The organism is Pseudomonas sp. FG29, from assembly GCF_057809355.1.
On record NZ_JBMDJU010000007.1, the window covers coordinates 56,768 to 112,914 of the forward strand.

Consider the following 56,147-nt stretch of genomic DNA (forward strand, 5'->3'; position numbering starts at 1 on the left):
GCCGGGCGGCAAGGCCTCCTATCCGTCCTCGGTGCTGATGAACGCCATCCCGGCCAAGGTGGCTGGCGTGCCCGAGGTGGTGATGGTGGTGCCGACGCCGCGTGGCGAGATCAACGAGATCGTGCTCGCCGCTGCCGCCATCGCCGGCGTTGACCGCGTGTTCACCATCGGTGGCGCCCAGGCTGTTGCCGCGCTGGCCTATGGCACCGAGAGCGTGCCGCCGGTGGATAAAATCGTCGGCCCTGGCAACATCTACGTGGCCACTGCCAAGCGCCATGTGTTCGGCAAGGTCGGCATCGACATGATTGCCGGCCCGTCGGAAATCCTGGTGGTCTGCGACGGCCAGACCGATCCCGACTGGATCGCCATGGATCTGTTCTCCCAGGCCGAGCACGACGAGGACGCCCAGTCGATCCTGGTCAGCCCGGATGCCGCCTTCCTCGATCGCGTGGCGGAAAGCATCGCCAAGCTGCTGCCGACCATGGAGCGTGCCGAGATCATCCGCACCTCGCTGGAAGGCCGGGGGGCGCTGATCCAGGTGGCCGACATGGCGCAGGCCATCGAGGTGGCCAACCGCATCGCGCCGGAGCACCTGGAGCTGTCGGTGGCCGATCCGGAAGCCTGGCTGCCGCAGATCCGTCACGCCGGCGCCATCTTCATGGGCCGTTACACCGCCGAAGCGCTGGGCGACTACGTGGCCGGGCCGAACCATGTGCTGCCCACTTCCGGTACCGCGCGTTTTTCCTCGCCGCTGGGGGTGTACGACTTCCAGAAGCGCTCGTCGATCATCTTCTGCTCGCCGGATGGCGCGTCGGAGCTGGGCAAGAGCGCTTCGGTGCTGGCCCGTGGCGAGTCGCTGACCGCGCACGCACGCAGCGCCGAGTACCGCATCAAAAACTAGCGGCTTATGTAGGGTGGACAACGCTTCGCGGTTTCCACCCCAAGAGAATCCAAGCATTCGAGGAGAGAAGGGCAGATGAGCAAATTCTGGAGCCCCTTCGTCAAAGACCTGGTGCCCTATGTGCCGGGCGAGCAACCCAAGCTGAGCAAGCTGGTCAAGCTCAACACCAACGAGAACCCCTACGGCCCGTCGCCCAAGGCCATTGCGGCGATGCAGGCCGAGGTCAACGACAATCTGCGCCTGTACCCGGATCCCAACGGTGACCGCCTGAAGCAGGCAGTGGCCGATTATTACGGCGTTCAGCTGGCTCAGGTGTTCGTCGGCAACGGCTCCGATGAGGTGCTGGCGCATGCCTTCTATGGCCTGTTCCAGCATGAGGCACCGCTGCTATTCCCGGATATCAGCTACAGCTTCTATCCGGTTTACTGCGGCCTGTATGGCATCGAGTACCAGCAGGTGGCATTGGACGAGCACTTCCAGATTCGTGTCGAGGACTACGCCCGGCCCAATGGCGGCATCATCTTCCCCAACCCCAATGCGCCGACGGGTTGCCTGCTGCCGCTCGAGGCCGTCGAGCGCCTGCTGCAGGCCAGCCCGGACAGCGTGGTGTTGGTGGATGAGGCGTATGTCGATTTCGGCGGCCAGACGGCCATCGCCCTGGTCGATCAGTACCCCAACCTGCTGGTCACCCAGACCCTGTCCAAGTCGCGTTCGCTGGCCGGCTTGCGTGTCGGCATCGCGGTCGGGCATCCGGATCTGATCGAGGCGCTGGAGCGGATCAAGAACAGCTTCAACTCCTATCCGCTCGATCGCATCGCCATTGCCGGCGCGGCGGCTGCCTTCGAGGATCGTGCCTACTTCGAACAGACCTGCCAGCAGGTGATCGACAGTCGCGACGCAGTGGTTGCCGGTCTGCAGGGGCTGGGCTTCGAGGTGCTGCCGTCGGCGGCCAACTTCGTCTTCGCTCGTCACCCGGGCAAGGATGCGGCAACCCTGGCGGCTGGTTTACGTGAGCAGGGCGTGATCGTGCGCCACTTCAAGCAGCCGCGTATCGCCCAGTTCCTGCGTATCACCATCGGTACGCCGGAGCAGAACCAGGCGTTGTTGGACGCGTTGCAGGATCTGTAACGCCTCGCGGCAGGCGCGCACCGAGTCGCGCCTGCCGCGTTCGATCAGTGATGGTGACCCTGGCCGACGAAGGTCAGCGAGGCGAACAGGCCGCGCGTTTCGATATCGGCATCGCCCTTGACCGGCAGATCGACCTCGGCGGCGATGATGTTGAGGCCCTGGTTGCGTACCACCACCTCGGCGCGGCCATCTGCATCGGTGGTGGCGCTGACCTCATCCGGTGCCCCTCGGTAATCACCTGCCAGCTTGACGCCAGCCATGGGCTTGCCGTCTACCAGCACGCGTACCGGCAGCGGCTTGCCTGGGCCCACTTCCAGCGGATCGACTTCCGGCAGGATGACCATTTTCAGTTGCTTCAAGTCCGGCAGCCTGGCCCCTTCGCTGTAGATCGCCAGGCTGTACTTGTAGGTGTGCAGCGACTGCGTGGAGTTCGGCACCTGGCTACGCCCCTGGTTGATCCACTGGCCATCCGGGGTCTTCGACCAGGCGCCGTTATCCAGGGCCACGGCCATGATCGCCGGGGGCTTGAGGGGTTGCAGGCGAGCATGGTCGGCCAGGCGCTCGACGGTCACCGGGATCATCTTGCCAGCGCTGTCATAGGCCCAGGCGCCACTGATCTTCTTGGCGTCGAAGGCGTTGTCCTCCTCACCATGGCCGTAAACCACTTCGATATTGCCGCGCCGCTCTTCCGTCCACAGGCCGTGGGCCAGGGCGTTACCACACGCGAACAGGCTGGTGAGCAGCAGGCAGGTACTCAGACGCATCGACGATCTCCTTTGAGGTGGGGCGACCGCGTTGGGTGCGGTCTAAATCAATATGTAATAACGTTTCGTTATTGACTGCAAGCGAACTGGCCGAAGCCAGGTCGCGTGGTGTCAGTTGCCGTTGGCGGGAGGGCGGATGCCGATTTCGGCGGTCAGCTTGAGGGTTTTGCCGTTACGCAGCACTTCGATGAGGATCTTGTCGCCCGGCTTGGTACGGGCCACCTGATTCATCGAGCGGCGACCATCGCTGGCGGCTTCGCCATCGATGCTGAGGATCAGGTCGCCAGGCTGCAGGCCTGCTTTCTGCGCCGGGCCGTCACGATACAGGCCGGCGACGACGATACCGGGGCGCCCTTCCAGACCGAAGGATTCGGCCAGCTCCGGGGTCAGTGGCTGCACCTCGATGCCCAGCCAGCCACGGATCACCTGGCCGTGCTCGATGATCGCCTGCATCACCTCCAGTGCCAGCTTCACCGGGATGGCGAAGCCGATGCCCTGCGAGCCGCCGGACTTGGAGAAGATCGCTGTATTGATGCCGACCAGATTGCCATGCGCATCGATCAGTGCGCCGCCGGAGTTGCCGGGGTTGATCGCGGCATCGGTCTGGATGAAGTCTTCGTAGGTGTTCAGGCCCAACTGGTTACGGCCGGTGGCGCTGATGATGCCCATGGTCACGGTCTGGCCGACGCCAAAGGGGTTGCCGATGGCCAGGGCGACATCGCCGATGCGCAGGCTGTCCGAGCGCCCCAGGGTCATGGCAGGCAGATTGTCCAGGTCGATCTTGAGCACGGCCAGGTCGGTTTCCGGGTCGCTGCCGACCAGGCGTGCATGGGTTTCACGGCCATCCTTGAGGGCGACGACGATCTCGTCCGCGCCGCTGACTACATGGTTGTTGGTCAGCAGGTAACCTTCCTTGCTCATCAACACGGCCGAGCCCAGGCTTGACTCCATGCGCTGCTGGCGCGGCAGGTTGTCGCCGAAGAAGCGGCGGAAGGTCGGGTCTTCGAACAGCGGGTGCGCCGGTTTGCTCACCAGCTTGGTGGTGTACAGGTTGGCCACGGCGGGCGATGCGATGTCCACAGCGTCGGCGTAAGACACCGGCCCCGCCTGCAGGCGATTGGAGAGGGGGGCTTGCACCAGTTGCACGTCGGTGCTCGGCAGGCCGACCCATTGCGGGTAGCGCTGGATCAGCAGCAGGGCGATGAGCACGCCGACCAGCAGGGGCCAGCCGAGAAAACGCAGGGCCTGGGGCATCGAGACAATCCTGAGGGTTGCGGGGGCCAAACGCGGCCCTTTAAGGTGGCGCATTATAGTGAGGTGCGCGGCAATAAGGCAGCGGCCTGCAACAGCGTGAGAAGGAATCGTCATGGCCATTGCCCTGTCCACTCTGGTTGGCGAAGCTGACCAACTACTCAATGCATCGCGTATCAGCGACTACTGCCCCAATGGTCTGCAGGTCGAAGGGCGGCCGCAGGTGCGCCGTATCGTCAGTGGCGTGACTGCCAGCCAGGCGCTGATCGAGGCGGCCATCGAGGCCGAAGCCGACGTGCTGCTGGTGCACCATGGTTATTTCTGGAAGGGCGAGAACCCCTGCGTCACCGGCATGAAGCAGCGGCGGCTGAAGGCCTTGCTGGCACATGACGTCAGCCTGCTGGCCTATCACCTGCCGCTGGACGTCCACCCCGAAGTGGGCAACAACGTGCAGCTTGCACGGCAGTTGGGCATCGTCGTCGAGGGGCCGCTGGAGCCGGAAAATCCGCGCACCGTTGGCCTCGTCGGCTCGCTTGCCGAGCCCATGAGCGCTGCCGATTTCGCCCGTCACGTGCAGCAGGTACTGGGCCGTGAGCCCTTGCTGGTCGAGGGCGAAGGGCTTATCCGCCGAGTCGGCTGGTGTACCGGCGGCGGCCAGGGCTATATCGATCAGGCGATTGCCGCAGGTGTCGACCTGTACCTCACCGGCGAGGCCTCCGAGCAGACCTTCCACAGTGCCCGGGAAAATGGCGTGAGTTTCATCGCCGCAGGCCATCACGCCACCGAGCGTTATGGCGTGCAGGCGCTGGGTGATTACCTGGCCCGACGTTTCGCCCTGGAGCATCTGTTCATCGATTGCCCGAACCCGGTGTGATTCGCGCTTTCCTCTCGATATAACACTAGAACCTTTCGGTCTAACCAGCGTCCTGGCTATAAGCAGACGCTGTGTTAGAGTGCCGGCTCGTCCACGGCCCGCCGGCCCCATAACAGCAAACCGTGAGTAGCCATGCTCGACAAACTGACCCATCTGAAGCAGCTCGAGGCGGAAAGCATCCACATCATTCGTGAAGTGGCCGCCGAATTCGACAACCCGGTGATGCTCTATTCCATCGGCAAGGATTCCGCCGTGATGCTGCACCTGGCCCGCAAGGCGTTCTTCCCTGGCAAGCTGCCGTTCCCGGTGCTGCACGTCGATACCCGCTGGAAGTTCCAGGAGATGTATCGCTTCCGCGAGAAGATGGTCGGTGAATACGGCCTGGAGCTGCTGACCCACATCAATCCCGATGGTGTGGCGCAGGATATGAACCCCTTCACCTACGGCAGCGCCAAGCACACCGACGTGATGAAGACCGAAGGTCTCAAGCAGGCACTGGACAAGTACGGCTTCGATGCCGCCTTCGGTGGTGCCCGTCGTGATGAAGAAAAATCCCGCGCCAAGGAGCGCGTGTATTCCTTCCGTGACAGCAAGCATCGCTGGGATCCGAAGAACCAGCGCCCCGAGCTGTGGAGCGTGTACAACGGCAAGGTGAAGAAGGGCGAATCGATCCGCGTCTTCCCTCTGTCGAACTGGACCGAGCTGGACATCTGGCAATACATCTACCTGGAGCAGATCCCGATCGTGCCGCTGTACTTCGCTGCCGAGCGCGAAGTCATCGAGAAGAACGGCACGCTGATCATGATCGACGACGAGCGCATCCTCGAGCACCTGTCCGATGAAGAGAAGGCGCGCATCACCAAGAAGATGGTGCGTTTCCGTACCCTCGGCTGCTACCCGCTGACCGGCGCGGTGGAGTCCACCGCGACCACGCTGCCGGAAATCATCCAGGAAATGCTCCTGACCAAGACCAGCGAACGGCAAGGGCGGGTCATCGATCACGACGCCGCCGGTTCGATGGAAGAGAAAAAACGCCAGGGCTACTTCTAAGGATTCCTCATCATGAGTCATCAGTCTGATTTGATCAGCGAGGATATCCTCGCCTATCTGGCCCAGCACGAACGCAAGGAGCTGCTGCGCTTTCTTACCTGCGGCAACGTCGATGACGGCAAGAGCACGCTGATCGGCCGCCTGCTGCACGACTCCAAGATGATCTACGAAGATCATCTGGAAGCCATCACCAAGGACTCGAAGAAGGTCGGCACCACCGGCGATGACATCGACCTGGCACTGCTGGTTGACGGCCTGCAGGCCGAGCGCGAGCAGGGCATCACCATCGATGTGGCCTACCGCTACTTCAGCACCGCCAAGCGCAAGTTCATCATCGCCGACACCCCCGGCCATGAGCAGTACACGCGCAACATGGCTACCGGTGCCTCCACCTGCGACCTGGCGATCATCCTGATCGACGCCCGTTACGGTGTGCAGACCCAGACCAAGCGCCACAGCTTCATCGCCTCGCTGCTGGGCATCAAGCACATCGTCGTCGCCGTCAACAAGATGGATCTCAAAGACTTCGATCAGGGCGTGTTCGAGCAGATCAAGGCCGACTACCTGGCTTTCGCCGAGAAGATCAGCCTGCGCCCGACCACCCTCGAGTTCGTGCCGATGTCGGCGCTCAAGGGCGACAACGTGGTGAACAAGTCCGAGCGCTCGCCCTGGTACACCGGGCAGTCGCTGATGGAAATTCTCGAGACCGTCGAAGTCGCGGGCGACCGCAATTTCGACGACCTGCGCTTCCCGGTGCAGTACGTCAACCGTCCGAACCTGAACTTCCGTGGTTTCGCCGGCACCCTGGCCAGCGGCATCGTGCGCAAGGGCGACGAAGTGCTGGCCTTGCCGTCGGGCAAGAGCAGCCGGGTCAAATCCATCGTCACCTTCGAAGGTGAACTGGAGCAGGCCGGTCCGGGCCAGGCGATCACCCTGACCCTGGAAGACGAGATCGACGTGTCGCGTGGCGACATGCTGGTGCATGCCGACAACCGTCCGCTGGTCACCGACAGCTTCGAGGCCATGCTGGTGTGGATGGGCGAAGAGCCGATGCTGCCGGGCAAGAAATACGACATCAAACGCGCCACCAGCTACGTGCCGGGCTCGATCCCGAGCATCGTCCACCGCGTTGACGTCAACACCCTGGAGCAGGGGCCGGCCAGCGAGCTGAAGCTCAACGAGATCGGCCGGGTCAAGGTCGCGCTGGATGCACCGATCGCTCTGGATGGCTACGAGTACAACCGCACCACCGGTGCCTTCATCATCATCGACCGCCTGACCAACGGCACCGTCGGTGCCGGCATGATCATCGCCGACCCGGTCGCCCATGGCGGCGGTCAGCATGGTCGCCTGGCGCATGTATCCACCGAGGAGCGTGCCTCGCGCTTCGGCCAGCAGCCAGCCACCGTGTTGTTCACCGGGCTTTCCGGTGCAGGCAAGAGCACCCTGGCCTATGCCGTGGAGCGCAAGCTGTTCGACATGGGCCGTGCGGTCTACGTGCTCGATGGCCAGAACCTGCGTCATGACCTGAACAAGGGCCTGCCGCAGGATCGCGCCGGTCGTGCGGAGAACTGGCGCCGCGCCGCGCATGTGGCGCGTCAGTTCAACGAAGCCGGTCTGATCGCCCTGGCAGCCTTCGTCGCGCCGGATGCCGAAGGCCGCGAACAGGCCAAGGCACTGATCGGCAGCGAGCGCGCCCTGACCGTCTACGTTCAAGCTTCGCCGCAGGTCTGCGCCGAGCGTGATCCGCAGGGCCTGTATGCCGCCGGTGGCGACAACATCCCAGGCGAGGGCTTCCCCTACGACGTGCCGCTGAATGCCGATCTGGTGATCGACACCCAGACGCAGTCGGTCGAGGAGGGCGTCAAGGCGGTGCTGGACTTGCTGCGCAGTCGCGGCGCGATCTAACTCGCCGCGTCACCTCACAACGCCGGGCTCATGCCCGGCGTTGTGCTATCTGCCGCTTGCTAACGCAGCTCGCGCAAGCGTTGCTTGTCCGCTTCCTGGGTCATGGCCTGTTCGGCCCGCGCCAGGGCGCGTTCTGCCTGTTCGAAGGCGGCCTGACGAAACCCTGCGTCGCCCATCTGGCTGAGTGCCTGCAGCGTTTTGCGCAGCTTCATTTGTACTTCGAGCAGGCTCGCACCGTCGCGGGCGATGGGGTTGAAGGCATCCTCGAACAGATCCCGCGTATGCAGTGCCTTCACCCACACCCTGGGGAATTGCGGCGTCTGATCCGCTTGCTGATCGCGTGCCCAGGTGCAGAGCACGCGCGCCTGACGCCCCAGCACATCGATTGCCGTACCCGGATCGTTGACCGCCGGTGACAGCGCGCGGGAAGCAATTTCGCTCAGCACTGCCAGGCCGAAGCGCGGATCCTGATCGAAGCTGCGTTCCTTGCCGATGCTGAACGCCTCACGGGCGCATTGCAGGGCTTGGCACGCCTCGTCGCCCTGGCGCGGGCTGGCGATCCAGGCCAGCGGCGTGTCGGGGTAGACGAATGCACCGGGCGCTGCCAGCAGGTGGATGTCGCTGTCCAGCTGATCGGCCTGTTCGGCCAGCGCGGCCATGTCGACATGCTGCACGTAGCCGACCGTATCGGCCGTCAGGCGCAAGGCGCCTTCAGGGATCATCTGGTCGGTCGGCGCAGGACTGCCGCCCAGGTAAGGGTTGGCGCAGCGCCAGTCGATGGCGAGCTGGGTGGCCTCCTCGACGCGCTCGGTGGTTTCACCCACGCGGCCCAGGCGCGTCAGGTGATCGATCCAGCGTAGCAGGCTGACCACCACCAGGGTGATCACGGCGATGGTGACGATGAACAGGACGAAGCGCCCACTATCGCCGTAGGCGCCGGTCTTGAGCACGATGATGCCGACGATGCTGAACAGGAACGAGCCGATGAAACTGGACAGCACGTTCTGGGTCAGGCGGTCTTCGATCAGCAGTTTGATCGCGCGTGGCGTGACGTTGCTGGTGGCGGCGCTGTAGGCCGAGGTCATCACGCTGAGGCTGAAGGTGGTCACCGCGAGCATGCTTGAGGCGATGATATTGAGAATGCCGTCGACTGCGTCGGCGCCGATGGTGGTGGGCAAATCCCAGGGCAGCAGGTGCTCGGTCAGTGCGGCCAGGCCGGCGGCAGCGATGCCCAGCGCGCCGATCAGCGTGGCGCGAAACCAGAGCTGTCGGGTCAGTCGTGTCAGTAGCCATTGCCAGCGCGACATGAGGTGTCCTCGGGAAGGGAAGCACCTGCGATCATAGTCGGCTGGCGCTTGACGGTGCAGGCGCGGGCCGAAAAAACAACGCCCCGGCGGGCCGGGGCGTTGTGGGGAGTGCGCGTGCTGTCAGGACTTCTTCAGGCCGTAGCTCTCGTCGAGCATGCCCGGGCCGTCGGTCTTGGGCGCGTAGTCCTTGGGCATTTCATAATTCTTCGGCGGGGTCAGGCGCTCGCGCTTCTCGCCACTTTCCGCGCTGTTGAGGGTAGCCAGTAGGCGTTGACGGGTCAGCTCGTCCAGGGCCAGGCGGTTGGCGCCGTCGGACAGGTGCTCCTGCACGTCCTGGTAGCTCTGGGTGAGCTTCTTCACCAGGCTGGCGGTGGTGTTGAAGTGGGTGACCACTTCGTTCTGGTAGGCCTCGAAGCGTGCCTGCATTTCATCCATCTGCCGCTGCGTCCGGCTGGGTGCGGCATTGGGGGCCAGGCGGGCGAGCAGAAAGCCCACGGCGATGCCGACCACCAGGGTCAGGGCGGGTATCAACCAGGCTGCAAGTGTCTGTTCCACGAGTCCTTCCTCTCAAAACGGCTTTGCTTTACGTTAGCGGCTCGAACCTGCGCTGTATACGTTTACCGCACAGGCAGTTTGCTAGACGAGTCGACCCGTTGCGGGGTCACGGAGTTCAGTGTTGCTCAGTCGCGAAACCCCTCTTTTCATCCAAGGCCCCAAGGGCCAACTCGAAGCCCTGATGCTGGAGGTGCCCGACGCTCGCGGTGTGGCGCTGGTTTGCCATCCCAATCCGGTGCAGGGCGGCACCATGCTTAACAAGGTGGTGAGCACCCTGCAGCGCACTGCGCGTGACAGTGGATATCACACCTTGCGTTTCAATTATCGCGGCGTGGGCACCAGCGCTGGCAGCCATGACATGGGCACTGGCGAAGTGGATGATGCCGAGGCCGTGGCCGTCTGGCTGCAGGAGCAGTACCCGAACCTGCCCATTACCTTGCTGGGTTTTTCCTTCGGCGGCTTTGTCGCGGCTGCGCTGGGCGCACGGCTGGAAGCGCAGGGCGTCACGCTCAGCAAGCTGTTCATGGTGGCGCCGGCGGTGCATCGCCTGACCGCCGAGACCCCGCCGGCCAGCCAATGCCCGCTGGTGGTGATCCAGCCGGACGCGGACGAAGTGATCGAGCCCCAGGCCGTGTATGACTGGTCGGCCAACCTTGGGCGTGCCCATGAGCTGCTGAAAGTGGCAGAATGCGGTCACTTTTTTCACGGCAAGCTGACGGATCTGAAGGATCTGCTGTTGCCTCGCCTGTAAGTCTTTAAGCCATTTCTAAGCGAACCTCATGACCACCCGTATCCTTACCGGTATCACCACCACCGGCACGCCGCACCTGGGCAACTACGCTGGTGCCATCCGCCCGGCTATCGTGGCCAGCCGCGATCCGCAGATGGACTCGTTCTATTTCCTCGCCGACTATCACGCGCTGATCAAGTGCGATGACCCGGCGCGCATCCAGCGCTCGCGGCTGGAGATCGCTGCGACCTGGCTGGCGCTGGGCCTGGATACCGACAAGGCGACCTTCTACCGCCAGTCCGATATCCCCGAGATTCCCGAGCTGTGCTGGCTGCTGACCTGCGTGGCCGGCAAGGGCCTGCTCAACCGCGCCCACGCCTACAAGGCCTCGGTGGACAAGAACGTCGAAGCCGGTGAAGACCCGGATGCCGGTGTGACCATGGGCCTGTTCAGCTACCCGGTGCTGATGGCGGCGGACATCCTGATGTTCAACGCGCAGAAGGTGCCGGTCGGCCGCGACCAGATCCAGCACGTGGAGATGGCTCGCGACATCGGCCAGCGCTTCAACCACCTGTTCGGCAAGGGCAAGGATCTGTTCGTCCTGCCCGAGGTGGTGATCGAGGAGGAAGTGGCCACGCTGCCCGGCCTCGACGGGCGCAAGATGAGCAAGAGCTACGACAACACTATCCCGCTGTTCGGCACCGCCAAGCAGCTCAAGGAGGCCGTGGCGCGCATCGTCACCGACTCCAAGCTGCCGGGCGAACCCAAGGATGCCGAGGGTTCGCACCTGTTCACCCTGTACCAGGCCTTCGCCAGCCACGCACAGCAGGCCGAGTTCCGCGCCGAGCTGGAAGGCGGTCTGGCCTGGGGCGAAGCGAAGAATCGCCTGTACCAACTGCTCGAAGACACCCTGGGCGAGGCGCGTGAGCGCTACAACACGCTGATCGCTCGGCCGGCCGACCTGGAGGACATCCTCCTCGCCGGTGCCGCCAAAGCGCGCAAGATCGCCACGCCGTTCCTCGGCGAGCTGCGTGAGGCGGTGGGCCTGCGTTCGTTCCGCGAGCAGGTGCAGGTGTCTACTGGCGAGAAGAAGAAGGCCAGCAAGAGCGCGCGTTTCGTCAGCTTCCGCGACGACGACGGCAGCTTCCGCTTCCGCCTGCTGGATGCCGACGGCGAGCAGCTGCTGCTGTCGAAATCCTTCGCCGATGGCAAGTCGGCCGGCATGATCAACAAACGCCTGCAATCCGGCGAGCCGCTGGATGTGCGCGCCGAAGGTCAGGTGTTCTCGGTGTGGGTCGAGGGTGAAAACGTCGCGACCAGCCCCGAATTCGCCGATAGTCAGGCAATGGAGGCTGCCATTGCTCGCCTGCGTGAGGCGTTGGCGCCGCAGGAGTGAGATAGCCGCTTCATACCGGGCGGCGGTTGCCGCCCACGGCACGATTGCCAAGCAACGGGGGCGTCGCTAAAGTGACGCCCCCGTTTTTACTTGCCCGGCTAACGAATCATGACCCCCCTAGAGCGTTATCAGGCCGACCTCAAGCGGCCCGACTTCTTCCATGATGCGGCCCAGGAAAATGCCGTTCGCCACTTGCAGCGTCTGTACGACGACCTGGTCGCCGCCGACCAGGGCAAGAGTGGCTTGTTGGGCAAGCTGTTCGGTAAGAAGCCGCAAGGGCCAGTCAAGGGCCTGTACTTCTGGGGCGGTGTAGGGCGCGGCAAGACCTATCTGGTCGACACCTTCTTCGATGCGCTGCCGTTCGAGCAGAAGATGCGTACCCACTTCCACCGCTTCATGAAGCGTGTGCATGAGGAAATGCGCACGCTCAAGGGCGAGAAGAACCCGCTGACCATCATCGGTAAGCGCTTCGCCGACGAGGCGCGGGTGATCTGCTTCGACGAGTTCTTCGTCAGCGACATCACCGACGCGATGATCCTCGCCACCCTGCTGGAAGAACTGTTCAAGAACGGCGTATCGCTGGTGGCGACCTCCAACATCGTGCCGGACGGCCTGTACCGTGACGGTTTGCAGCGCGCGCGCTTCCTGCCGGCCATCGCTCTGCTCAAGCAGCACACCGACATCGTCAACGTCGACAGCGGCGTCGACTATCGTCTGCGTGCCCTGGAGCAGGCCGAGCTGTTCCACTTCCCGCTCGGCCCGGCCGCCGAGGAGAGCCTGCGCAAGAGCTTCCAGAGCCTGCTGCCGGACTGCACGCACATGGTCGAGAACGAGGCGTTGATGATCGAGAATCGCGCGATCAACGCCGTGCGCGTGTGCGAAGACGTGGCCTGGTTCGAGTTCCGCGAGCTGTGCGACGGCCCGCGTAGCCAGAACGATTACATCGAGCTGGGCAAGCTGTTCCATGCGGTGATCCTGGCCAACGTCGAGCAGATGGGCGTCGCCAAGGACGACATGGCGCGGCGCTTCATCAACCTGGTGGATGAGTTCTACGACCGCAACGTCAAACTGATCATCTCTGCCGAGGTGGAGTTGAAGGATCTGTACATCGGCGGCCGACTGAACTTCGAGTTCCAACGCACCCTGAGCCGCCTGCTGGAGATGCAGTCGCACGAGTTCCTCTCGCGCCCGCACAAGCCCTGATAGGCCATATGAGAAAGGCGACCCGCAGGTCGCCTTTTTCATATTCAGGAATTGCTCAGCGGCTGGCCAGCTGCTTTTTCTGCTGGTCGAGCAGACTTTGCGCGCGGGCCACTTCGAGCGCTTCCATGGCGCTGATCGGTTTGATCGCCACGGCTTGCTGCAGGTGCTCGATCGCCTTGCCTTGCTCATCATCGCCATACACATAGCCCAGGGCGTTGGCGTATTCGTAATGGCCGATCGGCAAATCGTCACGCGCCTGGAAGCTGCGTTTGAAGTAGCTTTCCATCTTGTCGGCGCTGACCCCGTAGGTCATCTTGCCGACCAGTTTGCCGACCTTGCGGATCACACCGGCCTCATAGCCACCATAGAGCGCTAGGGCGAACGGCTGCTGTGGCTGTTTGGCCAGCAGGGCGTCCAGTTCTTGCGGAATCTGCGAGGTGTAGCCGCGCTTGAGCACGACCGGTACGGACAGTTCCTCGCCCAGACGTGCCTTGGCGTAGGTACGACCGAACTGGGCGACGATATCGGCCTGTACCAGGTCGCCGGCCTGATCCGTGTAGGCGATCACCTCTTCGAGCAGGCGGTGTTTCTCGGCCTGATCCGGCACCAGGAACATGGCGTAGATGACCTGGGCGAAGAGGGCGGGTACCTGGCCGCCAACGCCGAGTGCCATGCCCTGTTTCTTCGCTTCGGCAAAGTCACCGCGGAACATCAGACGCCACACGTCCTGCAACTGCTGTGCATAGCGCTCGGCTTCCTCAGGCTTGCCGCTGAAGCCGGTGCCGGCGGCCACAGTCTTCTCCACGGCCTGAGGGTAGCGAGCGGCCATGTCCATGACCCATTTGGCGTCCGGGAAGGGGTAGTTGCCGAAGCCGCGAGTCAGCTGTGGCCAGGCCTGACGCAGCTTGTCGCCGCTGTAGTCGTAGGCGCTCTGATCGAAGGGGAAGGGTTTCCAGTTGTCAGCCGCCGCAGCACTGAGGCTGCAGACGGCAAGCAGGGCAAGCAATAGACGGCGCATGACGGTGAACCTGTTGTTGTTATGTACGGTTCCCGATCATAGGGCGCTGCTGCCGAGCGCCAACCTAACCAAGGGTGGGCTGGCGCGGTGCCTTCATCCGTCGCGGCTCGCTGCGTTCTGCTGCATGAACTGGCGGCGATACTGATTGGGCGACAGTTCGGTGTGCTGGCGAAACAGTCTGGCGAAGAAGCTGGCGTCGTCGTAACCGACCTCGTAGCTGATGGTCTTGATGCTCTTGCGGGTGGAGGAGAGCAGGCTCTTGGCGGTCTCGATGCGCAGGCGCTGCAGGTAATGCAGCGGTTTGTCGCCGGTAGCGCTCTGGAAGCGGCGCATGAAGTTGCGGATGCTCATGCCATGCTCGCGGGCCACGTCCTCGAAGCGAAACTTGTCGGCGTAGTGCTCTTCCAGCCAGTGCTGGATCTGCAGCACGGTAACGTCGTGGTGCAGTTTCTGCCCACCGAAGCCGATACGCCCTGGCGTGTAGCTGCGTTGCACCTCATAGAGAATGTCACGCGCCACGCCCTGGGCGACGCCCGCGCCGCAATAGCGTTCGATCAGATAGATGTACAGATCGCAGGCCGAGGTGACGCCGCTGGCGCAATACAGGTTGTCGGCGTCGGAGAGGTGCTTCTCCGGGTTGAGCAGCACCTTGGGAAAGCGCTCGGCAAATTCGCCGACGAAGCGCCAGTAGGTGGTCGCCTCCTTGCCGTCGAGCAGGCCGGCTTCGGCCATCCAGAATACGCCGCTGGCCTCGCCGCAAATGGCGGTGCCCGCCGCATGCTGGCGCCGCAGCCAGTCGAGCACCTGTGGGTAGCGCCTGCTCAGTGTCGCGAAATCGCCCCAGAAGGCCGGCAGGATGATCAGATCGCAGCTGTCCAGCCCGCCGTCCACTGGCACGTGAACCTTGCTGAAGCTGTCGACGGGGTGTCCGTCGGGGCTGACCAGATGGATCTCGAAGGGGGGCTCGAGGCCCAGGCCCTGCTGCTTGGCGTAGCGGACGCCGGCCATGTGGAAGAAGTCCTTGGCTTGTAGCAGGGTGGAGGCGAAGACGCCGTCGGTGGCGAGAACGCTGACTCGGCGCAGGTCGCTGCGCGGCTGGGTAGTAACCATGGGTATTGTTCTTATTTAAGGCTAAGTGGTCATCTGACGGCTGGATCGTCTTATTTTTTGGCGGTTGTGTCCAGTGCGACCAAGCGTTTGCTTGGCTAAAGTCGAGGGCTCTTCCCGTCAGCCCAGGCACAGGTGGCCGCATGATCCCCAGAACGATCTTCAGCTCCGAGCACGAACTGTTCCGCGACAGCGTGCGCAAGTTTCTCGAACAGGAGGCCGTACCTTTCCATCATCAATGGGAGAAGGACGGTCATATCGATCGAGCCTTGTGGAACAAGGCGGGCGAGGCCGGGATGCTGTGCTCGCACATCCCCGAGGAGTACGGCGGCATGGCGGCCGATTTTCTCTACAGCACCGTGGTGATCGAAGAAGTCGGGCGTCTCGGACTGACCGGTATCGGCTTTTCCCTGCACTCGGATATCGTCGCGCCCTACATCCTGCATTACGGCAGCGAGGCGCAGAAGCAGCATTACCTGCCCAAGCTGGTGAGTGGCGAGATGGTCACCGCCATCGCCATGACCGAGCCGGGCGCCGGCTCCGATCTGCAGGGCGTGAAGACCACTGCCGTGCTGGATGGCGACGAATACGTGCTCAATGGCTCGAAGACCTTCATCACCAACGGCTGGCTGGCCGATCTGGTGATCGTCGTGGCCAAGACCGATCCGAAGGCCGGCGCCAAGGGCACCAGTCTGTTTCTGGTCGAGGCCAACACACCGGGTTTCTCCAAGGGCAAGCGCCTGGAAAAGGTCGGCATGAAGGCACAGGACACCTCCGAGCTGTTCTTCCAGGATGTCCGCGTGCCCAAGGAAAATCTGCTGGGGCAGCCAGGCATGGGCTTCGCCTACCTGATGCAGGAGCTGCCGCAGGAGCGTCTGACCGTGGGTGTCGGCGCGCTGGCCTCGGCTGAGGCGGCGCTGAGATGGACGCTGGACTACACCCGTGAGCGCAAAGCGTTCGGCAAGGCTGTGGCGGACTTTCAGAACACGCGCTTCAAGCTCGCCGAGATGGCCACCGAGATTCAGGTGGGGCGCGTGTTCGTCGACCGCTGCCTGGAGCTGCATCTCAAGGGCAAGCTGGATGTGCCGACAGCGGCGATGCTCAAGTACTGGGGCACCGACCTGCAGTGCAAGGTGCTCGACGAGTGCGTGCAACTGCATGGCGGTTACGGCTACATGTGGGAATACCCGGTGGCGCGAGCCTGGGCCGATGCGCGGGTGCAGCGTATCTACGCCGGTACCAACGAGATCATGAAGGAGATCATCGCGCGCTCGCTGGTGTGAACGCAGCGACAGGCTGCGGGAAGGGCATGCGTGGGCTTGAATATCCGCCCACGCATCGTCCCGCCTGCCGCCTGTTCTTAAGGCGCTGGGTTGGGCTGTGCCTTGTGAATCGCCTCGATACCCGCGATCACCTCTTCGGAAAGCTTCAGTTCGGCACTGGCCAGGTTGCTGTCCAGTTGCTCCAGGCTGGTAGCGCCGATGATGTTGCTGGTGACGAAGGGCTGCGCGGTGACGAAGGCGAGGGCCATCTGCGCCGGATCCAGGCCGTGCTCACGGGCCAGGGCCACGTAGCGTGAACAGGCTGCTTCCGCCTGCGGGTTGGTGTAGCGGGCGAAGCGGCTGAACAGGCTGATGCGCGCTCCGGCCGGGCGGGCGCCACCTTCATACTTGCCGCTGAGCATGCCGAATGCCAGTGGTGAGTAGGCTAGCAAGCCGCACTGTTCGCGAATCGCCACTTCCGCCAGGCCCACCTCGAAGCTGCGATTGAGCAGGTTGTAGGGGTTCTGGATCGACACGGCGCGCGGCCAGCCGCGGCTCTCGGCCAGTTGCAGGAATTTCATCGTGCCCCAGGGCGTTTCGTTGGACAGGCCGATATGACGGATCTTGCCGGCTTTCACCTGCTCGTCGAGCACTTCCAGGGTTTCTTCCAGGGGCGTGAATTCGACGTCCTTATGCTTGTAATCGAGCTGGCCGAAGAAGTTGGTCGGGCGCTCCGGCCAGTGCAGTTGGTACAGATCGATCCAGTCGGTCTGCAGGCGCTTCAGGCTGGCATCCAGGGCGGTGACGATGTGCTGGCGATTGAACTTGAGCTGGCCGTCGCGGATATGGCTGATACCGTTGCCTGGGCCGGCGATCTTGCTCGCCAGGATCCAGTCGGCGCGGTCGCCGCGCTGCTTGAAATAGCTGCCGATGATTTGCTCGGTCTTGCTGTAGGTTTCGGCGCGCGGTGGCACCGGGTACATCTCGGCCGTGTCGATGAAATTGATGCCGCTGGCCTTGGCCCGCTCGATCTGGGCATGCCCCTCGCGCTCGCTGTTCTGCTCACCCCAGGTCATGGTGCCCAGGCACAGGGCGCTGACATCGAGGCCGGTTCGGCCTAGCTTGCGGTATTCCATGAGGTACTCCTTTGGCAAAAGGGCCATACAAGCAGGTTGAATTTTTTTTCGCAATCAGGATAATCCTCCACCTCTTTCTGCGGTGGAAGTGATGCGCCGCCTGCCGAAGAATCTTGCCGTACCGTGGACGCGCTGACCCGAGCCCCCGATAGCGTCCGTAGACGGCTGCCTTTGACTTGTCAAAGTACGCACTATTCAGTAAGATCCGCCGTCTATTTTTGCTGGGCGGCCCCTGAGGCTATAAAGAATGAAAACTTTTACTGCTAAACCGGAAACAGTAAAACGCGACTGGTTCGTCGTTGATGCTGCTGGCAAGACCCTGGGTCGTCTGGCCACCGAAATCGCGAGCCGTCTGCGTGGCAAGCACAAGCCTGAGTACACTCCTCACGTTGATACTGGCGACTACATCGTCGTGATCAATGCCGAGCAGGTACGTGTGACTGGTGCCAAGACCAGCGACAAAATGTACTACTCCCACTCCGGCTTCCCGGGCGGCATCAAAGAGATCAACTTCGAGAAGCTGATCGCTCGTGCTCCTGAGCGCGTGATCGAGACCGCGGTCAAAGGCATGCTGCCGAAGAACCCGCTGGGTCGCGACATGTACCGTAAGCTGAAGGTGTACAAGGGTGCCGCTCACCCGCACACCGCTCAGCAGCCCCAAGAACTGAAGATTTAACGGAATAGTTCATTATGTCGGCGACTCAAAACTACGGCACTGGCCGTCGCAAGACCGCAACCGCGCGCGTTTTCCTGCGTCCGGGTACTGGTAACATCTCGATCAACAATCGCACCTTGGACACTTTCTTCGGTCGCGAAACCGCTCGCATGGTCGTGCGTCAGCCGCTGGAGCTGACCGAGACAGTCGAGAAGTTCGACATCTTCGTCACCGTTGCTGGTGGTGGTGTCAGCGGTCAAGCCGGTGCCATCCGTCATGGCATCACCCGCGCTCTGATCGAGTACGACGAGACCCTGCGCAGCCCGCTGCGTAAAGCTGGTTACGTCACTCGCGACGCCCGTGAAGTCGAGCGTAAGAAAGTCGGTCTGCGTAAAGCGCGTAAGCGTCCGCAGTACTCGAAGCGTTAATCGCTACTACGCTTCTCAAAAGCGCCCAGTTTCCTTACGGAGCTGGGCGTTTTTTATGGGGCTGGCAAAATGCTGCGACAACGTGCCGCATACATACAGGCCGCGCCCGGCAAGGCTTTCGCGGTTCCCCTGGCGGGTAATTACCTTGTCAGAAAAGGGGCTTTTCTTTACCATTTGGCGAATTTTTTGCGCGGCCCGATATTTACTTAGTAGAGGCCTGAACAACAGGCCACAAAGCTGATGGGAGACGACTGAATGAGCAATGACGGCGTGAATGCAGGCCGGCGTCGCTTCCTGGTAGCGGCCACTTCCGTGGTGGGCGCTGCAGGGGCGGTAGGTGCTGCGACTCCGTTCGTGGGGTCATGGTTCCCCAGTGCCAAGGCCAAGGCGGCCGGTGCACCGGTGAAGGTGAACGTCGCCAAGATCGAGGCGGGTCAGCAGATGATTGCTGAGTGGCGCGGTCAGCCGGTGTTCATCGTGCGCCGTACCGAGGAGATCCTGAACAACCTCGCCAAGATCCACGATCGCGTGGCCGATCCGGAGTCCGCTGCCTCCGTGCAGCCGGCATACGTCGACAAGCAGACTCGCTCGATCAAGCCCGAGTTGCTGGTGCTGGTTGGTCTGTGCACCCACCTGGGTTGCTCGCCGTCCTTCCGTCCGGAAGTGGCGCCTGCGGATCTGGGGCCGGACTGGGTCGGCGGTTACTTCTGCCCGTGCCACGGTTCCCGTTACGACCTCGCCGGTCGTGTCTACAAGGCCCAGCCGGCTCCGCTGAACCTGCCGGTGCCGCCGTATAGCTACGAGACGGATGACGTCATCGTCATCGGTGTGGACCAGGAGAAGGCCTGATGAGCAAATTCATGGAATGGGTGGATGCGCGCTTCCCCGCCACCAAGATGTGGGAAGACCATCTCTCCAAATACTACGCCCCGAAGAACTTCAACTTCTTCTACTTCTTCGGCTCCCTGGCACTGCTGGTGCTGGTCAACCAGATCCTCACCGGTGTCTGGCTGACCATGAGCTTTACGCCGTCCGCCGAGGAAGCCTTCGCTTCCGTCGAATACATCATGCGTGATGTCGAGTACGGCTGGATCATCCGCTACCTGCACTCCACCGGCGCTTCGGCGTTCTTCGTGGTGGTCTACCTGCACATGTTCCGCGGTCTGCTCTACGGTTCTTACCAGAAGCCGCGCGAGCTGGTGTGGATCTTCGGCATGCTGATCTACCTGTGCCTGATGGCCGAAGCCTTCATGGGCTACCTGCTGCCCTGGGGTCAGATGTCCTACTGGGGCGCCCAGGTGATCATCTCGCTGTTCGGTGCCATCCCGGTCATCGGTGACGACCTGACCCAGTGGATCAGGGGTGACTACCTGATCTCCGGCATCACCCTGAACCGCTTCTTCGCCCTGCACGTGATCGCACTGCCGATCGTCCTGCTTGGTCTGGTGGTGCTGCACATCCTGGCACTGCACGAAGTCGGCTCGAACAACCCGGACGGCGTCGAGATCAAGAAGAAGAAGGACGAGAATGGCATCCCGCTGGATGGCATCCCCTTCCATCCGTACTACACCGTGAAAGATATCGTCGGTGTCGTGGTGTTCCTCTTCGTGTTCTGCGCCGTGGTGTTCTTCTTCCCGGAAATGGGCGGTTACTTCCTCGAGAAGCCGAACTTCGAACAGGCCAACCCGTTCAAGACCCCGGCTCACATCGCTCCGGTTTGGTACTTCACGCCGTTCTACGCGATTCTGCGCGCCGTACCGGACAAGCTGCTGGGTGTGATCGCCATGGGCGCCGCCATTGCCGTGCTGTTCGTGCTGCCGTGGCTGGATCGTAGCCCGGTCAAGTCCATGCGCTACAAGGGCTGGATGAGCAAGATCTGGCTGCTGATCTTCTGCGTCTCCTTCGTCATCCTCGGCGTTCTGGGCGTGCTGGCTCCGACTCCGGGTCGTACCCTGCTGTCGCAGGTGTGCACCATCCTGTACTTCGCGTACTTCATCCTGATGCCGTTCTACACCAGGATGGAGAAGACCAAACCGGTTCCGGAAAGGGTGACTGGCTGATGAAAAAGCTATTTGCTGCATTTGTATTCGCTGCGATGCCGGTACTGGCGTTCGCTGCTGGTGGTGAAGACGTGCACCTGGACAAGGTCGACATCGACCTGACCGACAAGGCTGCCATGCAGGACGGCGCACGTACCTTCGCCAACTACTGCATGGGCTGCCACTCGGCCAAGTTCCAGCGTTACGAGCGGGTTGCCAAGGATCTTGGCATCCCTGAAGAAGTGATGCTGGAAAACCTGGTCTTCACTGGCGCCAAGATCGGCGACCACATGAAGAACGGCATGCGCCCGGAAGATGCCAAGGTCTGGTTCGGTGCCGCTCCGCCCGATCTGACCCTGGTGGCGCGTGTGCGCGGTAACGATTGGCTGTACACCTACCTGCGCAGCTTCTATGCCGACCCGGCTCGTCCGTTGGGCGCCAACAACACCGTGTTCCCGAACGTCGGCATGCCGAACGTGCTGGTGGGCCTGCAGGGCAACCAGGTCATTGGTTGCAAGCAGGTTCAGGTGGTCACCGACGGCAAGAAGCAGTTCGACCCGCTGACCGGCGCGCCGATCACTCATGAAGCCTGTGATCAGCTGACCGTCGAGCCGAATACCGGCACCCTGAGCGAGGCCGAGTTCGACGACAAGATCAAGAACCTGGTGACCTTCCTGGCCTACTCGGCCAACCCGGTCAAGCTGGAGTCCCAGCGCATCGGCACCTACGTGCTGCTGTACCTGGCGTTCTTCTTCGTGTTCGCCTACCTGCTCAAGCGCGAGTACTGGAAGGACGTGCACTAAGCTGTCCGACCTGTCTTGAAGACCTGCGCGCCCTCCTTGGGCGCGTAGGTTTTTATAGCCTGCCATTTCTGGCGGCCCCCTGTGGTGCCGTCGCCTGCAACGTCAAAATTGCTTCCGGCAATTTTTTGCATTTCTGACCCATCAAAAAAGCGAGGAGGATCGCCATGGCGGTGACCAACCGGTTGACCTGCTACTCCGACCCCGCCGATCACTATTCCCATCGCGTGCGTCTGGTGCTCGCCGAAAAGGGCGTTAGCGTCGAGATCGTCGATGTCGAGTCTGGGCGGTGTCCGCCCAAGCTGGCTGAGGCCAACCCTTACGGTACCGTGCCGACGCTGGTCGATCGTGACCTGGCCTTGTATGAATCGTCCGTGGTCATGGAGTATCTGGACGAGCGTTATCCACATCCGCCGCTGTTGCCGGTCTATCCGGTGGCGCGCGCCAACAGTCGTCTGCTCATGCACCGCATTCAGCGCGACTGGTGTTCGCTGGTCGACCGTATTCTCGATGCGCGCAGCAAGGAGAGCGACAAGGCGCAAGCCCGCAAGGAACTGCGTGAGAGCCTGACCGGTGTCTCGCCCCTGTTCGCTGACAAGCCATTCTTTCTCAGTGAAGAACTGAGCCTGGTAGATTGTTGTCTGCTACCGATACTGTGGCGCTTGCCTTTGCTGGGGATCGAGCTGCCGCGACCTGCCAAGCCCCTGCTCGATTACATGGAACGCCAGTTCGCCCGGGATGCTTTCCGCGCGAGCCTTTCCCGTATCGAGCGAGACATGCGCTGAGGCGCGAGGAGAACCTCATGAATTCCAGTCGCCCTTACCTGATTCGTGCCCTTTACGAGTGGATCGTCGACAACGAGTGCACGCCCCACTTGCTGGTCAATGCGGAATATCCGGGGGTGCAAGTGCCTCCGGGTTTTGCCAGCGATGGCCAGATCGTGCTCAATGCCTCGCCCAGTGCCGTACGCCAGTTGCACATGGATAACCAGGCCGTGAGCTTCGAGGGGCGCTTCGGTGGCGTTGCGCACAGCCTCTATCTGCCGGTGCCGGCGATTCTGGCCATTTACGCCAGGGAGAACGGTCAGGGCATGGTCTTCGAGGCCGAAGCCCCTGCGCCATTGGCGGAAGACCACCAGGAGCCGGAAGATAACGGCCCGGACGATGGCGGCGAGCCGCCCCGCCCAAGCGGGCGGCCGAGCCTCAAGGTGGTCAAATAAGCTACCAGCAAGAGCAAAAAGGGCGCCCTGGGGCGCCCTTTTTACGTGCGATGCGGCTTGCAGCTCAGTTCGTGTACTCGAACAGGCGCACGACCCGCTGCACGCCCGATACGCTTTGCACCACGGCGGTTGCAGCATTGGCTTCGCTGCGATTGACCACGCCGAGCAGGTAGACGATGCCGTTTTCGGTGACGACCTTGACCTTGCTGCTCGGCACGCTGCTGTCAGCCAGCATCTGCGTCTTGATCTTGGTGGTCAGTAGCGAGTCATTACTGCGCGCGAGCAGTGAGGCGGGCTGCTGCACCTGCAGCTCGTTGTAGACCTTCTTCACGCCTTGCACGTTGCGTGCGCGCTGTGCAGCGAGATCCTTCAGTTCGGCGCGTGGCGTCTGGCCGGCAATCAGGATGACACCGTTGTAGGCGGTGACGATGATGCGCGAAGTCGGGCTGCTGAGGTCGGCATGCGCGTTACTGATGGCCGTGGCGACGTCCGGGCCGAGGAACTGGTCGTCGATCTTGTTGCCGATGCTGCGGCTGCCGCAGCCGGCCAGGGTCAGTACGAAGGCCAGGGTGGCCAGGATCAGTGCGGAACGCTTCATTCTTCACTCCCGAATAATTGGCTATCGATCAGGTCGCAGAGGCAGTGTATGGCCAGAAGATGAACCTCCTGGATTCGTGCGGTGACTTTCGAGGGGACGCGAATTTCCACGTCTTCCGGCAGCAGCAGCGAGGCCATGCCGCCGCCATCGCGGCCAGTCAGTGCGACCACGGTCATTTCGCGGTCGTGGGCCGCCTGGATGGCCTGGATGATGTTGGCTGAATTGCCGCTGGTGGAAATGGCCAGCAGCACATCGCCGGGCTGGCCCAGTGCACGAATCTGCTTGGAGAACACCTCGTTGTAGCTGTAGTCGTTGGCGATCGAGGTGATGGTCGAGCTGTCGGTGGTCAGCGCGATGGCCGGCAGGCTGGGGCGCTCGCGCTCGAAGCGATTGAGCAGTTCCGAGGAGAAATGCTGGGCATCGCCGGCCGAGCCGCCATTGCCGCAAGAGAGAATCTTGCCCTCGTTGAGCAGTGCCTGAACCATGATCAGGCTGGCGTGCTCGATGTAGGGAACCAGGACGTCCATGGCCTGTTGCTTGGTGTCGATGCTGGCCTGGAAGAGCTGGCGGATTCGGGATTGCATATCCATCGGTTAAAACCTTGCGTGTACGGCCGTCAGGTATCGAAGGCGTTCTTGATCCAGTCGAGGTGCGTGGTGTTGCCGGTGCTGATGGCGACCACATCGAAGCGGCAGGGGTGGCGAGCCCAGTTGGGATGCTGCTGGAGGAACATCTGCGCCGCGTTGATCAGCTTGTTGCGTTTGCGTGCATCGATGCTCCCCAGCGCGCCGCCCCAGGCGCTGTGACGACGGGCGCGGACTTCGGCGAATACTACTGTATCGCCATCAAGCATGACCAGATCGAGCTCGCCACACCGACAGCTCCAGTTCTGTTGGATCAGGCGCAGGCCGTTCCGTTCCAGATGCTCTCGGGCTGCCTGTTCGGCAGCCCGGCCCAAGTCGTTGTGTGCGCTCAATTGAGGCTGTCGGGGAGGCGTTGCACCTGGCCACCACGGAACTCGGCCCAGGGCAGTTGACGCTCGATACGTTGCGTCGCGTTCAGGCTGAGGGTGCCGGAGAGGCCATCGACGCGCGATTCCGGCAGGGCCTTGAGTTGGCCCAGACGCGGTGCCAGGCGATAGGCGTCGACGCCCATGGCATACAGACGGCCGAGGCTGCCGCCGGCCTGCGGCCACTGATTGCTCACCTGCTGGCGCAGTGGATCCTGCGCGTCCAGCAACCACGGCGTTTCGCAGAAGCGAATGCCTTCGAGATCCTGATACTGCGCCTGGCTGTGAGCGCCGGTGAACAGGTGCGAGGTAGCGTAGACCGGCACGTCACCGGCGTACTGGAAGGCCAGGGTGGGTTTGATCTGCTGGGCCTGTTGCGGGGTGGCGGCGAGGAAAATGAAATCGATGTCCTGGCGACGCGCCGGCTGTGCATCGAGGCTGGTACCCAGGGTGTTCTGCAGGCGACGGGCGCGGGCTTCGCTCTCGCGGAGCTGGAACAGGTCGGCGATCTGTCGGGCCAGTTCCACGGGCTGATCGACATGCTCGGCAGCGATCAGTGTGCCCCCTTGAGCCTGCCAGTTCTGGCGGAATGCATCGAGCACGCGATCACCCCACTCGCCGCGCGGTACCAAGGCCACGGCGCGGCGCATGCCATCGCTCCAGGCGCGGCGGGCGACTTCACGGGCTTCGTCCTCGGCTGCCAGGCCGAACTGGAACAGCTGCGCCGGGCCTTCCTGGGTCGCGTCGCTGTAGTTCAGCGCCAGGGTGGTGATGGGCAGTTGCTCGCGTTCGCTCAGCTGCTTGACCAGTGGTTTTTCCAGCGGGCCGACCACCAGTTGGATGCCGTCGGCCTGGGCCTGTTGATAGAAGGCGTCCAGCGAGCCGATGCGGGCGCTGTCGTAGAGCTTGATCTGCGGCGGATTCTGGCCGGCTTGTTCCGCCTGGAAGTGGGCGGCGAGGAAGCCGTCGCGCAGGGCGCGGGCGACGCTTGCCAGCTGTCCGTCCTGCGGCAGCAGCAGGGCGATGCGGGTCAGCGGCTGGCTGGCGAGCTCGCGCAGTTTGACCAGCGGGTCGGGCAGTTGCTGGGCGGCCGGATGTTGCGGGTTCTTCGCTACCCATTCGTCGATGGCGGCTTGCTGCTGCTCCAGGGTGGGTGCGCTCTTGGTGACGCGTGCCAGTTGCAGCCAGCCATTCAGGTCGTCGTCGGCGCCGCTGGCGGGCTGTGGGGGCAGGCTGGAAACCAGTGCCCAGATGCTTTCCTGGTTGTCATGCGCAGCCTGGCCGCTGAGCAGCGGGGCGATGAAGACGCGTTCGCGGGCAGCTGCGAGCACCTGGCCGTCGGCCTCGAGTGCGCGAGCGCGAACCAGTTGAGTGCGCGCTTGCTGTTCCACGGGGAGTTCTGCGAGACGTTCCAGGCTGGGGTGCTGCAGGGCCTGCAGGGCGCTCTTGGGCTGTTTGCGCGCCATCGCCAGCTCTGCACTGAGGGTGCTGGCGAAGATCTGCTGGGCAGGCTGCAGGCTCTTCAGGTCGACCTGTTCGAGAATCCGCGTGGCACGCGCGATGTCCTTCTGCTGATGGGCTTGGTCGGCTGCAGACAGGCGCAGCAGATTGGCCTGTTCCGGCTTGCTGTCGGCTGCCTGCTGCAGCATCTGCTCGATGCTGGCTTGCGGCGTGCGAGGCAGCTGGCCCAGGTTGTTGGCGGGCGAGTTGGCGCAGGCAGCGAGCAAGCCGGCCAGAAAGAGTGCTGAAAGTGGGCGCAGGCTAGCGATCATCGGGTCATCCTGATACTTGAGCAAAACGAGCGGCGATTGTACCCAAGGCCGGCAGACGGTGCGATGCCGCGCGGCGTTAACCCGTTAGAATGCGCACTCTTTCAATTAACGAGGTGTTTCCCGTGAGTCAGTCCGCCGTCACCAGCGTCCAGCCCGGCACCCTATACGTGGTCGCCACGCCGATTGGCAACCTGGACGACATCAGTGCGCGGGCGCTGCGTATCCTGCGCGAGGTCGCTTTGATCGCGGCGGAGGACACGCGCCACTCGGCCCGTCTGCTGCAGCATTTCGGCATTCCGACGCCATTGGCTGCCTGTCACGAGCATAACGAGCGCGATCAGGGTGGGCGCTTCCTGGCGCGATTGCAGGCTGGCGAGGATGTGGCGTTGATTTCCGATGCGGGAACGCCTTTGATTTCCGACCCGGGCTATCACCTCGTGCGCCAGGTGCGTGCTGCGGGTATCCCGGTGGTGCCGGTGCCGGGCGCTTGCGCGTTGATCGCTGCCCTTTCTGCTGCCGGGCTGCCGTCCGATCGCTTCATCTTCGAGGGTTTTCTGCCGGCCAAGGCGGCGGGGCGTCGTGCGCGTCTGGAGCAGGTTCGCGAGGAGCCGCGCACGCTTATCTTTTATGAGGCGCCGCACCGAATTCTCGAATCTCTGGAGGACATGCGCGACGTATTCGGTGGCGAGCGTCCTGCCTTGTTGGCGCGCGAGCTGACCAAGACGTTCGAGACCTTGCAAGGATTGCCGCTGGCTGAGCTGTGCCAATGGGTGGCTGCCGACAGCAATCAGCAGCGGGGTGAGTGCGTGGTGCTGGTGGCCGGCTGGCAGGCGCCGGAAGGTGAGGAGGCCGTCAGTGCCGAGGCCCTGCGAGTGCTCGACCTGCTGATGGCGGAAATGCCGCTCAAGCGTGCCGCTGCGCTGGCGGCTGAGATCACCGGAGTGCGCAAGAACCTGCTGTATCAGGTGGCCCTGGAGCGCAAGGGCTAGTGGTTGTGACGGCTGTCTCGCTTGCAGCTTGCCATCACGCCCGGTACCCTTGCCGGCGGAGAGTCGATCGGACAGTCGCTGCCTTCGCAAGAAGGGGGAGGAAAGTCCGGGCTCCATAGGGCGGAGTGCCAGGTAATGCCTGGGAGGCGTGAGCCTACGGAAAGTGCCACAGAAAATAACCGCCTAAGCGCTTCGGCGCCGGTAAGGGTGAAAAGGTGCGGTAAGAGCGCACCGCACGGCTGGCAACAGTCCGTGGCTAGGTAAACCCCACTCGGAGCAAGACCAAATAGGGTTCCATTGGCGTGGCCCGCGCTGGAACCGGGTAGGTTGCTAAAGACGTGCAGTGATGTACGTCGTAGAGGAATGACTGTCCTCGACAGAACCCGGCTTACAGATCGACTCTCCTCCCTCCTTTCTCTATTCGTGATGCGCTTCTAGTTCCCGCTCGTCTGATGCCGAAAAGATCTTACTCTTAAGAAATCACTTTAAGTTTGGATTTCAGCCTCAAGTAACGGCTGGAATTTATGTGGCAAATATCCTCTCGAGCGTCGTGTTTCTCCTCTCTTTCGTGAGCTAAATCTCCGTCCTGTAAGGATTTTTCCGTTCTGGCGCGCCTTGACGGTGGGGCGTACGCATTTCTATAGTGTGCGCGAGTGGTGGAAAGTGGCATGAAGTGGGTTTTTATGGGCATGGAAAGCTAATTACAGGGGAAGCGCAGCCGTGTTTCGCGGAGCTAACGCCATTAGTCTCGACGCCAAAGGGCGCCTCGCGATGCCGAGTCGGTATCGTGACGAGCTCGTTTCGCGTTGCAGTGGCCAGCTCATCGTGACCATCGATGCTGTCGACCCCTGTCTTTGCGTGTATCCCCTGCCTGAGTGGGAGCTGATCGAAAACAAGCTGCGCGAGCTGGCTTCCTTCCGTGAGGAGAACCGCCGCCTGCAACGTTTGCTGATCGGTAATGCGGTTGATCTGGAGCTCGACGCCAGTGGCCGTTTCCTCGTTCCTCCACGTCTGCGCGAATACGCCAAGCTGGATAAGCGAGCCATGCTCGTTGGTCAGCTGAACAAGTTTCAACTCTGGGATGAAGATGCCTGGAATGCTGTAGCCGAAGCCGACCTGGCCGCCATCAAGGAACCTGGCGCGCTTTCCGATGATCTCCGTGACCTGATTCTGTGACCATGACCGATAGCAGCTACCGCCATATCACTGTGCTGCTCGACGAAGCCGTCGAGGGTCTCGCCGTGCGCGCGGACGGTTGCTACGTGGATGGCACCTTTGGGCGTGGTGGGCACAGCCGGCTGATCTTGCACAAGCTCGGCCCAGGCGGGCGGCTGCTGGGGTTCGACAAGGATCCCCTGGCTATCGCGACTGGGGAAGCACTGGCGGCCGAAGACGGCCGCTTTGTCGTTGTGCAGCGTAGTTTTGCGGAACTTTCCGATGAGGCGGCTGTCCGCGGGCTGGCCGGCTCTATCTCGGGCATCCTGCTCGATCTGGGCGTGTCGTCGCCGCAGCTCGACGACCCCGAGCGTGGTTTCAGCTTCCTCAATGACGGGCCGCTGGACATGCGCATGAATCCGGATGTCGGCGTCAGCGCCGCTGACTGGATCGCCTCCGCCGACGAAGATGAAATCGCCCGCGTAATGAAGGATTACGGCGAAGAGCGTTTCGCCAAGCGCATGGCGCGCGCCGTGGTGCAGCGCCGTGCCGAGCAGCCGTTCACGCGCACCGCCGACCTGGCCAAGGTGCTGACCGATGCCAATCCAGCCTGGGAGAAGGGCAAGAACCCGGCGACCCGCGCCTTCCAGGGCATTCGTATTTACGTCAACAACGAATTGGGCGATCTCGAGCGTGGTCTCGAGGCGGCGCTGGACGCCTTGGAAGTGGGCGGTCGCCTGGTGGTGATCAGCTTCCACTCCCTGGAAGACCGCATCGTCAAACAATTCATGAAGCGTCAGGCCAAGGGCGAAGCCGACAAGCTGCCGCGCGACCTGCCGATCATTCCCAAGGCCTTCGAGCCGCGCCTGAAGCTGATCGGCAAACCGGTCTTCGCCAGTGACGCCGAGGTCAAGGCCAATCCGCGCTCGCGGAGCGCAGTGATGCGCATCGCGGAGAAGTTGCGATGAGCCGGCGCTTCGGCAAATCCATGCCCAGTGGCAGCCTGCTGCTGCTGGTGCTGTTCGTCGCCATTCTGGTGTCTGCTGTGGCGGTGTCCTACAGCGCTCACTGGAGCCGCCAATTGCTCAACGAGCTGTACGGCGAGTTGAGCGTGCGTGACAAGGCGCAGGCCGAGTGGGGCCGTTTGATTCTCGAACAGAGCACCTGGACGGCGCACAACCGCATCGAGGCCCTGGCCAGCGAGCAGCTCAAGATGCACATCCCCGATCCTGCCGCCGTGCGGATGGTGCAGCCGTGATCGGTCTCGAAGGCGCGCTCTATCCCTGGCGTTTCCGCCTGGTGCTGGCGCTGCTCGCCCTGATGGTCGGTGCCATTGCCTGGCGCATGCTCGACCTGCAGGTGCTCGACCATGACTTCCTCAAGGCGCATGGCGATGCGCGCAGCGTGCGGCATATCCCGATTCCCGCTCACCGTGGTCTGATCACTGACCGCAATGGTGAGCCGCTGGCTGTCAGTACGCCGGTCACCACGCTGTGGGCCAATGGCAAGGAACTGCAGGCTGGGCGTGACCAGTGGCCGGCATTGGCTGCTGCGCTCGGTCAGGAGCCGGCCGGTTTTGCCGCGCGCCTGGAGCAGAATAAAGAACGTGAGTTCATGTATCTGGTGCGCGGCCTGACGCCGGAGAACGGGCAGCGCGTGCTCGATCTCAAGGTGCCGGGTGTCTACGCCATCGAAGAGTTCCGCCGTTTCTATCCGGCTGGTGAAGTGGCGGCGCATGTCGTCGGCTTCACCGATATCGATGATCACGGTCGTGAGGGCATGGAGCTGGCTTACGAAGACTGGCTGGCCGGTGTGCCGGGCAAGCGTCAGGTGCTCAAGGATCGCCGTGGCAAGCTGATCAAGGACGTGCAGGTGGCGCAAAACGCCAAGGCCGGCAAGACGCTGGCGCTGTCCATCGACCTGCGCCTGCAATACCTGGCGCATCGCGAGCTGCGCAACGCGCTGCTGGAGAACGACGCCAAGGCCGGCAGTCTGGTGATGGTCGACGTCAAGACTGGCGAAGTGCTGGCGATGGTCAACCATCCCACTTACAACCCCAACAACCGTCGCAGCCTGACCCCGGCTGCGATGCGCAACCGGGCGATGATCGACGTGTTCGAGCCCGGCTCGACCATGAAGCCGCTGTCCATGGCGGCCGCTCTGGAAACCGGGCGCTGGAAGCCCAGCGATGTGGTGCAGGTCGGCAATGGCACGCTGCGCATCGGTCGCTACACCATTCGTGACGTGTCCCGCACCGAAGGGCCTGCGCTGGATCTGACCGGCATCCTGATCAACTCCAGTAACGTCGGCATGAGCAAGGTGGCCTTCGACGTCGGCGGCGAGCGTATCTACGACACCATGAGCAAACTCGGCTTCGGCCGTGATACCGGGCTGGGCTTTCCCGGTGAGCGTGTCGGCAATCTGCCCAATCATCGCAAATGGCGCGAGGCGGAGACGGCCACGCTGTCCTATGGCTACGGCCTGTCGGTCACAGCAGTGCAGCTGGCTCATGCCTACGCGACCCTGGCCAATGGCGGCGCGATGGTGCCGCTGTCGATGATTCGTATGGACAACCTGCCAGGCTCGATGCAGGTCGTGCCCAAGGATGTTGCGACCACTCTGCAAGGCATGTTGCAGCAGGTCGTCGAGGCGCCGCGTGGCGTCTTCCGTGCGCAGGTGCCTGGCTATCACGTTGCCGGCAAGAGTGGTACGGCGCGCAAGAACAGCGTCGGCTCCAAGGGCTATCGCGAGAACGCCTACCGCTCGCTGTTCGCCGGTTTCGCTCCCGCGCAGGATCCGCGCATTGCACTGGTGGTGGTGATCGACGAACCGGGCAAGGGCGCCTACTACGGCGGCCTGATCTCGGCGCCGGTATTCAGCAAGGTCATGGCCGGCTCGCTTCGCCTGATGAACGTAGCCCCGGACAACCTGCCGCCGCCGGAACAGAAGGTGGCCGCCACCACTCAGGGAGGGCGTAACTGATGCCCATGCCACTGAACCAATTGCTGCCGGCCGCCGAGAGCGCCGTGCTGGTACGCGAACTGACCCTGGACAGCCGCAAGGTACGCCCGGGTGACTTGTTCCTGGCCGTGCCCGGCACCCAGCAGGATGGTCGCGTACATATCGCTGATGCCATCGCGCGCGGCGCTGCTGCTGTTGCCTATGAAGCCGAAGGCGCGGCAGAAATGCATGCCGAGAGCGCCGTGCTGGTGCCGGTCAAGGGCTTGGCCGGCCAACTGTCGGCAATCGCCGGCCGCTTCTATGGCGAGCCGAGCCGTGCCCTGCATCTGGTCGGAGTTACCGGCACCAATGGCAAGACCAGCGTCAGCCAGTTGCTGGCCCAGGCACTGGATCTGCTCGGTCAGTCGTGCGGCATCGTCGGCACCCTGGGCAACGGTTTCTACGGTGCGCTGGAACAGAGCAAGCACACCACGCCTGACCCAGTCGGGGTGCAGTTCACCCTGGCTACGCTCAAGCAAGCCGGCGCCCGCGCGGTGGCCATGGAGGTTTCCTCCCATGGTCTGGATCAGGGGCGTGTCGCGGCGCTGGAATTCGACGTGGCCGTGTTCACCAACCTGTCACGCGATCACCTCGATTACCACGGCAGCATGGAGGCTTATGGCGCCGCCAAGGCCAAGCTGTTCGCCTGGGCGAATCTGCGCTGCCGGGTGATCAACCTCGATGACGCTTTCGGTCGCGAGCTGGCCGCGCAGGCGCACGAGTCGCGTCTGATCGGCTACAGCCTGGAGCGCTCCGAAGCCTACCTGTATTGCCGCGACGCGCAGTTCGATGACCATGGCGTGCGCGCCCATCTGGTCACGCCGCGTGGCGAAGGCGTGCTGCGCAGCAACCTGCTCGGTCGTTTCAACTTGAGCAACCTGCTGGCGGTGGTCGGCGCCCTGTTGGGCATGGATTACGCCCTCGACGAGATTCTCAAGGTGCTGCCGCAGCTGCAGGGCCCGGCTGGCCGCATGCAGCGTCTTGGTGGCGGCGACAAGCCTTTGGTGGTGGTCGACTACGCGCACACCCCGGATGCTCTGGAAAAGGTGCTGGAGGCCATGCGTCCGCACGTCGAAGGTCGTCTGCTCTGCCTGTTTGGCTGCGGTGGTGATCGTGATCGCGGCAAGCGTCCGTTGATGGCGGCGGTGGCCGAGCGTCTCGCCGATGAGGTGTGGGTCACCGACGACAATCCGCGTACCGAGACGCCGGCGCAGATCATCGAAGACATTCGCGCTGGCTTCAGCGCGCCAGAGAACGTGCAGTTCATTCACGGTCGCGGCGATGCCATCGCCCGGCTGATTGCCCAGGCCGCTGCCAGCGACGTATTGGTGCTGGCCGGCAAGGGCCATGAGGATTACCAGGAAATCATGGGTGTGCGTCAGCCGTTCTCCGATCTGAGTGAAGCGAACAAGGCCCTGGCGATTTGGGAGGCTGCTCATGCTTAAGCCCTGGCTGCTCAGCGAAGTCGCTGCCGACCTGAGCGCGCGCGTGATCGGCGCCGACGTGGCCTTTTCCGCTGTGGGCACCGACAGCCGTACCATCGCGCCGGGTCAACTGTTCGTGGCGCTGACCGGGCCGCGCTTCGACGGTCACGATTACCTGGCCGAAGTTGCTGGCAAAGGCGCCGTTGCCGCACTGGTCGAGCGTGAAGTGGCGAATGCGCCGCTGCCGCAATTACTGGTGGCCGATACCCGCCTGGCCCTCGGTCAGTTGGGGGCGCTGAATCGTCAGGCCTTCACCGGCGCGCTGGCTGCCGTTACCGGCTCCAGCGGCAAGACCAGCGTCAAGGAAATGCTTGCGTCCATTTTGCGTGCCGGCCTGAACGGCGCGGTGCTGGCGACCCGTGGCAACCTCAACAACGACCTGGGGGCGCCGCTGACCCTGCTGGAACTGGCGCCGGAACATCGTGCCGGGGTGATCGAGCTGGGCGCCAACCATGTTGGCGAAATCGCCTACACCGTCAGCCTGACTCGGCCGCAGGTGGCGATCATTACCAATGCCGGCAATGCCCACGTCGGTGAGTTCGGCGGTCCAGAAAAGATCGTCGAAGCCAAGGGCGAGATTCTCGAAGGCCTGCCGAGCGATGGCGTGGCCGTACTCAACCTGGATGACAAGGCCTTCGCCATCTGGCAGCGCCGCGCGGCCGGACGCAAGGTGCTGAGCTTCGCCCTGCGCGACAGCCGCGCCCACTTCCATGGCGCCGAACTGGATCGCGACGCACGCGGTTGCCAAGGCTTCACCCTGCGCAGCCCGATCGGCAGCGCGCGGATTCAGCTCAACCTGCTCGGCGAGCATAACGTCGCCAATGCCCTGGCCGCCTGTGCCGCCGCTCATGCCCTGGGCATGCCGCTGGTCGCCATGGTCGAAGGCCTGCAAAACCTGCAGCCGGTCAAGGGCCGCGCCGTCGCGCAGCTGGCGCCGAACGGCGTGCGGGTGATCGATGACAGTTACAACGCCAACCCCGTGTCGATGTGCGCGGCGGTGGATATACTCGCCGGTTTTTCCGGGCGCACCGTTCTGGTGCTGGGCGACATGGGTGAACTGGGCGAGTGGGCCGAACAGGGCCATCGCGATGTCGGCCGTCATGCCGCAGGGAAGGTCGATGCGTTGTATGCCGTCGGCCCGCTGATGCGTCACGCCGTCGAGGAGTTTGGCTCAAAAGGCCGCCACTTCGTCGATCAAGCCGAGCTGATCGCAGCGCTTCGCGCCGAACAGGCCGGCAGCACACTACTAATCAAGGGTTCACGCAGCGCAGCCATGGACAAGGTCGTGGCGGCGCTGTGCGACGTAGCTGGGGAGAATCACTAAATGCTGCTGCTGCTGGCGGAGTACCTGCAACAGTTCCACAAGGGCTTCGCGGTCTTTCAGTACCTGACCCTGCGCGGCATCCTCGGCGTGTTGACCGCCCTGGCGCTGTCGCTGTGGCTCGGTCCGTGGATGATCCGCACCCTGCAGGTGCGTCAGATCGGCCAGGCCGTGCGCAACGATGGCCCGCAATCGCACCTGTCGAAGAAGGGCACGCCGACCATGGGCGGCGCGCTGATCCTCACCGCCATCGCCGTCAGTACCCTGCTCTGGGCCGACCTGTCCAACCGCTACGTGTGGGTGGTGTTGGCCGTGACCCTGGCGTTCGGGGCCATCGGCTGGGTCGATGACTACCGCAAGGTGATCGAGAAGAACTCGCGCGGCCTGCCGAGCCGCTGGAAGTATTTCTGGCAGTCGGTGTTCGGCCTGGCGGCGGCCATCTTCCTTTATATGACCGCGCAAAGCCCGGTGGAAACCACCCTGATCCTGCCGCTACTGAAGGACATCAGCATCCCGTTGGGCGTCGGTTTCGTGGTGCTGACCTATTTCGTCATTGTCGGCTCGAGCAACGCGGTGAACCTCACTGACGGCCTCGACGGTCTGGCGATCCTGCCGACCGTGATGGTTGCCGGGGCGTTGGCGATCTTCTGCTATCTGTCGGGCAACATCAAATTCGCCGATTACCTGCTGATTCCCTACGTGCCGGGCGCCGGTGAGCTGATCGTGTTCTGCGCCGCGTTGGTTGGGGCCGGCCTCGGTTTCCTGTGGTTCAACACCTACCCGGCACAGGTGTTCATGGGTGACGTCGGTGCGCTGGCGCTCGGCGCTGCGCTGGGCACCATCGCCGTGATCGTCCGTCAGGAAATCGTGCTGTTCATCATGGGCGGCGTGTTTGTCATGGAAACCCTGTCGGTGATCATCCAGGTCGCCAGCTTCAAGCTGACCGGCAAGCGCGTGTTCCGCATGGCGCCGATCCACCACCATTTCGAACTCAAGGGCTGGCCCGAGCCACGCGTGATCGTCCGCTTCTGGATCATCACCGTGATTCTCGTGCTGATCGGCCTGGCCACCCTGAAACTGAGGTAATTGCGCGTGTCGTTGATCGCTTCCGACCAATTCCGCATCGTTGTCGGCCTCGGCAAGAGCGGCATGTCCCTGGTGCGCTTCCTGGCGCGTCAGGGCGTGCGCTTTGCCGTGGCCGATACGCGCGCGAATCCGCCGGAGCTGGAAACGCTCAAGCGTGACTATCCGCAAGTGGACGTGCGCTGCGGCGAGTTGGATGTGGACTTTCTCTGCCGCGCCTCGGAGCTCTACGTGAGTCCGGGCCTGGCCGTGGCGACTCCAGCGTTGGCCGAAGCGGCTGCACGCGGAGTGAAGCTGTCCGGCGACATCGACCTGTTCGCCCGCCATGCCAAGGCGCCGATCGTCGCCATCACCGGCTCCAACGCCAAGAGCACCGTCACCACCCTGGTCGGCGAGATGGCCGCAGCGGCCGGCAAGCGTGTCGCCGTGGGTGGCAACCTCGGTACGCCGGCGCTGGATCTGTTGGCCGACGATGTCGAGTTGTACGTGCTGGAGCTGTCCAGCTTCCAGCTGGAAACCACCGATCAGCTCAATGCCGAAGTGGCCACCTGCCTGAACATCAGCGAAGACCACATGGATCGCTACAGCGGGTTGCCGGCTTATCACCTGGCCAAGCACCGGATCTTCCGCGGCGCCCGGCAGGTGGTGATCAACCGTGACGATGCACTGTCGCGCCCGCTGATCGCCGATCAGGTGGACTGCTGGGAATTCGGCCTGGGCAAACCTGACTTCAAGCGCTTCGGCCTGCTCGAAGAGAACGGCGAGAAATCCCTGGCGTTCCGTTTTGAAGCGCTGTTGCCGGTGAGTGAGCTGAAGATTCGCGGCGCGCACAATCAGTCCAATGCCTTGGCGGCGTTGGCACTCGGTCATGCCGTCGGCCTGCCGATGGACGCCATGCTCGTCAGCCTGCGTCAGTTCGCCGGTTTGCCGCACCGCTGCCAGTGGGTCGGTGAGCGCGCTGGCGTTAACTATTACGATGATTCCAAGGCCACCAATGTCGGTGCCGCGCTGGCGGCCATCGAAGGCCTGGGTGCGGATATCGCCGGCAAGCTGGTACTGATCGCCGGTGGCGACGGCAAGGGCGCCGATTTCTCCGCGCTGAAACAGCCCGTCGCACGCTTCTGCCGAGCGGTGGTGTTGCTGGGCCGTGATGCCGAGCCGATCGCCGCCGCTCTGGGCGATGCTGCGCCGCTGGTGCGGGTAAGAACCCTCGAAGAAGCGGTGCAGCGCTGCAGCGAGCTGGCCGAGGCCGGTGATGCCGTGCTGCTCTCGCCGGCCTGTGCCAGCTTGGATATGTTCAAGAATTTCGAAGAACGTGGTCGCCTGTTCGCTCAGGCCGTGGGAGGGCTCGCCTGATGCTGGGCTTCCTGCGCGTTCGTCCGTCGCCGCTGCTGGGTCGCGGCCTGGATCTCGACTTCCCCATGCTGGCCGGCTGCCTCGGCCTGCTCGGCCTGGGCCTGGTGATGATCACCTCGGCTTCGTCCGAGGTGGCGGCAGCGCTGTCCGGCAACCCGCTGTACCACATGATCCGCCACATCATTTATCTGGTGATCGGCCTGGGTGTGGCTGGCGTGGTGCTGATGATCCCCATGAGCTTCTGGCAGCGCTACGGCTGGATGATGCTGCTGGCCGCCTTCGGCCTGCTGGTGCTGGTGCTGATTCCGGGGATTGGCCGCGAGGTCAACGGTGCGCGGCGCTGGATCGGCTTCGGCGCCTTCAACGTGCAGCCTTCGGAAATCGCCAAGGTCTTCGTCGTGGTCTATCTCTCCGGCTACCTGGTGCGACGCCAGGAAGAAGTACGCGAGAGCTGGATGGGCTTCTTCAAACCCTTCATCGTCCTGCTGCCGATGGCCGGCCTGCTGCTGCTGGAACCGGACTTCGGTGCCACCGTGGTGATGATGGGCTCGGCCATGGCCATGTTGTTTCTCGGCGGCGTCGGTCTGTTGCGCTTCGGCCTGATGGTGGCGCTGGCCGTGGGGGCGGTGTTCGTCCTGGTGCAGACCCAGGAATACCGCCTGCAGCGTCTGATCACCTTCACCGACCCCTGGGCCGATCAGTATGGCTCCGGTTACCAGCTGACCCAGGCGCTGATCGCCTTCGGCCGTGGCGAATGGTTCGGCGTCGGCCTGGGCAACAGCGTGCAGAAGCAGTTCTACCTGCCCGAAGCGCATACCGACTTCGTCTTCTCGGTGCTGGCGGAAGAGCTGGGCCTGGTCGGCTCGCTGCTGACCCTGGCGTTGTTCGTCTTCGTCTGCATACGCGGCCTGTACATCGGCCTGTGGGCCGAGAAGGCCAAACAGTTGTTCTCTGCCTACGTCGCCTACGGCCTGTCGTTCCTGTGGATCGGCCAGTTCCTGATCAACATCGGCGTGAATACCGGCCTGTTGCCGACCAAGGGCCTGACCCTGCCGTTCCTCAGCTACGGTGGTTCGTCCCTGGTGATCTGCTGCATCAGCCTGGCGATCCTGCTGCGTATCGAGTGGGAAAGCCGGCACGTGCTGGGTAATGAGGATGTTGAGTTCGACGAGTCGGATTTCGCCATCGAGCCGCCATCCTTTGTCCTCGAGGAGCCTCGCCATGCGCGGTAACGTCCTGATCATGGCCGGTGGCACTGGCGGGCACGTGTTCCCGGCGCTGGCCTGCGCGCGCGAGTTCCAGGCGCGTGGCTACAGCGTGCACTGGTTGGGCACGCCGCGTGGCATCGAGAACGAGCTGGTGCCGCAGGCGGGTCTGCCGCTGCACCTGATCAACGTCAGCGGCCTGCGTGGCAAGGGCAAGCTGTCCCTGCTCAAGGCGCCATTCCAACTGCTGCGCGCATTGCTGCAGGCACGCCGCATCTTGCGTGAGCTGCAACCGGTGTGCGTGCTCGGCATGGGCGGTTACGTTACCGGGCCGGGTGGCCTGGCCGCACGCATGGCGGGTGTGCCGTTGATCATTCATGAGCAGAACGCCGTGGCCGGTACTGCCAACCGCTTGCTGTCGCGTATTGCCACACGCATCTGCGAGGCCTTCCCGAATACCTTCGCTTCCTCCGCCAAGCGCCGTACCACGGGTAATCCGGTGCGTGAGGAACTGTTCCTGGAGACGCCGCGCGAGCCACTGGTCGGACGCAAGCCGAAGCTGCTGGTGCTCGGCGGCAGCCTGGGCGCCGAGCCACTGAACAAACTGCTGCCCGCTGCGCTGGAAAAACTGCCTGGCGATATCCGTCCGCAGGTCTTCCATCAGGCTGGCAAGCAACACGCCGAGATCACCGCGGAGCGTTATCGCGATGCTGCGGTCGAAGCCGAGGTCGCGCCCTTCATCAAGGACATGGCGCGCGCCTATGGCTGGGCCGACCTGGTGATCTGCCGCGCCGGTGCGCTGACCGTCAGCGAGCTGGCCGCCGCCGGCCTGCCCTCGATGCTCGTGCCGCTGCCGCACGCCATCGACGATCACCAGAGCCGCAATGCCGAATACCTGGCGAAGGAGGGCGCTGCCGTTCTCCTTGCGCAACATGCCACTGACGCGGCCAAGCTCGCCGCGCAGCTCACCGAGGTTCTGATGCACCTGGAAAAACTCACTGCCATGGGCGCCACCGCGCGCCGCCTGGCCAAGCCTGATGCCACCCGCACGGTGGTCGACATCTGCCTGGAGGTGGCCCGTGGCTAAGTCTCCCGCCGCCGTCAAGGCTGAAGTCCGGCGCATGCGCCGCATCCGCCGCATCCACTTCGTTGGCATCGGTGGTGCCGGCATGTGCGGTATCGCCGAAGTGTTGATGAACCTGGGCTACGAAGTGTCCGGCTCCGACCTCAAGGCTTCGGCCGTGACCGAACGCCTGGAAAACTTCGGTGCCACCATCTTCATCGGTCACCGCGCCGAGAACGCCGAGCAGGCCGACGTACTGGTGGTCTCCAGCGCCATCAACACCGCCAACCCGGAAGTGGCCACTGCCCTGGAACGCCGCATTCCGGTGGTGCGCCGCGCCGAGATGCTCGCCGAGCTGATGCGCTATCGCCACGGTATCGCCGTCGCCGGTACCCATGGCAAGACCACCACCACCAGCCTGCTGGCCTCGGTGTTCGCCGCTGGTGGCCTGGATCCGACCTTCGTCATCGGTGGCCGGCTGAATGCCGCTGGCACCAATGCCCAGCTCGGCTCCAGCCGCTTTCTGATCGCCGAAGCCGACGAGAGCGACGCCAGCTTCCTGCACCTGCAGCCGATGGTTTCGGTGGTCACCAATATCGACGCCGACCACATGAGTACCTATGGCGGCGACTTCAATGTACTGAAGAAGACCTTCATCGAATTCCTGCACAACCTGCCGTTCTATGGCCTGGCCGTGCTCTGCGTGGATGACCCGGTGGTGCGCGAGCTGCTGCCGCAGGTCGGTCGCCCCACCGTGACCTACGGTTTTGCCGAAGACGCCGACGTGCGCGCGATCAACGTGCGTCAGGAAGGCATGCGCACCCATTTCACCGTGCTGCGCCCGGACTGCGAGCCGCTCGATGTGTCGGTCAACATGCCGGGTAACCACAACGTGCTCAATGCGCTGGCGACCATTGCCATCGCCACTGATGAAGGCATCGACGACAGCGCCATCGTCGCCGGTCTGTCGGGCTTCCAGGGCGTCGGTCGGCGCTTCCAGGTCTACGGCGAACTGCCGGTGGATGGCGGCAGCGTGATGCTGGTCGACGACTACGGTCATCACCCGCGCGAAGTCGCTGCCGTGATCAAGGCCGTGCGCGGTGGCTGGCCGGAGCGCCGTCTGGTGATGGTCTATCAGCCGCACCGTTACAGCCGCACCCGCGATCTGTACGACGACTTCGTGCAGGTGCTCGGCGAATCCAACGTGCTGTTGCTGGTTGAGGTGTACCCGGCCGGCGAGGAGCCGATTCCCGGTGCCGACAGCCGTCAGCTGTGCCACAGCATCCGTCAGCGCGGTCAGCTCGACCCGATCTACGTCGAGCGTGGCGCAGATCTGGCGCCGCTGCTCAAGCCGCTGCTGCGTGCCGGCGACATCCTGCTGTGCCAGGGCGCGGGCGATATCGGCGCGGTGGCGCCGCAACTGATCAAGCACCCATTGTTCGTCGGGGAGTCGAAATGAGTTTGCACAGTACCCTCGATCCCAAGGCCTTCGGTCGTGTCGCCGTGCTGTTCGGCGGCAAGAGCGCCGAGCGTGAGGTGTCGCTGAAATCCGGCAATGCCGTGCTCAGCGCCCTGCAGGCGGCTGGCGTGGACGCCTTCGGCATCGACGTGGGTGATGACTTCCTGCAGCGCCTTGCCAGCGAGAAGATCGACCGCGCCTTCATCGTGCTGCATGGCCGTGGTGGCGAGGATGGTTCCATGCAGGGCCTGCTCGAATGCGCCGGCATTCCCTACACTGGCAGCGGCATCCTGGCCTCCGCCCTGGCCATGGACAAGCTACGCACCAAGCGCGTGTGGCTCAGCCTCGGGCTGCCGACGCCGAATCATGCCGTATTGGCCAGCGAGGCCGATTGTCACGTCGCCGCGACTGAACTGGGCTTCCCGCTGATCGTCAAACCGGCCCATGAAGGTTCGAGTATCGGCATGGCCAAGGTGGAATCCCTGGACGCCCTGATCGCCGCCTGGCAAGACGCCGCGCGCTATGACAGCCAGGTGCTGGTCGAGCAGTGGATCGCCGGCCCGGAATACACCATCGCCGTGCTGCGTGGCCAGGTGCTGCCGCCCATCGGCCTGGGTACACCGCACACTTTCTACGACTACGAAGCCAAATACCTGGCCGATGACACCCAGTACCGCATCCCCTGTGGCCTGTCGGCGGAGAAGGAAGCCGAGCTGAAAGACCTTACCGCGCGTGCCTGCGAAGCCGTGGGCACCCAGGGCTGGGCGCGCGCCGACGTGATGCAGGACGCCAACGGCCAGTTCTGGCTGCTGGAAGTGAATACCGTACCGGGCATGACCGATCACAGCCTGGTGCCGATGGCCGCGCGTGCCGCCGGTCTGGATTTCCAGCAGCTGGTGCTGGCGATCCTGGCCGACAGCGTCGAGGCGAGGGGTTAAGTCATGGTCACGGCCGTGCGTCATCAGGACTCGCTGAGGGCTCCGCTACGCGGCAAGCCCGTGCCGCGTGGCGCCAGCCGTCTGGTGGCCAAGGAGCCGGTGCGCCTGCGTCTGCCCAAGGCGGATTTTTCCTGGGCGGGCCGCTTGCTCTGGCCGCTGGTGCTGGTTGGCCTCGGCTTCGGTGCCTACGAAGGCGCGCAGCGCCTGCTGCCGTACGCCGACCGTCCGATTGCGCGCATCAGCGTGCAGGGCGACCTGGCCTATGTCAGCCAGGAAGCGGTGCAGCGGCGTATTGCGCCCTTCACCCAGGGCAATTTCTTCAGCGTCGACCTGCGCAGCATGCGTGAGGAGCTCGAGCGCATGCCCTGGATCGCCCACGCCGAAGTGCGCCGCGTATGGCCGGATCAGATCGATGTGCGTCTGGAAGAACAGCTGCCCATCGCCCGTTGGGGTGACGAGGCGCTGCTCAACAACCAGGGCCAGGCGTTCGCGCCGCAGGAACTGAACAACTATCAGCACCTGCCGCAGCTGTCCGGCCCGCAACGCGCGCAACCGCAGGTCATGCAGCAGTACCAGATCCTCAGTCAGTTGCTGCGGCCGATGGGCTTTACCGTGGTTGGGCTGCAGTTGCGCGAGCGTGGCAGCTGGTTCCTCTCGGCCACCGAGAATGCCAGCGGGCAACGCATCGAGATGCTGTTGGGGCGTGATCACATCGTGGAAAAAATGCGTCGGTTCGCGGCTATCTACGAGCGCGAGCTGAAAGAACAGAGCGCGAACATCGCGCGCATCGACCTGCGTTATGCCAACGGCCTGGCCGTGGCCTGGCGTGAGCCGGTGGAGCCGGCTGCGGCCGAGCAGAAAGTGAATTGAGAAGAGGCAGGACACTATGAGTAGCGCGCAAAGCGGCAAGATGATCGTCGGCCTGGACATCGGCACCTCCAAGGTGGTGGCGCTGGTGGGCGAGGTGACGAGCGATGGCCAGCTGGAAATCGTCGGCATCGGCACTCATCCGTCGCGCGGGCTGAAGAAGGGTGTGGTGGTCAACATCGAGTCCACCGTGGCGTCGATTCAGCGTGCTGTCGAAGAGGCGCAGCTGATGGCCGGCTGCCGCATCCACTCGGCGTTCGTCGGCGTCGCCGGCAATCACATCCGTAGCCTCAACAGCCACGGCATCGTCGCCATTCGCGACCGTGAAGTCAGTGGCGCCGATATCGAGCGCGTGCTCGACGCAGCCCAGGCCGTGGCCATCCCGGCAGATCAGCGGGTGCTGCACACCCTGGCGCAGGACTACGTGATCGACAACCAGGAAGGCGTGCGCGAGCCGCTGGGCATGTCGGGCGTGCGTCTGGAGGCCAAGGTGCATGTGGTCACCTGTGCCGTTAATGCCGCGCAGAACATCGAGAAGTGCGTGCGCCGCTGCGGTCTGGAAGTCGACGACATCATCCTCGAGCAACTGGCCTCGGCCTATTCGGTACTGACCGAGGACGAGAAGGAGTTGGGCGTGTGCCTGGTGGACATCGGCGGTGGTACGACCGATATCGCCATCTTCACCGAGGGTGCGATTCGCCACACCGCAGTCATTCCGATTGCCGGTGACCAGGTCACCAACGATATCGCCATGGCCCTGCGTACGCCGACCCAGTACGCCGAGGAAATCAAGATTCGCTACGCCTGCGCCCTGGCCAAGCTGGCTGGTGCCGGCGAAACCATCAAGGTGCCCAGCGTCGGTGATCGTCCGCCGCGCGACCTGTCGCGCCAGTCTCTGGCCGAAGTGGTCGAGCCGCGTTACGACGAGCTGTTCACCCTGATCCAGGCCGAGCTGCGTCGCAGCGGCTATGAAGACCTGATTCCCGCCGGCATCGTCATGACCGGCGGCACGGCGAAGATGGAAGGCGCAGTAGAACTGGCCGAGGAGATCTTCCACATGCCGGTGCGCTTGGGCGTGCCACATAGCGTCAAGGGCATGGGCGATGTGGTGCGCAACCCGATCTATTCGACCGGTGTGGGGCTGCTGTTGTACGGGCTGCAGAAGCAGCACGACGGCATTTCCATGTCGGTTGGCAGTCCTTATCAGGACGAAGGCAAAACCCCGGTACTCGAGCGCATCAAGCGCTGGGTACAAGGCAATTTCTAATTTTGCAGTAGGCGTTACACAACTAGAAAGGAAGGAGAGGGATCATGTTCGAATTGGTAGATAACGTTCCACAAAGCGCGGTGATCAAGGTCATCGGAGTCGGCGGTGGCGGCGGCAACGCGGTCAACCACATGGCGGTGAGCAACATCGAGGGCGTCGAGTTCATCTGCGCCAACACCGATGCTCAAGCGCTGAAGAACATCGGTGCACGCACCGTGCTGCAACTCGGCCCGGGCGTGACCAAGGGGCTGGGCGCAGGCGCCAACCCGGAAGTCGGCCGTCAGGCCGCGCTGGAAGACCGCGAGCGCATCGCTGAAGTCCTGCAGGGCACCGATATGGTGTTCATCACCACCGGCATGGGTGGTGGTACCGGTACCGGCGCTGCGCCGGTGATCGCCGAAGTGGCCAAGGAGCTGGGCATCCTCACCGTTGCCGTGGTGACCCGTCCGTTCCCGTTCGAAGGCCGCAAGCGCATGCAGATTGCCGACGAAGGCATCCGTGCGCTGTCCGAGAGCGTCGACTCGCTGATCACCATTCCCAACGAGAAGCTGCTGACCATCCTCGGCAAGGACGCCAGCCTGCTGTCCGCCTTCGCCAAGGCCGATGACGTGCTGGCCGGCGCCGTGCGCGGTATCTCCGACATCATCAAGCGTCCGGGCATGATCAACGTCGACTTCGCCGACGTGAAAACCGTGATGAGCGAGATGGGCATGGCCATGATGGGCACCGGCTGCGCCAGCGGTCCGAACCGTGCGCGTGAAGCGACCGAAGCGGCCATCCGCAACCCGCTGCTGGAAGACGTCAACCTGCAGGGCGCGCGTGGCATCCTGGTGAACATCACTGCCGGCCCGGATCTGTCCCTGGGTGAATACTCGGACGTGGGTAACATCATCGAGCAGTTCGCCTCCGAGCACGCCACCGTTAAGGTCGGCACCGTGATCGACGCCGACATGCGCGACGAACTGCACGTCACCGTGGTCGCTACCGGCCTCGGCGCGCGCATGGAAAAACCGGTCAAAGTGGTCGACAACACCGTTCAGGTCGCAGCCAGCCAGCCGGTTGCCCAGCAGCCTGTTAGCCAGCCGCGCGGCGAGCAGTCGGTCAACTACAAGGACTACGAGCGTCCGACCGTGCAGCGCCAGAGTCACGGCGGCGCGGCCACCGCAGCCAAGCTCAATACCCAGGACGATCTCGATTACCTGGATATTCCGGCTTTCCTGCGTCGCCAGGCTGATTGATGGAATGTATCAGGACTATATGGGTGATTGGTGTTCAGCAAAGGTCGGTTCTGCTATCATCCCCGACCATTGTTGAAAACAGTTCGCAACTAGCGATATAGCGGCCAAGCCATGATCAGACAACGCACCCTGAAGAACATCATCCGTGCCACCGGCGTTGGCCTGCATTCGGGGGAAAAGGTTTACCTGACCCTGAAGCCGGCTCCGGTGGATACCGGTATCGTGTTTCGTCGTACCGATCTCGACCCGATCGTGGAAATCCGCGCATTGGCCGGGAATGTCGGTGAAACCACCATGTCGACCACGCTGGTCAATGGTGATGTCAAGGTGGATACGGTAGAGCACCTGCTTTCGGCCATGGCAGGCCTGGGCATCGATAACGCCTACGTCGAGCTCTCCGCATCCGAAGTACCGATCATGGATGGCAGTGCTGGCCCATTCGTATTCCTGATTCAATCCGCTGGCCTGCAGGAGCAGGAAGCGCCGAAGAAGTTCATCCGCATCCTGCGAGAGGTCACCGTGGAGGAGGGCGACAAGCGCGCCACCTTCATACCTTTCGACGGCTTCAAGGTGAGCTTCGAGATCGACTTCGATCACCCCGTGTTCCGCAATCGCACGCAGAGCGCCAGTGTGGATTTCTCCAGCACGTCTTTCGTCAAGGAAGTCAGCCGGGCCCGCACCTTCGGCTTCATGCGTGATATCGAGTTCCTGCGTTCGCAGAACCTGGCACTCGGTGGCAGCGTGGAAAACGCTATCGTGGTCGACGAGTATCGTGTACTCAACGAAGACGGCCTGCGTTACGAGGACGAATTCGTCAAACACAAGATTCTCGATGCCATCGGTGACCTGTACCTGCTGGGTAACAGCCTGATCGGCGAGTTCAAGGGCTTCAAGTCCGGTCACGCACTGAACAACCGTTTGCTGCGTACCCTGATCGAGCAGACCGATGCCTGGGAAATGGTGACCTTCGAGGACGCCAAGCTCGCGCCGATCTCCTACATGCGCCCGGTAGCGGCCGTGTAAACACCCTCTTTCTTGCTTTTATTCAGGCCACCTTCGGGTGGCCTTTTTTATGCTCGGGCATTTTGCGAGTGGTCGTGTCAGAGGGAGTCGTCGATTTGGCGTCAGTTTTTCAGACGAGCGGCCGACGGCTCAGTCCGCTTCGCCGGTGTGACTGGCCAGACGCTGCAAAGCCGCGCGCAGCCTGGGGTCGCTGATCCCTTCTGCGCTGGCCTGGATGTTCTCGGAGGCCGCCTTGGACAACCGAAGGGTGCGACCGGTTCCACGACTATGACCGCTTTGCGGTTGCACCTTGAACAGGATTTTCGTTAAGGTCGCGAACTCTTCCAGCGCCTGCAGCTGCCTTTGCAGCCGGCGCTGCTGGTAACGCAATCGCGTTGCCCAGTGACCATCGGTCACGATCAACAACAGGCAGCCTCCGCGCCAGGACGCGACATGACAGTGTTCACGGGCGGCAGGTTGTAGCTGGCTTTCGACAAGACGCTGCAGATGAGCGAGGCGCTGAGCCTCGTTGAACAGCGCTTTCAGGGGCTTGGCTTCGCGTAACAGCGTGGCGGGCGCCTGAGCCGGCAAGGGACGAAACGACATGGCAGGAAGCCTTGAGCTGCGGAGACGTCATGGTAGCAGAGCGTGCTACCCGCTTGTGCTCCGCCATTATCAGGCCACGGGAAACACTGGCACTGGCCGCCACGAACGCCCCATTCCGGGCTGTTCGCTGGCGCAACAGGTCATTGGCGAAGTGGTTTTCAAGGGGCCTGTCAGGGGAAACCATGCACATCATCTTGCTCAACAGTCGACAGGGCTCGGCTCGTACCATCCATCTCAATCTGCGCTGGCTGTCGCTGGCCGCACTGCTGACGGTTTCACTGAGCCTGGCGGCTGGCGCTGCGCTGGGCGCCAAGTGGTTCAAGGCTGCGCCGCTGTCTGACAGTCGCCTGGCCGCCGCGCTCGATGAGCAGCGCCAGCAGGTCGGTGCGGTGCGTGAAGATGCGCAGCGGCAACTGGATGCCTTCGCCGCCCATGTCGCCGAACTGCAGGCCCGCCTGACCCGCCTCGATGCCCTGGGTGAGCGCCTGACCGAATTGGCTGATATCGATTCCAGCGAGTTCGACTTCTCGCTGAACGTCGGCCAGGGCGGTGCCGAGGATGCCCTGGGCGCTTCCGCCTATGCGCCCCCGCCGTTCATGAATGCGCTCGACGAGCTGGCCTTGCGCGTGGACAGCCGCGAACAGCAACTGGAAGTGCTGGAGCAACTGCTTGGCGAACGCCGCATGAACGAAGCTGAAACCCTCTCCGGGCGGCCGGTATTGCAGGGCTATATCTCGTCACCCTTCGGTCGTCGCGTGCATCCGTTGACCGGCCGCGTCAGCGTGCACAAGGGCATCGACTTCGCTGCCAAGCGCGGCAGTGACGTGGTAGCGGTCGCTGCTGGCGTGGTGACCTTCTCGGGGCGCAAGAATGGCTACGGCAACGTGATCGAGCTCAGTCACTCCGATGGCTACACCACGCTGTATGCGCACAACCGCAGCAACAGGGTGCAGGTAGGTGATCTGGTGCAGCGTGGCCAGGCCATCGCCGAGGTCGGTAGCACCGGACGCTCGACGGGCGCGCACGTGCACTTCGAGGTCAGCAAGGACGGCCACCCGGTCAATCCGACGCTGTATATCGCGCGCAACAGTGGCGTGGAGTGAGGCCGTGCCACTTTGCCGCGGTCTTGAATTAGCCTTTCGCCATCCCCATCTAGAACGCCGAAGTGATGCACCGTGAAGCGCTGGGTGCGCTGCGCTGAGCAGAACACCCGCGCCATCGTGTGCCGAGAACGTCGCTTTCCTCCCGGGTTTTTCCGGGTAGAATGCCCCTTCGTCCGCAGCCATGCTGGCTGCCAGGTCGTCATTGACGGCGGCCTCCATCCATTCGCCGGAAGACCCTGCCGATATGTTTGCGCCTTTGTTGAAAAAACTTTTCGGAAGCAAGAATGAGCGTGAAGTCAAACGCATGCTCAAAGCGGTGCAGTCCGTGAACGCCCTGGAAGAGCAGATGATCGCGCTCTCGGACGAGCAGCTGCGGGGCAAGACCGGAGAGTTCAAGGCTCGTCTGGCCAAGGGCGAAACCCTCGACCAGATCCTGCCAGAGGCCTTTGCAGTGGCCCGCGAGGCCGGCAAGCGTGTGATGGGCATGCGTCACTTCGACGTACAGCTGATCGGCGGCATGACCCTGCACGAAGGCAAGATCGCCGAGATGCGCACCGGTGAGGGCAAGACCCTGGTGGGTACTCTGGCCGTCTACCTCAATGCACTGTCCGGCAAGGGCGTGCACGTGGTGACCGTCAACGAATACCTGGCACGCCGCGACGCCAACTGGATGCGTCCGCTGTACGAATTCCTCGGCCTGTCCGTCGGTATCGTCACTCCCTTCCAGCCGCCGGAAGAGAAGCGCGCCGCCTATGCCGCCGACATCACCTACGGCACCAACAACGAATTCGGTTTCGACTACCTGCGCGACAACATGGCCTTCAGCCTGGAAGACAAATTCCAGCGCGAGCTGAATTTCGCCGTGATCGACGAAGTCGACTCCATCCTCATCGACGAAGCCCGTACGCCGCTGATCATCTCCGGTCAGGCCGAGGACAGCTCCAAGCTATACATCGAGATCAACAAGCTGATCCCGCGCCTCAAGCAGCACATCGAGGAAGAGGAAGGCGTGGTGACCCAGGAAGGTCACTACAAGGTCGACGAGAAGACCCGTCAGGTCGAGCTCAACGAGGCTGGCCACCAGTACGTCGAGGAGATGCTCACCGCAGCCGGCCTGCTGGCCGAAGGTGAAAGCCTCTATTCCGCGCACAACCTCGGCCTGCTGACTCACGTCTATGCCGGCCTGCGCGCGCACAAGCTGTTCCATCGCAACATCGAATACATCGTGCAGAACGGCCAGGTCATCCTGATCGACGAGCACACCGGTCGTACCATGCCGGGCCGTCGCCTGTCCGAAGGCCTGCACCAGGCCATCGAGGCCAAGGAAGGGGTGAACATCCAGGCCGAGAGCCAGACGCTGGCTTCGACCACCTTCCAGAACTACTTCCGCCTGTACGCCAAGCTGTCCGGCATGACCGGTACGGCCGATACCGAAGCGTTCGAATTCCGCCAGATCTACGGTCTGGATGTGATGGTGATCCCGACCAATAAGCCGGTCGCGCGTAAGGACTTCAACGACCTGGTCTACCTGACCCAGGAAGAGAAGTACCAGGCGATCATCGCCGACATCAAGGACTGCCAGGCCCAGGGCCGGCCGATCCTGGTCGGCACCGCGACCATCGAAACCTCCGAGTACGTTAGCCAGTTGCTGAACAAGGAAGGCATCGAGCACAAGGTGCTCAACGCCAAGTTCCACGACAAGGAAGCCGAGATCATCGCTCAGGCCGGTCGTCCGGGCGCGCTGACCATCGCCACCAACATGGCCGGTCGTGGTACCGACATCCTCCTCGGCGGTAACTGGGAAGTGGAAGTCGCTGCCCTGGAAAACCCCACCGACGAGCAGATCGCGCAGATCAAGGCCGAATGGCAGAAGCGTCACCAGCAGGTGATCGAGGCCGGCGGCCTGCATGTGATCGCTTCCGAGCGTCACGAATCGCGTCGTATCGACAACCAGTTGCGTGGTCGTGCCGGTCGCCAGGGTGACCCGGGCTCCAGCCGTTTCTACCTCTCGCTGGAAGACAACCTGATGCGCATCTTCGCCTCGGATCGGGTGAAGAACTTCATGAAGGCCCTCGGCATGCAGTCCGGCGAGGCCATCGAGCACCGCATGGTCACCAATGCCATCGAGAAAGCCCAGCGCAAGGTCGAAGGCCGCAACTTCGACATGCGTAAGCAACTGCTCGAATTCGATGATGTGGCCAACGAACAGCGCAAGGTGATCTACCACATGCGCAACAGCCTGCTGGCCTCCGAGAACGTCGGCGATACCATCGCCGAGTTCCGTGAGGACGTGCTGGGCGCCGCCATCAACGGCCACATTCCGCCGCAGTCGATGCCGGAGCAGTGGGACGTGGCGGGCCTGGAGTCGACCCTGCAGAGCGACTTCGGCATCAAGCTGCCGATCCAGCAGTGGCTGGACGAAGACGACAAGCTGTACGAGGAAACCCTGCGCGAGCGCATCCTTGCCGAGCTGATCGCTGCTTACAACGAGAAGGAAACCCAGGCCAGCGCCGAAGCCCTGCGTACCTTCGAGAAGCAGATTCTGCTGCGCGTGCTGGACGACCTGTGGAAGGATCACCTGTCGACCATGGATCACCTGCGGCACGGTATCCACCTGCGTGGTTACGCGCAGAAGAACCCCAAGCAGGAGTACAAGCGCGAGTCCTTCACCCTGTTCCAGGAGCTGCTGGATTCCATCAAGCGCGACACCATCCGCGTGCTCGGTCACGTGCAGGTGCGCCGTGAAGACCCGGCCGAAGAAGAAGCCCGCCTGCGCCGCGAAGCCGAAGCCTTGGCTGAGCGCATGCAGTTCCAGCACGCCGACGCCTCTGCACTGGCCGAAGAGGACGGCAGCGCCGAAGAGGGTGACGTCGCGGCAGCCGTTGCGCCGGTACGTAGCGAGAACAAGGTTGGTCGCAACGAACCCTGCCCTTGCGGTTCGGGCAAGAAGTACAAGCACTGCCACGGCCAGATCGGTTGATCCTGGCTGCTGTGCGCCGTTAAAGGCGCTTGCAGTAGAGAGGGCTTCGGCTATGCTGTCGCCGCCCTCGATGACGCCGCGACGGCCCTGCCGTTCGCGGCGTTTTACCATCTCTCAGACCGCCTGGCGGTCGGCAACGTCTCACAAGGAGCTCACCTCATGGCTGTTGGTCTTGGCCCGCTGTCTACCCTGCACCCGGTTCCTGGTTTCGAGCTGGGCATCGCCTCGGCCGGTATCAAGCGCCCCGGGCGCAAGGACGTGGTGGTGATGCGCTGCGCCGAAGGTTCGCGCATCGCCGGGGTGACCACCACCAACGCCTTCTGCGCCGCGCCGGTGTTGATCACCCGCGAGCGCCTGGGTGGCGAGGTACGTTACCTGCTGACCAACACCGGCAATGCCAACGCCGGTACCGGCCCTGATGGTCTGGCTCGCGCACGCCATGCCTGCGCGCGCCTGGCCGAGCTGACCGGCGTTGCCGAAAGCGCCGTGCTGCCGTTCTCCACCGGGGTGATCGGTGAGCCGCTGCCGGTCGAGAAGATCGAGGCCGCGCTGCAGGCTGCGCTGGACGATCTGGATGTCGATCACTGGGCTGAAGCGGCCACCGGCATCATGACCACCGACACGCTCCCCAAGGGCGCCAGCCGTCAGTTCCAGCACGATGGCGTGACCGTCACCGTGACCGGCATCTCCAAGGGTGCCGGGATGATCCGCCCGAACATGGCCACCATGCTCGGCTACATCGCCACCGACGCCAAGGTCGCCCAGGGCGTACTGCAGGATCTGGTGCGTGACGCGGCGAACAAGTCGTTCAACCGCATCACCATCGACGGTGACACCTCCACCAACGACTGCTGCATGCTGATCGCGACCGGCCAGGCCGCACTGCCGGAAATCGCCGAGGCTTCCGGCGAGCTGTTCGCCAAGCTCAAGCAGGCGGTGTTCGAGGTGTTCATGGACGTGGCGCAGGCCATCGTCCGTGACGGCGAAGGCGCGACCAAGTTCGTCACCGTGCAGGTCAATGGTGGTGGCACGCATCAGGAGTGCCTGGACGTGGCCTACGCCGTGGCTCATTCGCCGCTGATCAAGACTGCGCTGTTCGCCTCCGACCCCAACTGGGGGCGCATCCTCGCTGCCGTCGGTTATGCCGGTGTGCCGCAACTGGACGTGAGCAAGATCGATGTGTTCCTGGGCGAGGTCTGCATCGCCAGCAAGGGCGCGCGTGCCACTACGTACACCGAAGAGCAGGGCGCCGCCGTGATGGCTCGTGAGGAAATCACCATCCGCATCGAGCTGGGCCGGGGTGATTGCAGCGAGACCATCTGGACCACCGACCTGTCCCACGAGTACGTGAAGATCAACGCCGAATACCGCACCTGAGAACACGCAGCGCTAGCGGCGAGCCTCAGACTGCCGTGCCTCGTTGTCATCCATTCCCGCGCCTCATGGCCCCATGACGCGCGGGAATTTGCTATTGAGGCAGCGGGCTTTTAACGTCGAACCATGACTTTCAACCTGACAGGGGCGTGAGAATGGCTTTGCAATTGGTGATTGGCGACAAGAATTATTCTTCCTGGTCGCTGCGTGCGGCGCTCGCCGTCGAGCTGAGCGGCGCCGCCTGTGACGAGGTGCGGGTACGCCTGTATCAGCCCGACAGCCGTGCTCGCCTGTTGAGTCACTCGCCGACCGGCAAGGTGCCGGTGCTGCTGACCGAGCACGGCCCGGTCTGGGATTCGCTGGCCATCGCCGAGTACCTGGCCGAGCGCTTCCCCGAGGCGCAGCTTTGGCCACAGGAGGTCGCCGCACGTGCGCTGGCACGCAGCCTGTGCGCCGAAATGCACAGTGGCTTCGTTGCCCTGCGCAGCCATCTGCCGATGGATCTGGCGCGCGACCAGGCCCTGGCCGAGATACCCGCAGAAGCCCAGGCCGATATCCAACGCATCTGTGCCCTGTGGGCCGACTGCCGCGCACGCTTTGCCGGGGAGGGCCAGTTCCTTTTCGGCCGGGCCAGCCTGGTCGATGCCTTCTACGCACCGGTTGCCGCACGCCTGCGCAGCTACCGTGTGGCTTTGCCGCAGGTGGCGGCCGACTATGTCGAAAGCATTTATCAGTGGCCGGCGTTCGTGCGCTGGTACGAGGCTGCCTTGCAGGAGGTCAAGCGGTGAAACGCGTTCATGTTGCAGCGGCGGTCATCCGGGGTATGGATGGCCGCATCCTGATTGCCAAGCGCCCAGAGGACAAGCATCAGGGCGGCTTGTGGGAGTTTCCCGGTGGCAAGGTGGAAGAGGGCGAAGCGGTGAGCGTCGCCCTGGCGCGTGAGCTGGAGGAGGAATTGGCCATCCGCCCGACGGCGGCGCGCCCGCTGATCCAGATTCGCCATGACTACCCGGACAAGCAGGTGCTGCTGGATGTCTGGGAAGTCACGGCCTTCACTGGCGAGCCGCACGGTGCCGAGGGCCAGCCATTGGCCTGGGTCAGCGAGCGGCAGTTGCTCGATTACGAGTTCCCCGCCGCCAATCGCCCGATCGTGGCGGCGGCGCGTTTGCCGCAGCGTTACCTGATCACCCCGGACGCGCTGGACAACGCAGAGCTGCTCGGTGGCGTGCGTGCGGCGCTGGCGCAAGGCGTGCGTCTGATTCAGCTGCGTGCGCCGAACATGTTCGACGCGCAGTACCGCGATCTGGCGGTGGACATTCAAGGGCTGTGCGCGGGCAAGGCGCAACTGATGCTCAAGGGGCCGCTGGAGTGGCTGGGCGACTTCCCGGCGGCGGGCTGGCACCTGACGGCCGAACAACTGCGCAAGTACGCCGCCCATGGTCGGCCATTCCCTGAGCAGCGCTGGCTGGCGGCGTCCTGTCACAGCGCCGAGGAGCTGGCGCTGGCGATGCAGATGGGCGTGGATTTCGTCACCCTGTCTCCGGTGCAGGCCACCGCCACTCATCCCGAGGCGCAGCCGCTGGGCTGGGAGGCGGCGAGCGAGCTGCTCATGCAGTGCAACCTGCCCGCCTATCTGTTGGGCGGCGTCGGCCCGGACGATATCGAGCGCGCCTGGCAGATCGGCGCTCAGGGCGTGGCCGGCATCCGTGCATTCTGGCCGGCCAACGGCGCGTAGGGCGTCCCGGTACGCCCTACGACTCCAGACCCGCACGGTTTGTAGGAGATTTATCCGCGAAAAGCAGCGGTGACGTGATCGCTTGCTACGGCTTGTCCGCAGCCTTCCACAGCACCTCGGCGATGCCCTGGCGCTTGGCGATCAGGCGTGCAGCGACGAACAGCAGGTCGGATAGGCGATTGACGTAGGCCAGGCCTACCGCACGCAACGGTTCGACGGCATTGAGGTGCTGGCAGCGACGCTCGGCGCTGCGGGCAAAGCTGCGGCAGACGTGCGCCTGGGCGATCGATTTCGAGCCGCCGGGCAGAATGAAGTTCTTCAGTGGGCCGACTTCCTCGTTCCAGCGGTCGATCACCTCTTCGAGGCGCTCCACCTCCTGTTTCTGCAAGGCCTGGTACTCGGGCATCGCCAGTTCGCCACCGAGGTCGAACAGGCGGTGCTGGCAGGGGCCGAGCACCTCGATCACTTCCTGCAGGCCCGCGCACTGCGCTGCCACGGCTTCCAGCTCGGCCAGCAACAGGCCCAGTTGGCTGTTGAGGGTGTCCAGTTCGCCGATGGCTTCGATGCGTGGGTGATCCTTGCCCACTCGGCGGCCGTCGGCCAGGCCGGTTTCGCCCTTGTCGCCGGTGCGTGTGTAGATCTTGGTCAGACGGTTACCCATGGTTCAGAGTCCTGCGTGGCTGTCGGGCGTGGTGGTCAGTGGCAGGCGCAGGGTGAAGCAGGTGCCCTGGCCCGCGCGGGAATGCACTTCCATCTGGCCCTTGTGGTTGTTGGTGATGATGAAATACGACACGGCCAGCCCCAGACCGGTGCCCTGGCCGACTTCCTTGGTGGTGAAGAATGGCTCGAAGATGCGCTTGCGCACGGTCTCGCTCATGCCGGTGCCATTGTCCTCGACCTGGATTTCCGCCCAGTGGCCGGCATGGCGCGTGCGCAGGGTGATGCGCCCGGGCTCGCTGCGCTGTTCGTGCTGGTGGATGGCCTGGGCAGCGTTCTTCAGCAGGTTGAGCAGCACCTGCTCCAGCTCGTTGGCGGTCGCGGGCACCGGGCCGAGTTTCTGGTCGAAGTCGCGGACTATCTCCAGGGTCTTGAAGTCGAAACTGTCGGCCAGATCGAAGTCGTTGCCGGCGATCTCCAGGGCCTGGTCGATCAAGGCCGGCAGGTCGCAGGGCACCAGCTCGCGATTGCTGCGGCGGCTGAAGCTGAGCATGTGGCTGACGATCTTGGCGGCGCGCTGACCGGCCTGCTGGATGCCATTGAGCAATTTGGGAATCTCCCGGGCCTGCAGGTACTGATCGATGGCCTGCAGGTCGACGCCGGCCTGCTCGGCCTGCTCCAGGTTTTTCTCCAGTTCCGGTGACAGGCGTCGGCGAATGTTCTGCACGTTGTGCAGGATGGCGCCGAGGGGGTTGTTGATCTCGTGCGCCATGCCGGCAGCCAGGCCGCCGACCGAGAGCATCTTTTCCGACTGCACCATCATCTCTTCCAGGGACAGGCGCTGGGTGATGTCGTCGATGCGGATTACCACGCCGCGCCCGGCTCCGCCCATCAGGGGGTAGAAGGTCAGGGCATAGTGGCGTGGTTCGTCATCCTTGGGCCAGGTGACGCGCTCGATCTTCTCGACCCGCAGCAGCTCGGCCGTGCGTTTGAGCTGGGGCAGGAAGGGCTTGAGCGAGGGGACGGCAAGGAACACCGGCTGGTTCAGGGCCTCGTCCATGGGCGTGCCGGAAAGGGCGCTGGCTTCCTGGTTCCACTGGGTGACGTAGAGCTGCTCGTCGAGGGCGATGAGCGCCGAGGGCATGGAGTCGATGATGCTGTTGAGGTAGTTCTGAAAGCCGGTGAGCTTCTTCTCGATCTTGCTGCGCACCTGCACTTCCAGCTCCAGCTTGCGATTGGAGTGGCGGGTTTCCTCGGCCAGGCTCTGTGCCTGGTCGAAGGCTTGCTGGGCGTCGTCGCGGGCGCGCTTGAGTTGCTGCTCGCGCGCTTCCATGCGCATCAGCATGGTATTGAAGGCGTCGGCCAGGCTGCCGATCTCGTCCTGATTGCCGCGGTTGGCGCGCAACGCATAATTTTCCTCGCGGGTGACCTGGCGCGATAGCTCCTCCAGTCGCCGGATCGGCTTGGTGACCAGGCGGCGGATCTGCCGTGCGACCAACAGCCATAGCACCACGCTGAGCGCGAGGATCGCCAGGCTGGCGGTCAGGGTGCCGGTGTAGAAGGCACCGGGCAGCTCGCTGGAGGCGACCAGCAGCAGCGCGCCAGGGCGGCCGCTGGGGTGCGGCAGTTCGACCAGCAGGTTGGTGCGAAAGGCCGTTTCCCGCCAGCTTTCCAGTTCACCGAGACGTTGCGGCAGGTTCAGCCGTTCGCCGCGTTGCAGTTGCGCCAGGCTTTCGCCATTGCTGTCGTAGATCACTGCGGCGCGCAGCGGTGCGTATTCGTCCAGGCGGCGCAGCACGGCCTGTGCCGAATTTTCCGAATGCAATGCCTCGGCGCTCAGCGCCGGGCTGGCGATCAGCCGGCCGAGGGTGTGCAGCGCCTGTGGCGCCATGCTTTGCTGGGTGATCCAGTAGGCAGCGGTGATGAAGGCCAGATTGGCGACCAGCAGGACGGCACTGAGCAGTACCAGCAGGGCCGCGAGCAATTTGCGGCCGACGGGCAGATTTTCGAGACGCTGGCGCAGAGTCATGGGCACGGGGCGTATGTCGGGCGAAGGGGCAGGTTAGCGCGCCCGTGTCAGCATTGCCATGCCGGGCTAGTCGAGGGGCAGGCCGCGTATGGCCAGATGCTCGAGCAAGCGGCGCTGCACGTCACT

General features: G+C 63.4%; 53 protein-coding genes and 1 other RNA gene (2 of these 54 running past the window's edge). 39 read left to right on the forward strand and 15 right to left on the reverse strand.

Features of this window, described 5'->3' with window-relative positions:
• Both hisD and hisC read left to right on the forward strand, forming a co-directional pair.
• Positions 1-901, forward strand: partial view of a histidinol dehydrogenase gene (gene hisD, locus ACODS1_RS10000; protein ID WP_489085533.1) — the 3' portion only. Its footprint begins 410 nt before the window's first position; the window shows 901 of its 1,311 coding nt (coding positions 411-1,311); its start codon lies off the left edge, out of view; it ends in the stop codon at positions 899-901.
• 75 nt (positions 902-976) lie between these two features.
• Positions 977-2,029 (forward strand): histidinol-phosphate transaminase, encoded by a 1,053-nt coding sequence (hisC, locus tag ACODS1_RS10005; protein ID WP_489085534.1) that lies wholly within the window; start codon positions 977-979, stop codon positions 2,027-2,029.
• 44 nt (positions 2,030-2,073) lie between these two features.
• On the opposite strand, the gene ACODS1_RS10010 is transcribed toward hisC, so the two are convergent.
• Positions 2,074-2,793 (reverse strand): DUF4198 domain-containing protein, encoded by a 720-nt coding sequence (locus ACODS1_RS10010; protein ID WP_489085535.1) that lies wholly within the window; start codon positions 2,791-2,793, stop codon positions 2,074-2,076.
• A gap of 111 nt (positions 2,794-2,904) precedes the next feature.
• Positions 2,905-4,047, reverse strand: a complete 1,143-nt coding sequence (algW, locus tag ACODS1_RS10015) for a Do family serine endopeptidase AlgW (RefSeq protein WP_489085536.1) — start codon at positions 4,045-4,047, stop codon at positions 2,905-2,907.
• Positions 4,048-4,159: 112 nt separating this feature from the next.
• Between algW and ACODS1_RS10020 the strand changes: the two genes are divergently transcribed.
• The 3 genes from ACODS1_RS10020 (at position 4,160) to cysN (ending at position 7,876) form a co-directional block, all read left to right on the forward strand.
• Positions 4,160-4,918 carry a Nif3-like dinuclear metal center hexameric protein gene (locus tag ACODS1_RS10020; protein ID WP_322980488.1) on the forward strand — a complete coding sequence of 253 codons (759 nt, stop codon included), beginning with the start codon at positions 4,160-4,162 and terminating at the stop codon, positions 4,916-4,918.
• Positions 4,919-5,050: 132 nt separating this feature from the next.
• Positions 5,051-5,968, forward strand: a complete 918-nt coding sequence (cysD, locus tag ACODS1_RS10025) for a sulfate adenylyltransferase subunit CysD (protein WP_013714118.1) — start codon at positions 5,051-5,053, stop codon at positions 5,966-5,968.
• Between the two features lie 12 nt (positions 5,969-5,980).
• Positions 5,981-7,876, forward strand: a complete 1,896-nt coding sequence (gene cysN / locus ACODS1_RS10030; protein ID WP_489085537.1) for a sulfate adenylyltransferase subunit CysN — start codon at positions 5,981-5,983, stop codon at positions 7,874-7,876.
• A gap of 59 nt (positions 7,877-7,935) precedes the next feature.
• Here the strand turns inward: cysN and ACODS1_RS10035 are convergent, their stop codons facing one another.
• Positions 7,936-9,183: a DUF2254 domain-containing protein gene (locus ACODS1_RS10035; protein ID WP_489085538.1), complete on the reverse strand. Its 1,248-nt coding sequence runs from the start codon at positions 9,181-9,183 to the stop codon at positions 7,936-7,938.
• Positions 9,184-9,303: 120 nt separating this feature from the next.
• Positions 9,304-9,738: a Z-ring associated ZapG family protein gene (locus tag ACODS1_RS10040; RefSeq protein ID WP_159971486.1), complete on the reverse strand. Its 435-nt coding sequence runs from the start codon at positions 9,736-9,738 to the stop codon at positions 9,304-9,306.
• 121 nt (positions 9,739-9,859) lie between these two features.
• Here ACODS1_RS10040 and ACODS1_RS10045 point away from each other — a divergent pair, with 121 nt between their 5' ends.
• The 3 genes from ACODS1_RS10045 (at position 9,860) to zapE (ending at position 13,067) form a co-directional block, all read left to right on the forward strand.
• Positions 9,860-10,489 (forward strand): alpha/beta hydrolase, encoded by a 630-nt coding sequence (locus ACODS1_RS10045; RefSeq protein WP_489085539.1) that lies wholly within the window; start codon positions 9,860-9,862, stop codon positions 10,487-10,489.
• A gap of 28 nt (positions 10,490-10,517) precedes the next feature.
• The gene (locus ACODS1_RS10050; protein WP_489085540.1) at positions 10,518-11,864 is read left to right on the forward strand and encodes a tryptophan--tRNA ligase; all 1,347 of its coding nucleotides are present in this window, start codon (positions 10,518-10,520) and stop codon (positions 11,862-11,864) included.
• A gap of 108 nt (positions 11,865-11,972) precedes the next feature.
• Positions 11,973-13,067: a cell division protein ZapE gene (gene zapE / locus ACODS1_RS10055; protein ID WP_489085541.1), complete on the forward strand. Its 1,095-nt coding sequence runs from the start codon at positions 11,973-11,975 to the stop codon at positions 13,065-13,067.
• A 55-nt stretch (positions 13,068-13,122) separates the two neighbouring features.
• On the opposite strand, the gene ACODS1_RS10060 is transcribed toward zapE, so the two are convergent.
• Positions 13,123-14,085, reverse strand: coding sequence for a hypothetical protein (locus tag ACODS1_RS10060; RefSeq protein ID WP_489085542.1), 963 nt, complete (start codon positions 14,083-14,085; stop codon positions 13,123-13,125).
• Between the two features lie 93 nt (positions 14,086-14,178).
• A complete protein-coding gene (locus tag ACODS1_RS10065) occupies positions 14,179-15,093 on the reverse strand; it encodes a GlxA family transcriptional regulator (protein WP_322980615.1) in 915 nt (304 codons plus the stop codon).
• A gap of 242 nt (positions 15,094-15,335) precedes the next feature.
• Between ACODS1_RS10065 and ACODS1_RS10070 the strand changes: the two genes are divergently transcribed.
• On the forward strand, positions 15,336-16,475 hold the full coding sequence (locus ACODS1_RS10070; RefSeq protein ID WP_489085543.1) for an acyl-CoA dehydrogenase family protein: 1,140 nt from the start codon (positions 15,336-15,338) through the stop codon (positions 16,473-16,475).
• A 77-nt stretch (positions 16,476-16,552) separates the two neighbouring features.
• Here ACODS1_RS10070 and ACODS1_RS10075 read toward each other — a convergent pair whose 3' ends face one another.
• A complete protein-coding gene (locus ACODS1_RS10075; RefSeq protein WP_489085544.1) occupies positions 16,553-17,590 on the reverse strand; it encodes an NADP(H)-dependent aldo-keto reductase in 1,038 nt (345 codons plus the stop codon).
• Between the two features lie 247 nt (positions 17,591-17,837).
• Here ACODS1_RS10075 and rplM point away from each other — a divergent pair, with 247 nt between their 5' ends.
• From rplM to ACODS1_RS10110, 7 genes are all read left to right on the forward strand, one after another.
• The gene (gene rplM / locus ACODS1_RS10080; RefSeq protein ID WP_322980479.1) at positions 17,838-18,266 is read left to right on the forward strand and encodes a 50S ribosomal protein L13; all 429 of its coding nucleotides are present in this window, start codon (positions 17,838-17,840) and stop codon (positions 18,264-18,266) included.
• A gap of 14 nt (positions 18,267-18,280) precedes the next feature.
• Complete coding sequence (gene rpsI / locus ACODS1_RS10085; protein ID WP_003459292.1) at positions 18,281-18,673, forward strand: 30S ribosomal protein S9; 393 nt, start codon at positions 18,281-18,283, stop codon at positions 18,671-18,673.
• Between the two features lie 255 nt (positions 18,674-18,928).
• Entirely contained in the window at positions 18,929-19,522 is a 594-nt protein-coding gene (petA, locus tag ACODS1_RS10090) for a ubiquinol-cytochrome c reductase iron-sulfur subunit (protein WP_322980477.1), read from the forward strand.
• Complete coding sequence (locus ACODS1_RS10095) at positions 19,522-20,733, forward strand: cytochrome b (RefSeq protein WP_489085545.1); 1,212 nt, start codon at positions 19,522-19,524, stop codon at positions 20,731-20,733. The genes petA and ACODS1_RS10095 overlap by 1 nt, the downstream gene beginning before the upstream one ends.
• Positions 20,733-21,515, forward strand: a complete 783-nt coding sequence (locus ACODS1_RS10100; RefSeq protein ID WP_489085546.1) for a cytochrome c1 — start codon at positions 20,733-20,735, stop codon at positions 21,513-21,515. The genes ACODS1_RS10095 and ACODS1_RS10100 overlap by 1 nt, the downstream gene beginning before the upstream one ends.
• A gap of 164 nt (positions 21,516-21,679) precedes the next feature.
• Complete coding sequence (locus tag ACODS1_RS10105; RefSeq protein WP_322980474.1) at positions 21,680-22,297, forward strand: glutathione S-transferase N-terminal domain-containing protein; 618 nt, start codon at positions 21,680-21,682, stop codon at positions 22,295-22,297.
• A 17-nt stretch (positions 22,298-22,314) separates the two neighbouring features.
• Positions 22,315-22,731 carry a ClpXP protease specificity-enhancing factor gene (locus ACODS1_RS10110; RefSeq protein ID WP_489085547.1) on the forward strand — a complete coding sequence of 139 codons (417 nt, stop codon included), beginning with the start codon at positions 22,315-22,317 and terminating at the stop codon, positions 22,729-22,731.
• A 64-nt stretch (positions 22,732-22,795) separates the two neighbouring features.
• Here ACODS1_RS10110 and ACODS1_RS10115 read toward each other — a convergent pair whose 3' ends face one another.
• The 4 genes from ACODS1_RS10115 to ACODS1_RS10130 are packed head-to-tail and all read right to left on the reverse strand — an operon-like array spanning position 22,796 to position 26,110.
• Entirely contained in the window at positions 22,796-23,329 is a 534-nt protein-coding gene (locus ACODS1_RS10115; protein ID WP_322980472.1) for a BON domain-containing protein, read from the reverse strand.
• Positions 23,326-23,919, reverse strand: coding sequence for a phosphoheptose isomerase (locus tag ACODS1_RS10120; RefSeq protein ID WP_322980471.1), 594 nt, complete (start codon positions 23,917-23,919; stop codon positions 23,326-23,328). Before ACODS1_RS10120 ends, ACODS1_RS10115 begins: the two co-directional genes overlap by 4 nt.
• 26 nt (positions 23,920-23,945) lie before the next feature.
• A complete protein-coding gene (locus tag ACODS1_RS10125; protein WP_322980470.1) occupies positions 23,946-24,305 on the reverse strand; it encodes a YraN family protein in 360 nt (119 codons plus the stop codon).
• On the reverse strand, positions 24,302-26,110 hold the full coding sequence (locus ACODS1_RS10130; RefSeq protein ID WP_489085548.1) for a penicillin-binding protein activator: 1,809 nt from the start codon (positions 26,108-26,110) through the stop codon (positions 24,302-24,304). The genes ACODS1_RS10125 and ACODS1_RS10130 overlap by 4 nt, the downstream gene beginning before the upstream one ends.
• 89 nt (positions 26,111-26,199) lie before the next feature.
• Between ACODS1_RS10130 and rsmI the strand changes: the two genes are divergently transcribed.
• The 18 genes from rsmI (at position 26,200) to lpxC (ending at position 45,558) form a co-directional block, all read left to right on the forward strand.
• A complete protein-coding gene (rsmI, locus tag ACODS1_RS10135; RefSeq protein WP_489085549.1) occupies positions 26,200-27,099 on the forward strand; it encodes a 16S rRNA (cytidine(1402)-2'-O)-methyltransferase in 900 nt (299 codons plus the stop codon).
• Between the two features lie 59 nt (positions 27,100-27,158).
• An RNA gene (rnpB, locus tag ACODS1_RS10140) (RNase P RNA component class A) lies at positions 27,159-27,506 on the forward strand.
• Positions 27,507-27,819: 313 nt separating this feature from the next.
• Positions 27,820-28,275, forward strand: a complete 456-nt coding sequence (mraZ, locus tag ACODS1_RS10145) for a division/cell wall cluster transcriptional repressor MraZ (protein WP_322980467.1) — start codon at positions 27,820-27,822, stop codon at positions 28,273-28,275.
• A 2-nt stretch (positions 28,276-28,277) separates the two neighbouring features.
• Positions 28,278-29,222 (forward strand): 16S rRNA (cytosine(1402)-N(4))-methyltransferase RsmH, encoded by a 945-nt coding sequence (gene rsmH / locus ACODS1_RS10150; protein WP_489085550.1) that lies wholly within the window; start codon positions 28,278-28,280, stop codon positions 29,220-29,222.
• Positions 29,219-29,512, forward strand: a complete 294-nt coding sequence (ftsL, locus tag ACODS1_RS10155; protein WP_322980465.1) for a cell division protein FtsL — start codon at positions 29,219-29,221, stop codon at positions 29,510-29,512. The genes rsmH and ftsL overlap by 4 nt, the downstream gene beginning before the upstream one ends.
• Positions 29,509-31,236 carry a peptidoglycan D,D-transpeptidase FtsI family protein gene (locus tag ACODS1_RS10160; protein WP_489085551.1) on the forward strand — a complete coding sequence of 576 codons (1,728 nt, stop codon included), beginning with the start codon at positions 29,509-29,511 and terminating at the stop codon, positions 31,234-31,236. The genes ftsL and ACODS1_RS10160 overlap by 4 nt, the downstream gene beginning before the upstream one ends.
• On the forward strand, positions 31,236-32,699 hold the full coding sequence (gene murE, locus ACODS1_RS10165) for a UDP-N-acetylmuramoyl-L-alanyl-D-glutamate--2,6-diaminopimelate ligase (protein ID WP_489085552.1): 1,464 nt from the start codon (positions 31,236-31,238) through the stop codon (positions 32,697-32,699). The genes ACODS1_RS10160 and murE overlap by 1 nt, the downstream gene beginning before the upstream one ends.
• Positions 32,692-34,062: a UDP-N-acetylmuramoyl-tripeptide--D-alanyl-D-alanine ligase gene (locus tag ACODS1_RS10170; protein WP_489085553.1), complete on the forward strand. Its 1,371-nt coding sequence runs from the start codon at positions 32,692-32,694 to the stop codon at positions 34,060-34,062. The genes murE and ACODS1_RS10170 overlap by 8 nt, the downstream gene beginning before the upstream one ends.
• On the forward strand, positions 34,063-35,145 hold the full coding sequence (gene mraY / locus ACODS1_RS10175) for a phospho-N-acetylmuramoyl-pentapeptide-transferase (RefSeq protein ID WP_322980461.1): 1,083 nt from the start codon (positions 34,063-34,065) through the stop codon (positions 35,143-35,145).
• 6 nt (positions 35,146-35,151) lie between these two features.
• Positions 35,152-36,498, forward strand: a complete 1,347-nt coding sequence (gene murD, locus ACODS1_RS10180; protein ID WP_489085554.1) for a UDP-N-acetylmuramoyl-L-alanine--D-glutamate ligase — start codon at positions 35,152-35,154, stop codon at positions 36,496-36,498.
• Positions 36,498-37,730, forward strand: coding sequence for a putative lipid II flippase FtsW (gene ftsW, locus ACODS1_RS10185; protein ID WP_489085555.1), 1,233 nt, complete (start codon positions 36,498-36,500; stop codon positions 37,728-37,730). Before murD ends, ftsW begins: the two co-directional genes overlap by 1 nt.
• Entirely contained in the window at positions 37,720-38,790 is a 1,071-nt protein-coding gene (gene murG, locus ACODS1_RS10190) for an undecaprenyldiphospho-muramoylpentapeptide beta-N-acetylglucosaminyltransferase (protein WP_489085556.1), read from the forward strand. Before ftsW ends, murG begins: the two co-directional genes overlap by 11 nt.
• 34 nt (positions 38,791-38,824) lie before the next feature.
• On the forward strand, positions 38,825-40,225 hold the full coding sequence (gene murC / locus ACODS1_RS10195; protein WP_489085625.1) for a UDP-N-acetylmuramate--L-alanine ligase: 1,401 nt from the start codon (positions 38,825-38,827) through the stop codon (positions 40,223-40,225).
• Positions 40,222-41,163: a D-alanine--D-alanine ligase gene (locus ACODS1_RS10200; protein ID WP_489085557.1), complete on the forward strand. Its 942-nt coding sequence runs from the start codon at positions 40,222-40,224 to the stop codon at positions 41,161-41,163. Before murC ends, ACODS1_RS10200 begins: the two co-directional genes overlap by 4 nt.
• Positions 41,164-41,166: 3 nt before the next feature.
• Positions 41,167-42,033 (forward strand): cell division protein FtsQ/DivIB, encoded by an 867-nt coding sequence (locus tag ACODS1_RS10205; RefSeq protein ID WP_489085558.1) that lies wholly within the window; start codon positions 41,167-41,169, stop codon positions 42,031-42,033.
• Between the two features lie 16 nt (positions 42,034-42,049).
• The gene (gene ftsA / locus ACODS1_RS10210; RefSeq protein ID WP_322980455.1) at positions 42,050-43,297 is read left to right on the forward strand and encodes a cell division protein FtsA; all 1,248 of its coding nucleotides are present in this window, start codon (positions 42,050-42,052) and stop codon (positions 43,295-43,297) included.
• A 44-nt stretch (positions 43,298-43,341) separates the two neighbouring features.
• Positions 43,342-44,535: a cell division protein FtsZ gene (gene ftsZ, locus ACODS1_RS10215; RefSeq protein ID WP_322980454.1), complete on the forward strand. Its 1,194-nt coding sequence runs from the start codon at positions 43,342-43,344 to the stop codon at positions 44,533-44,535.
• 111 nt (positions 44,536-44,646) lie between these two features.
• Positions 44,647-45,558 (forward strand): UDP-3-O-acyl-N-acetylglucosamine deacetylase, encoded by a 912-nt coding sequence (lpxC, locus tag ACODS1_RS10220; protein WP_322980453.1) that lies wholly within the window; start codon positions 44,647-44,649, stop codon positions 45,556-45,558.
• Positions 45,559-45,687: 129 nt separating this feature from the next.
• Here the strand turns inward: lpxC and ACODS1_RS10225 are convergent, their stop codons facing one another.
• Positions 45,688-46,143: a DciA family protein gene (locus ACODS1_RS10225; protein WP_489085559.1), complete on the reverse strand. Its 456-nt coding sequence runs from the start codon at positions 46,141-46,143 to the stop codon at positions 45,688-45,690.
• Between the two features lie 182 nt (positions 46,144-46,325).
• Between ACODS1_RS10225 and ACODS1_RS10230 the strand changes: the two genes are divergently transcribed.
• From ACODS1_RS10230 to ACODS1_RS10250, 5 genes are all read left to right on the forward strand, one after another.
• Positions 46,326-47,246, forward strand: coding sequence for a M23 family metallopeptidase (locus ACODS1_RS10230; protein WP_489085560.1), 921 nt, complete (start codon positions 46,326-46,328; stop codon positions 47,244-47,246).
• A gap of 244 nt (positions 47,247-47,490) precedes the next feature.
• Complete coding sequence (gene secA / locus ACODS1_RS10235) at positions 47,491-50,226, forward strand: preprotein translocase subunit SecA (RefSeq protein WP_322980450.1); 2,736 nt, start codon at positions 47,491-47,493, stop codon at positions 50,224-50,226.
• A 159-nt stretch (positions 50,227-50,385) separates the two neighbouring features.
• Positions 50,386-51,603 carry a bifunctional glutamate N-acetyltransferase/amino-acid acetyltransferase ArgJ gene (argJ, locus tag ACODS1_RS10240; protein WP_489085561.1) on the forward strand — a complete coding sequence of 406 codons (1,218 nt, stop codon included), beginning with the start codon at positions 50,386-50,388 and terminating at the stop codon, positions 51,601-51,603.
• A 152-nt stretch (positions 51,604-51,755) separates the two neighbouring features.
• Positions 51,756-52,388 (forward strand): glutathione S-transferase family protein, encoded by a 633-nt coding sequence (locus tag ACODS1_RS10245; RefSeq protein WP_489085562.1) that lies wholly within the window; start codon positions 51,756-51,758, stop codon positions 52,386-52,388.
• Complete coding sequence (locus tag ACODS1_RS10250; RefSeq protein ID WP_489085563.1) at positions 52,385-53,335, forward strand: Nudix family hydrolase; 951 nt, start codon at positions 52,385-52,387, stop codon at positions 53,333-53,335. Before ACODS1_RS10245 ends, ACODS1_RS10250 begins: the two co-directional genes overlap by 4 nt.
• An 85-nt stretch (positions 53,336-53,420) precedes the next feature.
• Here ACODS1_RS10250 and ACODS1_RS10255 read toward each other — a convergent pair whose 3' ends face one another.
• The 3 genes from ACODS1_RS10255 to ACODS1_RS10265 form a co-directional block, all read right to left on the reverse strand.
• Positions 53,421-53,996, reverse strand: coding sequence for a cob(I)yrinic acid a,c-diamide adenosyltransferase (locus tag ACODS1_RS10255; protein ID WP_489085564.1), 576 nt, complete (start codon positions 53,994-53,996; stop codon positions 53,421-53,423).
• Between the two features lie 3 nt (positions 53,997-53,999).
• Positions 54,000-56,021 carry a sensor histidine kinase gene (locus ACODS1_RS10260; protein ID WP_489085565.1) on the reverse strand — a complete coding sequence of 674 codons (2,022 nt, stop codon included), beginning with the start codon at positions 56,019-56,021 and terminating at the stop codon, positions 54,000-54,002.
• A gap of 66 nt (positions 56,022-56,087) precedes the next feature.
• A protein-coding gene (locus ACODS1_RS10265) for a putative 2-dehydropantoate 2-reductase (RefSeq protein WP_489085566.1) crosses the window boundary here: on the reverse strand, positions 56,088-56,147 show its final stretch. The gene runs 852 nt beyond the window's last position; the window shows 60 of its 912 coding nt (coding positions 853-912); its start codon lies off the right edge, out of view; its stop codon occupies positions 56,088-56,090.

Excerpts from the sequence above, each read along its gene's own strand:
- ftsZ (WP_322980454.1), top strand. The coding sequence starts at position 43,342 with ATGTTCGAATTGGTAGATAACGTTCCACAAAGCGCGGTGATCAAGGTC.
- secA (WP_322980450.1), top strand. The coding sequence starts at position 47,491 with ATGTTTGCGCCTTTGTTGAAAAAACTTTTCGGAAGCAAGAATGAGCGT.
- ACODS1_RS10255 (WP_489085564.1), bottom strand. The coding sequence starts at position 53,996 with ATGGGTAACCGTCTGACCAAGATCTACACACGCACCGGCGACAAGGGC.
- ACODS1_RS10010 (WP_489085535.1), bottom strand. The coding sequence starts at position 2,793 with ATGCGTCTGAGTACCTGCCTGCTGCTCACCAGCCTGTTCGCGTGTGGT.
- rsmH (WP_489085550.1), top strand. The coding sequence starts at position 28,278 with ATGACCGATAGCAGCTACCGCCATATCACTGTGCTGCTCGACGAAGCC.
- ACODS1_RS10230 (WP_489085560.1), top strand. The coding sequence starts at position 46,326 with ATGCACATCATCTTGCTCAACAGTCGACAGGGCTCGGCTCGTACCATC.
- ACODS1_RS10130 (WP_489085548.1), bottom strand. The coding sequence starts at position 26,110 with ATGATCGCTAGCCTGCGCCCACTTTCAGCACTCTTTCTGGCCGGCTTG.
- ACODS1_RS10200 (WP_489085557.1), top strand. The coding sequence starts at position 40,222 with ATGAGTTTGCACAGTACCCTCGATCCCAAGGCCTTCGGTCGTGTCGCC.
- ACODS1_RS10105 (WP_322980474.1), top strand. The coding sequence starts at position 21,680 with ATGGCGGTGACCAACCGGTTGACCTGCTACTCCGACCCCGCCGATCAC.
- mraY (WP_322980461.1), top strand. The coding sequence starts at position 34,063 with ATGCTGCTGCTGCTGGCGGAGTACCTGCAACAGTTCCACAAGGGCTTC.
- lpxC (WP_322980453.1), top strand. The coding sequence starts at position 44,647 with ATGATCAGACAACGCACCCTGAAGAACATCATCCGTGCCACCGGCGTT.
- petA (WP_322980477.1), top strand. The coding sequence starts at position 18,929 with ATGAGCAATGACGGCGTGAATGCAGGCCGGCGTCGCTTCCTGGTAGCG.
- ACODS1_RS10115 (WP_322980472.1), bottom strand. The coding sequence starts at position 23,329 with ATGAAGCGTTCCGCACTGATCCTGGCCACCCTGGCCTTCGTACTGACC.
- ACODS1_RS10110 (WP_489085547.1), top strand. The coding sequence starts at position 22,315 with ATGAATTCCAGTCGCCCTTACCTGATTCGTGCCCTTTACGAGTGGATC.
- ftsW (WP_489085555.1), top strand. The coding sequence starts at position 36,498 with ATGCTGGGCTTCCTGCGCGTTCGTCCGTCGCCGCTGCTGGGTCGCGGC.
- murE (WP_489085552.1), top strand. The coding sequence starts at position 31,236 with ATGCCCATGCCACTGAACCAATTGCTGCCGGCCGCCGAGAGCGCCGTG.
- ACODS1_RS10205 (WP_489085558.1), top strand. The coding sequence starts at position 41,167 with ATGGTCACGGCCGTGCGTCATCAGGACTCGCTGAGGGCTCCGCTACGC.
- ACODS1_RS10245 (WP_489085562.1), top strand. The coding sequence starts at position 51,756 with ATGGCTTTGCAATTGGTGATTGGCGACAAGAATTATTCTTCCTGGTCG.
- ACODS1_RS10065 (WP_322980615.1), bottom strand. The coding sequence starts at position 15,093 with ATGGCCGGCGTCCGCTACGCCAAGCAGCAGGGCCTGGGCCTCGAGCCC.
- ACODS1_RS10060 (WP_489085542.1), bottom strand. The coding sequence starts at position 14,085 with ATGCGCCGTCTATTGCTTGCCCTGCTTGCCGTCTGCAGCCTCAGTGCT.
- murC (WP_489085625.1), top strand. The coding sequence starts at position 38,825 with ATGCGCCGCATCCGCCGCATCCACTTCGTTGGCATCGGTGGTGCCGGC.
- ACODS1_RS10100 (WP_489085546.1), top strand. The coding sequence starts at position 20,733 with ATGAAAAAGCTATTTGCTGCATTTGTATTCGCTGCGATGCCGGTACTG.
- argJ (WP_489085561.1), top strand. The coding sequence starts at position 50,386 with ATGGCTGTTGGTCTTGGCCCGCTGTCTACCCTGCACCCGGTTCCTGGT.
- ACODS1_RS10020 (WP_322980488.1), top strand. The coding sequence starts at position 4,160 with ATGGCCATTGCCCTGTCCACTCTGGTTGGCGAAGCTGACCAACTACTC.
- ftsA (WP_322980455.1), top strand. The coding sequence starts at position 42,050 with ATGAGTAGCGCGCAAAGCGGCAAGATGATCGTCGGCCTGGACATCGGC.
- ACODS1_RS10095 (WP_489085545.1), top strand. The coding sequence starts at position 19,522 with ATGAGCAAATTCATGGAATGGGTGGATGCGCGCTTCCCCGCCACCAAG.
- rsmI (WP_489085549.1), top strand. The coding sequence starts at position 26,200 with ATGCGCACTCTTTCAATTAACGAGGTGTTTCCCGTGAGTCAGTCCGCC.
- ftsL (WP_322980465.1), top strand. The coding sequence starts at position 29,219 with ATGAGCCGGCGCTTCGGCAAATCCATGCCCAGTGGCAGCCTGCTGCTG.
- zapE (WP_489085541.1), top strand. The coding sequence starts at position 11,973 with ATGACCCCCCTAGAGCGTTATCAGGCCGACCTCAAGCGGCCCGACTTC.
- ACODS1_RS10070 (WP_489085543.1), top strand. The coding sequence starts at position 15,336 with ATGATCCCCAGAACGATCTTCAGCTCCGAGCACGAACTGTTCCGCGAC.
- cysN (WP_489085537.1), top strand. The coding sequence starts at position 5,981 with ATGAGTCATCAGTCTGATTTGATCAGCGAGGATATCCTCGCCTATCTG.
- cysD (WP_013714118.1), top strand. The coding sequence starts at position 5,051 with ATGCTCGACAAACTGACCCATCTGAAGCAGCTCGAGGCGGAAAGCATC.
- ACODS1_RS10035 (WP_489085538.1), bottom strand. The coding sequence starts at position 9,183 with ATGTCGCGCTGGCAATGGCTACTGACACGACTGACCCGACAGCTCTGG.
- hisC (WP_489085534.1), top strand. The coding sequence starts at position 977 with ATGAGCAAATTCTGGAGCCCCTTCGTCAAAGACCTGGTGCCCTATGTG.
- ACODS1_RS10170 (WP_489085553.1), top strand. The coding sequence starts at position 32,692 with ATGCTTAAGCCCTGGCTGCTCAGCGAAGTCGCTGCCGACCTGAGCGCG.
- algW (WP_489085536.1), bottom strand. The coding sequence starts at position 4,047 with ATGCCCCAGGCCCTGCGTTTTCTCGGCTGGCCCCTGCTGGTCGGCGTG.
- ACODS1_RS10260 (WP_489085565.1), bottom strand. The coding sequence starts at position 56,021 with ATGACTCTGCGCCAGCGTCTCGAAAATCTGCCCGTCGGCCGCAAATTG.
- murG (WP_489085556.1), top strand. The coding sequence starts at position 37,720 with ATGCGCGGTAACGTCCTGATCATGGCCGGTGGCACTGGCGGGCACGTG.
- ACODS1_RS10120 (WP_322980471.1), bottom strand. The coding sequence starts at position 23,919 with ATGGATATGCAATCCCGAATCCGCCAGCTCTTCCAGGCCAGCATCGAC.
- ACODS1_RS10050 (WP_489085540.1), top strand. The coding sequence starts at position 10,518 with ATGACCACCCGTATCCTTACCGGTATCACCACCACCGGCACGCCGCAC.
- ACODS1_RS10225 (WP_489085559.1), bottom strand. The coding sequence starts at position 46,143 with ATGTCGTTTCGTCCCTTGCCGGCTCAGGCGCCCGCCACGCTGTTACGC.
- ACODS1_RS10075 (WP_489085544.1), bottom strand. The coding sequence starts at position 17,590 with ATGGAATACCGCAAGCTAGGCCGAACCGGCCTCGATGTCAGCGCCCTG.
- rpsI (WP_003459292.1), top strand. The coding sequence starts at position 18,281 with ATGTCGGCGACTCAAAACTACGGCACTGGCCGTCGCAAGACCGCAACC.
- rplM (WP_322980479.1), top strand. The coding sequence starts at position 17,838 with ATGAAAACTTTTACTGCTAAACCGGAAACAGTAAAACGCGACTGGTTC.